This window comes from Xanthomonas bonasiae, from assembly GCF_017163705.1.
Taxonomy (GTDB): domain Bacteria; phylum Pseudomonadota; class Gammaproteobacteria; order Xanthomonadales; family Xanthomonadaceae; genus Xanthomonas_A; species Xanthomonas_A bonasiae.
The window spans coordinates 1-57,671 of the sequence record NZ_JAFIWB010000015.1; the positions used below are offsets into that span (position 1 = coordinate 1).

A 57,671-nucleotide genomic window follows, 5' to 3' on the forward strand; every position below is an offset into this window, starting at 1 on the left:
TGATTGAAAAACGAAATTCTGATTGTACGAAGCAATGGGGAGGGCTCATGAGTAATTCAAACATGCGTGTCATTCGTCCGGCTCTTTTCTGCTTCCTTCTCGCGATGCTGGCAGGTTGTGGTCGGGTGAGCCTCACGTGGAAGGAGGAAGTTCGCCTGTCCGATGGGCAGTTGATCACCATTGATCGAACAGCCAAGGGCCACATTCAACGTGAAATCGGCGGTCCGACAGGCTGGGAGCCAACAGAAGTAACACTGCAAGTACAGTCCGTCGTTGATAGCGCAAAGGCGCCGCCCACATGGCGCTCCAATCTGGTTCCGATCGTTCTGGACTATGACGTGGCGACGTCAACGTGGGTTGTGGTGGCTACATATATCTACTGCGGCACCTGGCATAAGGCTGGGAAGCCGTCGTCCTTGTATGTCGAGTACATCTCCACCAATGGCGGCGACTGGCGAGTCGTTCCGCTGGAATCCAGTCGAATCGGACAGGCATCTAATCTCCTCGTCAGCATCCGCCATACCGGAGAGCCTGCTTTGATTCGGGAGGCGGAAAAGGAAGTGCGGAGACGCAGAGCCTCGAATATATATAAGGCGATTACGCCGACCTCAAAGAATAATTGCTAGTGCGATATGTGACCTGGAATTGCAAATAATCTTAAGGACTAGATATGGCAGACAAATTTGACTACGCATTTTTGGCAAACCGGGTCTACGATCGCCCACTCGTGAATCGTATCCCCTTGTCGCGGGGATGGGACGAGAAGGCATGGTACGACGACAACGCGATCACTGGATTTTCCGCTGGTGTATACCAGCGGGGCAGCGAGATTGTGATTTCGTTCACGGGTTCCAATGAGGCCCTGATCGACGACTTTGCCGTGGCCAACATACCGACCGGCCTTGGTGCAAGCTCGCCGCAGGTATTGCAGGCGATGGTCCTGGTGATGAAGGTCATGGCGCAGAACCCGGGAGCACAGATCAGCTTTACGGGACATTCGCTCGGCGGCGGTCTGGCATCCATGATGAGTGTCTTCTTTGACTTGCCATCCACGACTTTCGACGCCGCACCGTTCCAAGCCACCGCGGTCAATAAAGCGCAGGTTGAATTAATTCATGCGCAGCTTGCTGCGATAGGATACTTAAATAGCGAGTTTGATGCCTATGTACAATCCGTGCTTCCAGAATTCGTTGCGCGGGAATCACAGGTAACCAGCTACTACCTTGAGGGCGAGATTCTGGAGTTGATCCGCTTTCCGGGGACGGTTATAGAAGGCAATGCGATGCCGGTAATAAGCATCGGCACACCTTCAATTCTCGACGGTACAAGTTTTCTCGCGAGCCTGAGTCCTCGTGCTGAACTCCACTCGATGACGCTGTTGCAGGCAGCGATGTACTCCGAAGACTTCCGGCTCGGAATGGCCCAGCAGCGCTTGGCGCTTGCGGAGTTCATCGATCCTTCGCTTTATGGGAATAGTCCAGATCAAGATCTGCCTAATTTCATGGCGCAACTTATGATTCGTCACTTGGCCGAAATGAAGGCTGGCAGTCCGTTGGCGCGGCTGGATTCTATCGGCCAAGACCTGCAGCGCATCGGTACCGCAGGAACCGCATCCGAGACGACTCTCAACAAGGGCATCATCGATGCACTTGCCGAATACTACTTTTTTCAGCAAGACGCGGTTAGCGCAGGCCTAGTGGAGAACGTCAGTGGTGGCATCTCTCTAGACATGTCGCGCTTCTCCCAAGATGGAGATGAACGGGGGAGAAATCGTCTTTCCAGAGCACTCTGGGATTTCCTCAAAGATGACGGCAGCGCCTCTCCCTTGCTTAGCGGGATGGGGAAGCTGGTGATCGAAAACGGTCTCGGCGGCCTTTCCTACGACGGTGATGGCAGCAACGAACTTGTGATCGGTGGAAAAGAGAGCGACACGCTTAGAGGAGGCGCGGGCGATGACTACATTTATGGCCTGGAGGGTAACGATAATCTAGAAGGTGGCGCAGGACATGATTTCCTGGCAGGTGGGATTGGCGACGACAACTATCATTTCTGGAGTGGCGATACAACGGAAATTACCCTGGATCGCATCGCCGATTCGGACGGGATGGGACATATCTGGTTTGATGGTAGCGTCATCACGGTTGGGCAACGGACTTCGGAAGTTTCCTGGCTGGACAGTACAGGCAAGCTCCAGTTGACCTTTCTGGACAGTGGCAACGGCCGCGGCACCTTGGTCATCGACGTGATTGCAACGCATGGCAGCATCCGGGTCCAGGACTGGGCTCAGGGTGATCTGAGTTTGAGCCTGGGCGGTCAAGTCCCCGTCGTTGATGGATCACAACTGACCGGCGAGGATGATCTTTTCGGTAGCAATGGCAATAACGTTGGCGCCGACACTATCAAAGCATTGGGCGGCAATGATGGCCTTGAAGGCGGTGCAGGCGACGACCACCTCGATGGTGGTGCCGGTAATGACCTAATTCTCGGCGGCACGGGTAATGGCGTACTGATTGGTGGCGAAGGTAACGACTACATCTACGATGGATACGAGCAGGCGAGCTTCAGCGAGCTCGACACGACGCCCGATCCTGATACGGGTAAGAGCGAACAAGACGAGTTCTACGAACGCGTGAACGGGCTGGGTGCAGCGGTTCTCGATCATGGCAAGGCCTGGTACATCGCAGATTTGATTTATGCGCCTGGCTGGACCGAGCTGGACCCGAACGCCACACCGAGCGGAGACGACATGATCGATGCCGGCGGCGGCAACGACACGGTGGTGGCGGGCGACGGTAATGACATCATTCGCGGTGGAAGCGGAAACGACCGCCTGACGGGTGGCTACGACAATGACGTAATCTTCGGTGAGGCCGATGACGACACCATCAGTGGCGACTATCCGGATGCGGCAGGCGCCGGGAACTCTATAGGGTGGCGTTCGTCCGACCAGGCGCATCACAACGGCAACGACGTGATAGACGGCGGTGCCGGCAATGACAGCATTAGCGGCAATGGTGGCAACGACGTACTGTCCGGGGGCGACGACAATGACCGGATCTGGGGCCGAGGCATGGCAGGTGCTGCCGACAGCGACGATGCCGACAGTGACTACATCGACGGTGGCGCTGGTGACGACATTCTGACCGGCGATGACGGCGACGACGTCATTATCGGCGGCATAGGCAACGACAACATCTGGGGAGACAATAGCCAGGCCGGCACGCGTCACGGCAACGACAGCATCGATGCCGGAGCAGGCAATGACTTCGTCAGCGGTGGCGGAGGCGATGACATGATCGAGGGCGGCGCCGGCTCCGATACCTTGACAGGCGATTCTCGGGACATCGACGGATCTGCGCATGGACGCGATCTGATCCACGGCGGCGCCGACAACGACATCATCGATGGCGGGGGCGGGGACGATGCACTGTATGGCGACGATGGGGACGACCAGATCGTTGGTGACGTGGCTTCCGACGGGACACTTGCCGCTACCTACCACGGCAACGACTATCTGGATGGTGGAGCCGGAAACGACCTGCTGATCGGCAATGGTGGAAACGATCAGTTGTCCGGTGGGACGGGTGATGACGAATTGCAGGGTGGGGACGGCGACGATCTGCTCGATGGAGGTGCCGGCAAGGACGTTCTCCACGGTGAGGCCGGCGACGACACGCTCAGTGGCGGCGACGACGACGACAAGCTATACGGTGGTGCTGGCGATGACCGCCTCAGCGGCGGCACTGGCGTGGATACGCTCGCAGGCGGGGACGGCAAGGATATCCTTGATGGCGGTGATGGCAACGACATCCTCGATGGCGAGGCTGGCAACGACACGATCTATGGCGGCGCTGGCGACGACACTATTGATGCTGACGACGGCGAGGATACGGTCTATGCCGGTGTCGGCAATGACAGCATCTATGCAGGGGCCGGGAACGACGTCATCCATGCCGAAGGCGGAAACGATATCGTCACCGCTGCGGAGGGAGACGATCAGGTCTACGGCGGCGCCGGCAGCGATACGCTCCATGGTAGTGCAGGCAACGACGCGCTGTATGGCGAAGATGGCGACGACTATCTGATCGGTGGTGCGGGCAACGACACCCTGATCGGTGGAGCAGGTCTGAATCGCTACTACTTCGACCGTCAATTCGGCCAGGACGTTGTCCAACTAACAATCGGTAGCCAGGACCAGATCTACCTGCAGCAGGGAATCGCGGCCGATGAGGTTACCTTCACCCGTGACCAGAACGACTTGGTCTTGGCCATGGCCGACGGCAGCAGCCTGCGCGTGGCAGGCTATTTCGCCACCGGCACCGCCGCATGGATCCAACTGGGCGACGGTTCCTGGATCAGTCGTGAATTGATCGACTCGGGCGTCTACTACGGTACCGTCACTGGCGGAAGCGGCGCTGGTGAAAACCTGCAGGGCACGGACGGCGACGATCGCCTGTACGGCCTGGGCGGCGACGACACGATCGATGGCCAGGGCGGAAACGACTTGATCGACGGTGGCCAGGGCAACGATACCCTGTCGGATGGGCAGGGCAACGACTTCGTTTATGGCGGCGCCGGAAACGACGTCATCAATCTCGTCCATAACGGGGGAGGGAACGGTTCGGATGTCATCGACGGCGGTGCCGGCGACGATACCTACAACATCGCCTGGGGCTCAGGTTACGATGTGATCGGCAAACTGGACGCCGCCAATGCCGGTAGCGACACCATCAATCTGGTTGGCATCAGCCAGAACATGGTGATGAACTACCAGGTCGACGGCAACGACCTGATGATCTTCATCTCCGGAAGCGTCGGCAGTCCGGGTGCAACCGCCGACAACATGGTCGTGCTGGAGGGCTTCCTCGCCAACGGCGGCCATCGCGTCCGTTTCGCGGAAGGAACCGAGCTCTCGGCTGCCGACTTCCAGCAGCGATCGTGGACGGGGACTTCGGGAAACGATACTTATGTCGGAACTTCTGCGCCAGACGTCATCAACGGACTAGGGGGCAACGACACCCGGGATGGACGGAAACGACAGCATCTACGGCGGCGAGGGTGACGATGTACTCGACGGTGGCTCGGGCAACGACATACTGTACGGGGACGATGGCAATGACATCGTTCGCGGTGGTGACGGCGACGATCGTCTCTACATGGGGTTTAGGGGCAACTATGTCGATCGCTATATCGGCGGAAACGGCAATGACGCCTATTACCTAAACCACAACTACACTTCGTCTGCATCCCCGCCGACCACGCAGAGCAGCAATATCGAGGAAGAGGCTGGTGGTGGTATCGATACGCTCTATACCAACTTCTACAATTCCACGCTTGGTGCGAATGTCGAGAATCTGGTCTATACCCCTGCCAATTTCTGGTACCCGAATTCGCCCAGCCAATTGAGCGGCAACGCACTCGACAATGTCATCCAGATCATCAGGACATCCAGTGCAACTCAGATGCCGGACCTGAGCTTCCGGCTGGATGGCAAGGGCGGCAAGGACACCTTGATGGGCAGTTCCAGCAAGGATACTTATGTCGTCGACAGTGCTGACGACGTCATCGTCGAGCAGCAGACGGACTACGACTCGATCGACACCGTCGAGGCGAGCCTGGATTACTCGATCGAAACCCGCCTAGACCTGGAGAATGTCCGGCTCACAGGCGCGGCCGTGTCGGCGATCGGCAACAGCGACGACAACTTACTGGAGGGTCACATCGCTACCGGAATCAACCAGCTGTCCGGTCTTGGAGGAAACGATACCTACCTGGTCACCCGGAAGGACGTGGTGATCGAGTCGGCAGGCGGCGGCAATGACACAGTGGTCATCGCCGCCTGGGACGAGACGACCAGCATGGACATGTGGGTATCGGTGTCGGACTACGCCAACGTGGAGAACCTCACGCTGTACACCGTCTACGGCGACGGCGTCAGGCTGCTCGGCAATCTGAGCGGAGACGATGGCGGAAACGTGCTGAAGGGCAATATGTTCAGCAACGAGGTGCGCGGAGGAGGGGGTAATGACGTCATTTGGGGAGACTACAAGAACCCACTCGACAGCCAGGCTGCGAGTTCGTCCTATAGAGATATCCTCTATGGAGAGGGAGGAGACGACACGATCATGTCCTCCGTTTATGGCGCGGATCTATATGGCGGAGCTGGCAACGACATCCTGATCGGCATCGGCGGCGCCTACCTCAACGGAAGCTACACCAGGTCCTATGGATGGAGCGACCGATTCTTCTACGATGTGGGGGGCGGAACCGATAGGATCCGGTCCTGGAACGGCAGCACCGACGATTTCGACCAAGTCATCTTCGGTGAGGGCGTCAACCCGGACGATGTCGTCTGGTCGCAGGACGGCACCAGCCTCGTCATCCAGGTCGGCAGCGATCCGAACGACCGCCTGATCGTAGAGAACTACTGGCGGGAGAGTGCGCCGGGGCAGTACACGTTGATTCAACCGATCGACGAATTCGTGTTTGCAGACGGCACCGTCCGGCGGGGCGACCTTAGCCAGCTGCCGTACGACAACAATCCGCCGGTGGCGAACTGGTTCCAGCTTCCATCCACGGTGCGCGCCGGAGAAGCATTCGAATTCGCACTGCCCGTTGGTGCCTTCACCGACGATGCCGACGACACACTGACCTATTCGCTCAGCGGCCCGACCTGGATGAGCATCGATCCGGTCACCGGCACGATCAGCGGGACGCCGCCGCAGAACGCCGAGCAGGTCTCGTTGACGATCACCGCGACAGATCGATTCGGCGAATCCGCATCCACCTATGGGAGCTTCAAGGTGATCGTGGTTATGCTTGGCACCGAGGGCGACGATGTCATCACCGGCACCGCGCGCGGCGAGGAGTTGTATGGCCTAGCGGGCAATGATCGTCTCGCTGGCGGCGGAGGCACGAATGTCATGTACGGGGGTAAGGGCGACGACACCTACGTTTTGACGGAGTCCAGCTACGACAGCATCGTGGAGCTGGCCGATGAGGGCTTCGATACCGTCGAGAGCAGCTTGTACACGTACACCACCGCCGAGAGCATCGAGCGGGTCGTCATGGTCGAGGGTAGTTCGGCGTATCTCGTGTACGGCGCCAGCGGCTCCCAGGAGCTGATCGGCAATTCCGCTGCCAACTACCTCAATGGCGGCACGGGTGCCGATCGCATGGCCGGCGGCGCGGGCGACGACGTGTACGTCGTCGACGATGCCGACGATGTCGTCGTCGAGGGGGCAGGCGAGGGCGAGGACGGAATCCTGGCCAGCCTGACATGGACGCTGTCAGCCAATGTGGAGAAGGGGAGCCTGACAGAGGGCGTGGACTTGGGGCTGACCGGCAACGACTTGGCCAATACTCTCTATGGAAACGACTCGAATAACGCGCTTGATGGTGGCCTTGGCGCGGACTCCCTGTACGGCTACGGCGGCGATGACACCTACTACGTCGATACGGACGCCGACAGCATCGTTGAGGATGAGGGCCAGGGTATCGATATCGTCGTGCGTGGTTTCGGTAGCCAGTACGTCCTGGCCGAAAATGTCGAGAACCTGCGCCTGACGGGTAGTGCCGGCCAGGGTAATGGCAATGCGCTGGATAATCTCATCGAGGGTAGTGCCGCCGATAACACGTTACTAGGACTGGACGGTGCCGACGAACTGCGCGGCATGGCCGGCAACGATACGCTTTGGGGCGGCAATGGCGACGACCTGCTGGTGGGCGGCGAGGGTGACGACATGTATGTCGTCGATACCACGACTGGCAGCGACCGGATCGACAATACCGGCGGCGGCACGGACCGGCTGATTTTCGAGAATGGCGTCACCACTTCGCAGCTGGGCTTCACCCGCGACGGGAACGATTTGGTTGTTACGGTCAACGACAATGCCAACCAACGCGTCACGGTCATCGACCACTTCCTGGGTGGCGATATGGCCCTGGACTATCTGCAGCCTGCCAGCGGCTCGGTCCTGGATACAGCGGCGATCAATGCCTTGGTCAGCAACAATGGAGGTGGAGGCGAAAACGGCGGCGGCGGTACGCCAGTGACGGGTAATGACTCCGACTATCCATCGCAGAACACCGGCACCGCCGCCGGCGAGCAAATCGTCGGCAGCAGCGGGCGTGATCTGATCAAGGGTCTGGGCGGAGCCGACACACTGTTCGGCATGGGAGCCGACGACAAGCTCGACGGCGGCGACGGCGACGACTATCTCTCGGGCGGCAATGGCAGTTTCAGCGGTTCGGGCAACGACATCCTGGTTGGCGGTGCCGGCGATGACCAGCTGGTGGGTGAGGATGGTGCCGACATGTTGTTCGGTGGCACGGGCAACGACACCTACTTCTACGCCGCCGGATCAGGCGTGGATACCATCGACAACACCGGCGGCGGCACCGATTGGCTGTACTTCGATGGAATAGACCGCTCCCGCCTGACCTACCACCGCGACGGCGACGATCTGGTCGTGCGTGTGGACGGCGACGCGGGACAGCAGATGCGTGTGCTTGGTCACTTCCTTGGCGGCGAACGTGCGGTTGCCTATGTACAACCCGGTGATGGTGGCTACGCAATTTCGGCCGACACCATCGCTGGTCAGCTGATGCCGCTAGGCTCATCCAGCCGCAGTGTGGCCGCGGCCTCGCTGACTACTATGCCGGCGTTGGACACGTTCATCTTGGGCGATGACGAGGCGAGCAACCTTGCACAAGCCGTAGCGGCTTTCGCCATCGGTGTGCCGACTCTGTACGGGCCGAGGATGATTGCAGCCACCGCGGCGCCAACGGCGGCTCCACAGCAAGGGATCACTCTGCTGCCGCGGGCCAGTGCTGGCGTCATAGGGCTAGGTTCTGGCAAATCTGAGTCGCCGATTGCGCCTTCGGCTCCGGCTGGTGTGGTCCAGCAGCCGCGTGCTGAATTGCACCAGCTTGTCGAAAGCTTGGCCAGCTTCGCCGGCCAAAGCGTGCTGCCGCCGGCCAACGGCATCGGGTTTGACGAATCTGGTATCGCCACCAGGATGTCGGCCTGGCGGATATCACACGCAAGCCCTGGTCTGCGCTCGCGTCAGATGCAACTGTGAGAGCGGGACGGAGGGCAGTAGTTACTTACTGCCCTCTTGGTTCCACCCCGGTCATGCTTGGGGCCAACGCAGATAGCGATCTTGGCACCATTCCTTCGTTCGAGTGCGGATGCAGCGTCGATGGCGAACAACCGAAAGGGTTAGGACGAGAATGCTTCACTGGCAGCCAACTTTGATTGGTCCAGGGGATGGCGGACTCCACTACACGAGGAGAGCGTCATGCTCCGTAACGCCACTGTCCCCCTGCCGAAGCGCGACCGTGCTGGCTCAAGCTCCCCTTGGACGCAATTGCCGCCGAGCCGCTGCCTGGCGCATCGGCGCCGCCGTTGTGCCCCGAGGCCGACAAGGTCGTCACGCCCAGACGCTCGATCCCGCGCCGGCCCACGCAATGCACCATCGGCTATCGCTACTACGATGTGGACCGCAATGGCATGCGGGTCGGGCGGCCGGTGCCGAGCTTGCGCTTGCATGGCTTGTGGCTGGAAGGCATCGGCTTCGCGGTGGGCGGCAAGGTGCGCATCACGATGGCCAATGGCGCCCTGCTGATCACGGCCGTGCCTGACGTGCGGCCCACGATCCAGAAGAAGCGTTCGCGCAAGTCGTCGCCTTAGGCGTGCCGCCCGCGGCCGCAGAGGTGTGCGGCCGCTTGGGTGTTTGGTGGGGTCGGCCGAATCGCGGTCAGATTTGGCTGGCGGGGAGTACACGCCCGTCGTGTAGTGCCACAGACGGAATTCCGTGGCACTTCACACCCGGCGCTTCCGCGTTCGCAGCCGCGAACACCCCATTGCCGCGATCGGGAGGCGCCTGAACACGCCCGCCCGCACGATGAGAAGGCGTCGTCATGCGGGCGCCGGCGGATCTGTATACCCTCAAGGCACCATGGGATTGCCGTGGCGACTCGAAGGGAGAGGACACATGTCACAACACGAAGAACAATCGACCGCGGCGCTGGATACCGATGCGCTGCTCGCCGCGGCGCACCATCCCGACTACCTGCTGCAGGATCTGGTGGCGATCGCGAACCTGGGCGTGCAGATCGGGCTGACGCTGACGGTGGGCGGCAGCACCATCTCCGGCATGCTGATCGGCGGCAAGGAGTTCATGCAGCGGCTGACCGAGTCGATCACCGAGGTGGCGCCCGACGAGCTGGTCGCGCCGCTGCAGGAGCGCTTCCAGCCCTATCGCGACATCTACGAGCAGAGCGAGCTGAAGCCGGCCACCTTCGTCCATCTCGCCGATGCGCGGGTGGTGGCGACGGGCGGCGAGTTTCCGGTCAACGGTTGTCTGTGGCGGGGGCGGATCAGCCAGGTCTCCGGCTTCAGCATCGGCGTGATGTCCAGCGTCTGAGGCGGTCCAGCGGCACGGCAAGACCCCGCTTCGGCGGGGTTTTTTTTGCCCGCTACATGGAAAATTGGTCTCTGCCCGCCTGTTTCGCCCGGTACAGCGCGGCGTCGGCCATGCCGACCAGTTCCGCGGCGGTCCAGCGCTGATCCTCCATGTGCACGCTTGCCACGCCGATGCTCACCGTCACCCGCGCGTCGGTCGGGCTGGACGCGTGCGGCAGGTCCAGGTCGCGCACCGCGGCGCGCACCTGCTGCGCCAGCGTCTGCGCGCCCGCGGCGTCGGTGAACGGCAGGATCACCGCGAATTCCTCGCCGCCGTAGCGCGCGGCGATGTCGTGCGGCCGCTGCGCGCAGGCGGCCAGGGCCTGTCCCACGTGCCGCAGGCAGGCGTCGCCGTTCACGTGTCCGTAGGTGTCGTTGTAGAGCTTGAAGTGGTCCACGTCGATCATCAGCAGCGAAATGCTGGAGTGCAGGACTTCGCTCTGCTGCAGCGCGCCGCGCAACTTGTAGTCGAAGCCGCGCCGGTTGTAGATGCCGGTGAGCGTGTCGCTCCAGGCTTCCGTGCTCAGCTTGGTCTCGCTGGCCTGCATGCGCCGCAGTTGCTGGTCCAGCCAGAGGCCGAGGCCGACGAACAGCGCGCACGCGATCACGGCGATGCACGAGCGCCGCACGGCCACCGCGCGCCAGGGCGCAAGCACTTCGTCGGTGGACACGCCGATCAGCACCCAGAACGGATAGCGCTGGACAGGGGCGAATCCGGAGATCCGCTCCACTCCGTCGATGGGCGACACGGCGGCGATGGAGCCGCGGCGCAGTGCCTGCATGGTCCGATGGAAGGGCGTGCCGGCGATGCTGCCGCCGCTTCGGCCGATGTCTCCGGGGGAGCGGGAGACGACAGTGCCGTCGTCGCCGACGATCGCGATCGATCCGTCGTGTCCGATGTCGAACAGGCGGTGGAAGCGGGCGAAATAGTCGACGGAGATGCCGACCAGCACGATGCCGGCGAAGGAGCCGTCGGGCTTGTCGATGCGCCGGGTCAGCGGGACGATCCAGGCGCCATCGGCCGGGCTGCGGATCGGCCCGCTCAGCAGCGCCAGGCGGTCGCCGTGGTGCCGATGGTGTGCGAAGTAGGCCGGTTCGGAACCGTTGCGGTGCTTCGCGTCTGCAGGGAGCGAGGAATTCACCGGGTGCCCGTGCGCGTCGTAGACGACGATGACATGCACCCGGTCGGAGCGGTCGACCTCTTCGCGCATGGAGTCGCGCAGGGCGTCCGGCGCCAGAAGGCCGCTCTCGACGCCGGCGACGACGCCTGTCAGCACCGTCTCGGCGATGGCGAACGAATCGCTGGTGTGCTGGGCGAGGGAACTGGCCAGGTTCAGCGCATTGGTCCGTGCGGTCTGCAACGCCGTGTTCCTGGCGTCGCGCAGCGACGAGTACTCCGAACCGGCCAGCACCGCCCACGCGGCGGTGACGAACAGGTACAGCGCCACGCGCTGGGCCAGGTTTCTGCGGCGCTTGCCTTTGGTCATGCCCGCCGCCCCCTCGCGGCGCGTCTCTCGACTCCCCTGGCGATTATCGGCAGCGGAGCCCCGGGCTGAACCACCAGGGCGGCGCGACGGGCACGCATGCCGCCAGGCGCGTGGCCGCCGTGGGCGCGTTGGCGTCAACTCACCGCCCGCCGTTGGAGCGAACATTTGAAGGACGACGCGTTTTCGCCAAGGGCGGTCGTTAGCTGGCAGGTGAAACCTAAATGCGTCACGCGTACGCATGTTCCGGCGGTCCGCAGGCGCATCGTCGACATCGTCGACGCGCGGCACGGCCCACTGCGCCGCGCCTGCACGCTGCGCAGCCGCTCGCTCGATGCGCAGGCCGGCTTCTGGATCGGGATCGGCATGCTGTGCGAGCGAAGCGCATCTGGCGCGCATACCGGACGCGATCACCGAGGTGCGCGCCACCTGCCGCAGGACGCTTCGCCGCGCGTTGCCGATGCCATCCCGGGCGGCGGCCGCGGTGCCCGAAGGGATGGCGGCGTAGCGAACGCGAGGACGTGTCGCGACCTGCGCAAGAGCGCTGCGCGTCGACGCGCGTTGGACGTGGCGTTGGGCCACGGATGAGGTCATGGCTGTTGCGCAGCAGCATGCAACCCCGAAACGGGCGTGTTACATCTACCCGCGTTGGATCGATCCAAAGCCGTCGATGCATTGCATCCTGGGGAAGACGGCGAGTGGGGGATCGCGTGCCACGCGTCTGCTGATGGTCGCTGACGGATCCGCATGCACATGCGGCCGCGGCGATGCGTCGGCGCCGACGTTGCGCGCGGTCCATCGGGTCGATCCGGTCCACGTTGCGTTCTCGCATCGCGCGCCGTTGTCACTGCGGTTGCGTGCCGCCATGCGCGCCGCGGGTGCCACCGACCGACACTTCCTGGGAGCCTGCCATGACGTTCCGCCCGCCCTTCGCGCACCTGCCTGATGCTTCGCGCCGGTGGCTGGCGTCCGTCGTTGCGGCGGCGTTGCTGCTGGCAGGCAGCGGCGCGGCGTGCGCGCACGACAGCGGCTTCGCCTCCTCGTTCGAGCGCGGCGAACCCGCGCCGGCGCCGGCCGCGCAACCTGGCCAGCAGGGCGTGCAGGTCGCTGTCGGCAACGGCCCCGCGCATCCCTACGCGGCCAAGGCCGGCATGGGCTACACCGGGTTGCACGCGTTGCGCTATCGCGCCGCTGCGGCCGGGCGCGCGTCGCTGTTCGCGGTCGATGTTGCGGTGGAGCCGGACACGGTGCTGTCGTGGATGGTGCTGCCGGAAATCGTGGACGGCGACACGGTGGCCTCGACCGGTGTGGCGGTGGATCTGCTGTTCGACGATGGGCGCCGGTTGTCGGAGCTGGGCGTGGAGGATCAGCACGGTGCGCTGGTCAGCGCACAGGGGCAGGCGGCGTCGCAAACGCTGTATCCGCAGCAGTGGGCGCTCAAGCAGGTGCGGCTGGGCGAGGTGGCGGCCCTGCGCGGCAGGCGCATCCGTGCCATCGAGTTGCAGGTGCAGCCTGGCGCCGGCAAGGTGGCGTCGGGCTGGATCGACGATGTCGCGTTGCGCCGCGAGGCAGCGCCGCAGGCGGCGCGACGGCCGAGCGACGAAGTGGTGACCACGCGCGGCACGCAGTCGAACGGCACGTTCTCGCGCGGCAACAACATTCCCGCCACGGCGATGCCGCATGGCTTCAATTTCTGGGTGCCGGCGACCGATGCTGGTTCGCTCGGCTGGCTGTACCGCTGGAACGAGCAGAACGGCGAAGACAACCGGCCGCGGCTGCAGGCGCTGTCGATCAGCCACGAACCCAGTCCATGGATGGGCGATCGGCAGACCTTCCAGGTGATGCCCTCGTCCACGCGCGGAGTGCCGGAGGCGGACCGCGGCAAGCGCGCGTTGTCGTTCGGTCACGACCACGAAGAGGCGCGCCCGCATCTGTACCGGGTGGACTTCGACAACGGTATCCGCGCCGAACTGGCGCCGAGCGAGCGGGCGGCGATCTTCCGCTTCCGCTTTCCGCGCGGTGGCGACGCCAATCTGCTGTTCGACAACGTCGATACGCGCGGTGGCCTGACCCTGGACGCGGCGACGCAGACGCTGCGCGGCTACTCCGACACGCGCAGCGGGCTGTCCAACGGCGCCACGCGCCTGTTCGTGTATGCGCGCTTCGACCGTCCGTGGATCGCCAGCGGCAAGATCGCCACGGGACGGCCCACCGGCTACGTGAAGTTCGCGCCGGGCGCCGAGCGCGAAGTGGTGATGCGCATCGCCACCTCGCTGATCTCGGTGGAACAGGCGCAGCGCAATCTGCAGCAGGAGATCGGCGACGCCGGGTTCGACGTGGTGCGGGAGCGCGCGCAGGACGCGTGGGACGCGGTGCTGGGACGGGTGCAGGTGCAGGGCGCCAGCCACGATCAGCGGGTCACGCTGTACTCCAATCTGTACCGCCTGTTCCTGTATCCGAACATCGCCCACGAGAATGTCGGCGATGCGGCGCATCCGGATTGGCGGCATGCCGACCAGAACACGTGGTCCAAGGACAGTGCCGGCGGCGACGCCGAGCGCAGCTCCGCGCCGGTGGCGCCGGGCAAGGTCTACGTCAACAACGGCTTCTGGGACACCTTCCGCACCAGTTGGCCGGCCTACGCGCTGTTCGCGCCGGAGCAGGCCGGGGCGATGATCGACGGCTTCCTGCAGCAGTACCGCGACGGCGGCTGGGTGGCGCGCTGGTCCTCGCCCGGCTACGCGGACCTGATGGTCGGCACCAGCTCCGACGTGGCCTTCGCCGACGCCTGGCTGAAGGGCGTGCGCGGATTCGACGCGCACGCCACCTATGCCGCGGCGCTGCGCAATGCCACGGTGGTGCCGCCGGTGGCGAACGTCGGCCGCAAGGGGCTGGCCCGCTCGATGTACCGCGGCTACGCCGCCAACGACGTTCACGAAGGGCTGTCGTGGACGCTGGAGGGCGCGCTCAACGATTTCGGCCTGGCGCAGATGGCGCAGGCGCTGGCCGCCGAGGAACAGGATCCGCAGCAAGCGCAGCGCTATCGCGAAGAAGCCGAGTATTTTCAGGCGCGTGCCACCGACTACGTGGCGCTGTTCGATCCCGCGACGCGCTTCTTCCGCGGGCGCACGCCCGCCGGCCAGTGGGGCGTGCCGGCGTCGGGCTTCGATCCGCGCATGTGGGGCGGCGACTACACCGAGGCCAATGCCTGGACCTTCGCCTTCACCACCCCGCACGATGCCGCCGGCCTGGCCGGGCTGCTGGGCGGCGAGGATGCCTTGGCGACGCGGCTGGACGCCCTCTTCGCCACGCCGGAGACGGCGGACCCGCAGTTCGCCGGCAGCTACGGCGGCGTCATCCACGAGATGACCGAGGCGCGCGACGTGCGCATGGGCATGTACGCCCACAGCAACCAGCCGGCGCACCACATTCCGTGGATGTACGTGGCGGCGGGGCAGCCGTGGAAGACGCAACGCATCACCCGCGAGGTGTTGCGCCGGCTGTACCTGGGCAGCGAGATCGGCCAGGGCTATCCCGGCGACGAGGACAACGGCGAGATGTCGGCGTGGTACCTGTTCGCGATGCTCGGGTTGTATCCGCTGCGCATGGGCGCGCCGGAGTATGTGATCGGCTCGCCCGCGTTCCCACGGGCGGAGGTCGATCTCGGCAACGGCCGCAAGCTGGTGGTGATCGCACGCAACAACAGTGCGCGCAACGTGTACGTGCAATCGCTCACGCTCAACGGCAAGCCGTGGGATAAGGCCTGGCTGCGCCATCAGGACATCGCCGACGGCGCCACGCTGGAGTTCGTGATGGGCGAGACGCCGTCGCGCTGGGGCAGCGGCGCCGCTGCGCTGCCGCCGTCGCTGACCCCGCCCGGCAGCGCGCCGCGCGGCCTGCAGGACGTGGCGTCGCAGGCGGTGGCAGTGTCGTTGAATGGACAACCCAAGGCCGCCGCATTGATCGACGACCACGCGACGACGGCGCTGTCGCTGCCGGCCGGCGCCAGCGTCGACCTGCGCCTGGCGACACCGACGCGCGCCACGCACTACACGCTGACCAACGCCGACAGCGCATTGTCCGGCCTGTCCTGGACGCTGGAAGGGCGCAATGGCGACGGTGCCTGGACCATGCTGGACCAGCGGCGCGCGCAGGCGTTCGCCTGGGCGCGGCAATTGCGGCCGTTCCGCATCGCCCACCCCGGCGCCTACGCTGCGTACCGTTTGCGCCTGGAGGCGGGCGAGGGCGTGGCGCTGGCCGAGATCGAACTGTTGCGGCCGGTGGCCCGGCAGGCCGCGCCATGAAGCGGCGACAGCGCAGCGCGTGCGACGTCCGTCGCCCGCTGCAGGAGAACGCAATCCGCTAGACCGGTGGCGCGATAGCGGGCTCGCCGGAAAGTGCCGAGGTAGCTGGTTTTTCACGTGATTGGGACGATCCAATCCGGTTTGTGCAGGACAGGAGGAAAAAAACGCAAGGCCGGCTCGCCGCAGTGACGCCGGATGTTTTCCTGCCGCGACGCGCGCACGTTCCGCTCGGTCTTTGGATCGATTGAAACCCGTCGTCGCCGCAGCCGATCAATCTTTGGGAGAGGATGATTGAAATGAACCGCATGCCACACGTACGCCACCGCAGCACCTTGTCTGTGGGGATCGCCATCGCCTTGTGCGCGAGCGCCGCCTCCACCACCGCCTTCGCTCAGCAGGCCGACAGCACGCCAGCGCCCTCGGGCCAGGCCGAACTGCAGGCCAAGGATCTGGACGCGGTCACGGTGACCGGCTACCGCTACGCGATCGAGAAAAGCCTGGAGCAGAAGCGCAACGCCAACGCCGTGGTGGACGTGATCACCGCCGAGGACGTCGGCAAGTTCCCCGACAAGAACGTGGCCGATGCGTTGCAGCGTGTGCCCGGCGTGGTCATCAGCCGCGATGGCGGCGAGGGCAAGAACGTCAGCGTGCGCGGCCTGTCCTCGGAGCTGGTGCTGACCGAGTTGAACGGCAACTACATCGCCACCGCCGAGTCCAACGGCGACCCGACGCGCTCGTTCAACTACACGCTGTTGCCATCGAACCTGCTGGGCAGCGCGGAGTTGTACAAGACGCCGGAAGCGCGCATCGACGAAGGCGGCATCGGCGGCACGGTGATCCTGCAGACGCGGCGGCCGCTGGAGCTGGAACCCCATTCCGGCTTCGTTTCGGTCGAGGGCACCTGGGCCGATACCAGCAAGAAGACCGACGGCCAGTTTTCCGGTTCGTACTCGTGGCACGACAAGGACAACCGCTTCGGCGTGTTCGTCGGCTACACGCAGCAGAAGCGCACGGCGCGCACCCTGGACGCCAGCACCGAGGACTGGCAGTGGTACGGCCGCGACGAAGTCGGCCCGGCCGTGGACGTGAACGGCAATCCGTCGGCGTTCAACTCCAACTGGTGGGGCGGCACCGGCTTCTGGGACCAGAACGGCAATTACCGCACCGGCTTCATGATGCCGACCGCGGTCAGCCTGGACGTCAAGCAGGAGGAGCGCGAGCGCAAGGGCGGCCAGCTGACCTTCCAGTTCAAGCCGACCGACGACCTGACCCTGACCGCGAACTACTTCCGCTTCGATCTCTCGCAGAACTCGCAGACCAACACCGTCAAGATTCCCGAGTGGAACATCGCGCGCTACTACGGCGACGGCAACTGGCGCGGCGGCCGCCTGCTCGACGGGCTGCACCTCGATCCCAGCGGCACCATCGTCACCGGCGCCGACTACAGCCTGCATCCGGGCAAGGCGTACTACTGCAGCGAAGCCCAGGCCGCGGCGGCCGGCCTGCCGCCGGGCGGCTGGGGCTCGGACGACTGCACCGTGCCGACGCCGCAGATCACCGGCAGCTACAACATCGAAAAATCGCTGTCGCAGACGGTGGACCTAGGCGGCGAGTGGCGCGGCGAGAGCGTGGACGTGTCCTTCAAGGCCGGCCGCACCTGGGCCAAGGGCGGGCCGGAGCTGCAGTTCTCCCTGCCGATCAAGCCGCGCCTGCAGAACCCCGACGGCAGCTGGACCAACGGCAACTTCGCCAGCGCCTGGGACCTGACCGGCACCCCGACCATGACGTTCTCGCCGGAGCTGATGCAGAACCTGCGCGACGGGATCCTGCAGGTCGATCTGGGTTCGACCGGCTCGTCCTGGACCCGTAACACCAACCAGCAGAAGTACGCGCAGATCGACACCACCTGGCATCTCGACGGCGAGGTCTTCGATTCGCTGCAGTTCGGCCTCAAGCGCCGCGACGGCGGCATCCACCGCAACACCGGCAACAACTACTGGGTGTGTCCGGGCACCGACCCGGGCGACTACGACAACCGCTACTGGAACGGGCGCTGCAACGCCATCGCCACGCAGTTCTCGCCGGACCTGCTGTATGCGATGGACAACTTCCCCGGCGGGGTGAAGGCCAGTGCGTTTCCGGCGATCAACTTCCCGGGCTATATCGGCTACTTGAACAACACCTACGGCGCGATGCAGACCCGCAGCGAAGACAACTTCGTCTACAACGTCGACGAGAAGATCTATTCCACCTACCTGCAACTCAACTTCCACACCGAGCGCCTGCGCGGCAACGTGGGCGTGCGGGTGGCGCGCACCGGCCAGCACGCCGATTCCACCGACAAGGTAACCGCCTACAACGACTACTTCTTCGACGGCGCCGACGGCAATCCGCTGGCCTGCCAGCAGGGCGCCGCCATGCCCACCGGCGCCCCGGCCGACACCTACTGCGGTACCGAAGGCTACTGGCGGCTGTCGGACAGCGAGCAACGCAACGAGTCGTTCGTCATCAGCGGCCTGGACCGCAATTACACCGACGTGCTGCCGAGCTTCAACCTGGCCTACGACCTGACCGAGAACCTGCTGTTGCGCGCGGCGGCGTCGAAGGTGATTGCGCGGCCCAGCTACACCGACATCGCCGCGCCGGGCAGCCTGGAGTACTACAGCCCCGAGTACGTGGCCGACCGGCGCCTGACCGGCGGCGCCAGCGAGCAGGGCTGGTACGGCTCGGGCAGCAACAAGAACCTGGAGCCGTACAAGGCCAACCAGTTCGACCTGGGGCTGGAGTGGTACTTCCAGCCGGGCTCGGTGGCGGGTGTGGGACTGTTCCGCAAGAACGTCGAGAACTTCGCGGTCGGCGTGATCAGCGACGTGAGCATGATGGTCGACGGGCAGATGGTCACCGTGCAGAACTACAGCACCCAGGCCGGCGGCCAGGATGCGGTCTCGCAAGGCGTGGAGCTGTACGCGCAGCACACGCTGGCATCCGGCCTCGGCGTACAGTTCAACTACACCTACAACGATGCCAGCAAGGCGGCGGTGCGGCTGGAGGATGGGACCGAGGTCGGCAAGACCTCCATGCCCGGCAGCGCCAAGAACCAGACCAACCTCACCGTGTTCTACGAGACCGACCGCCTGCTGCTGCGCGCCTCGTACAACCGTCGCGGCGAACTGGTGCAGGGCCTGGTCAACGGGCTGAATATCTACGAGGAGCCGTACTACCAGATCGATCTGAACGCGGCCTACAACATCACGCCGGCGCTCAGCCTCTCCGCGTCGGTGCTGAACCTGACCAAGCAGGAGACGCGCCAGCACCTGGGCGATGACACCCGCGATCGTTTCTATACCGGCGGCTACGCCGGCCGGCTGGCGTATCTGGGGCTGACCTACAAGTTCTAGGCGCGCCCCTGGTGTCCGGGCCCACGCGGCGCTCCCGTTCGGCGGGAGGCCGCGCGGGCCTGACGCCGTTTTTCGTTGCAGGCCACGACCGTTCCCGTCGCGCGGGGCGGTCGCTCACCACAGGACCACACCGCATGACGCTTCCCCCGCTGCCCTCCCTGCTCCGCACGCTCGCCCTGTCCTTGTTGCTGACCGCGCCGGCGCTGGCGGCCGCGCCACGGCCCAGCGCCGAGGTCAACACCTTCATCGGCAGCAAGGACGACGGCAACACCTTTCCCGGCGCGTCCGCACCGTTCGGGATGATCCAGGTCAGCCCGATCGGCGCGCACTACGCCGGCTGGCGCTACGACGATCCGCAGATCCGCGGCTTCGGCCATTCCTTCCTCTCCGGCGCCGGCTGTTGGGAACAGGGCGGGCAGGTCTCGGTGCTGCCGGTGACCGGGCGCATCGGCCCGGGCGGCGAGTTCGAGACGGCCGATCCGAAGGCGTTCGACCACGCGCGCTACGGTGCGCGCTACCAGCACGATGGCGAGCGTGGCCAGGCCGGCTACTACAAGGTGCGGTTGACCGATTACGGCGGCATCGATGCCGAAGCCACCGCGCTGACCCGGGCGGCGGCCGAACGCTACACCTTTGCGACCTCGGGCGAGGGCCATGTGCTGGTCAACATCGGCCAGGCCAACGCCCGCCATGTCGTCACCGGCAGCACCCTGAGCGTGGTCGGCGACCGCGTGGTGGAAGGCAAGCTGGTGACCGACAGCTTCTGCGGCGGCCACCAGTACACGACCTGGTTCCGCCTGGAGTTCGATCGTCCGTTCAAGGCCTTCGGCACCTGGGGCGAGGCCGGCGGCGTGACGGGGTCGCGCCATGTCATGGAAGGCGAGGGCAAGCCGAGCGGCGCCTGGCTGACCTTCGACCTGGGCAAGGACCGCGCGGTCACCGCCATCTCGGCGATCTCGCACGTCGATGCCGAGGGCGCGCGCAACAACCTGCGCAGCGAGGGCATGGCCAATGGCCGCCTGCTCGGCTTCGATGCCATGCGCACCCGCGCACAGCGGACGTGGGACAAGGAGCTTGCCAGCGTGCGCGTGCGCGGCGGTAGCGGCGACGACCGCGTGGTGTTCTACACGGCGCTGTATCACGCGCTGCTGCAGCCGCTGACCGGCAGCGATGCCGATGGCCGTTACCGCGGCTACGACGACCTCATCCACCGCGCCGACGGCTGGACCTACCACGAGTATTTCTCGCTGTGGGATACCTACCGCTCGCAGAACCAGTTGCTGGCCCTGCTGCGGCCGCAGCGGGCCGCCGACATCGCACGCTCGCTCCTGGCGATCGATGAGCAGGGGGGCTGGCTGCCGCGCTGGGGCTATGCCAACTTCGAGAGCAACGTCATGACCGGCGATCCGGTCACGCCGTTCCTGGTCGACCTGTGGCGCTTCGGCGCGCTGCAGGGGCGCGAGGCCGAGGCCTACGCCGCGCTGCGCCGCAACGCGTTCGAGATGCCGCCGTTGAACTCGCGACATGCCGGCCGTTCCGGCAATGCCAATTACCTGGCGCACGGCTTCGTGCAGTACGACCGCGCGTTCCCGTCCAAGGGCATGGATGTCGATCCGCACCACGGCGGCTCGGCGACGCTGGAGTACGCGCTGGCCGACTGCGCGCTGTCGACGATGGCCGGCGCGCTGGGTCACGCCGAGGACGCCGCGGTGCTGAACCGCCGCGGGCGCAACTGGCGCACGCTGTGGGACCCGACGGTGCGCGATGCGCAGACCGGTTTCAGCGGCTTCCCGCGGCCGCGCACCGAGGACGGTGCGTGGTACACGCCGTCGGATGGCCATTACGACCCGCGCTCGCAGCACGGCTTCCATGAAGGCACCGCCTGGCAGTACCAGTGGCTGGCGCAGCAGGACGTGCCGGGCCTGGTGCAGGCGATGCACGGACCGGAGCAGGCCGCGCGGCGCCTGGACGCGTTCTTCGCCTACGACGCGCTGCTGGCCGATCCGGCCGGCGCCGCGCGCAAGGAATGGGTGGTGGGGCCGTACAGCTACTACAGCCAGTTCCGCTACAACCCCAACAACGAACCCGATCTGCACGCGCCGTGGATGTACACGTTGATCGGCCAGCCATGGAAGACCAGCACCGTGCTGCATGCGGCGCAGACGCTGTTCACCAATGCGCCGAATGGCGTCACCGGCAACGACGACCTGGGCACGATGTCGGCGTGGTACCTGTTCAGCGCCATGGGCCTGTATCCGGCGGTGCCCGGCACCGGGCAGTTCCTGCTGCATGCGCCGCGCTTCTCGCGCATCGAGCTGGACGTGGGGCCGGGCCGCACGCTGCGCATCGACGCGCCGCAGGCCGGTGACGGCGCGCTGCGCTATATCCGCGGCGTGACCCTGGACGGACGCACGCAGGCGCCGGTCTGGCTGGACTGGGCGCAGCTGCGCCAGGGCGGCCGCTTGCGCTTCGAGCTGAGCGAGGCGCCGCAGCCGCAGGGCTGGGGCACGCGCCCGCAGGACCTGCCGCTGTCGCCCTGTGCCGCCGAGCCCGCTGCGGCGGGCATGACCTTGCGCTGAGTCCGCACACGACACCGGCAGCGACGCGCAGCCGATGGTTTACGCTGCGCGTCTCGTCAGAAGGGGATCGATCCGATGCGCCAGAAGCGTCCGCCCCGTGCCGCATCCATACGCGCGTCCAAGGCCGTCCTGCCCACGCCGGCACCGGCGCCGGACGCGGTGGATGGCACGGGGAAGGCCGGGCCGGCCGCCGCGGGACGCGACCGCCAGCGCGTGGTGACCGTCACCGACATCGCCGATGCGGTCGGCGTCTCGCGCGCGACCGTGTCGCTGGTGCTGCGCGGCAGCCCGCTGGTCCATGCCGACACGCGCGCGCGGGTGGAAGCGGAGCTGAAGCGGCAGCGCTACGTCTACAACCGCGGCGCGGCCAATCTGCGCCGGCGCACTTCGACCAGCGTGGCGCTGGTCATCAACGACCTGGCCAATCCGTTCTTCGCCGAGTTCGCGGCCGGCGTGGACGAGGCGCTGGGCGAGCAGGGCTACGTGACCCTGCTAGGCAGCACCGGCGAGTCGCCCGCGCGGCAGCAGGCGGTGCTGGGCTCGCTGATGGAGCACACGCCGGCGGGCGTGATCCTGTCGCCGGCCGAGGGCAGCGACGCCGCCGAGCTGCACACGGTGCTGGACGCGCGCGCGAACGTGCTGCTGTTCAACCGCGAACTCGCCGGCGCCGACGACTGGGGCTTCCTCGGCCTGGACAACCAGCGCGGCGCGCAACTGGCGACCGAGCACCTGATCGCACTCGGCCACCATCGCATCGCCTTCTACGGTGGCCATGCCGCGTCCAGTTCGTGCCGCCAGCGCCGCGCCGGCCACGCGCAGGCGATGCGCAGCGCCGGGTTGCCGGTCGACCCGGCCTGGTTGATCGAGTCGGCGCCCAACCGCCTGGAAGCGGCCGCGCGCCACGGCGAGCTGTTCGCCGTCGCGGCGCCACCGACGGCGGCGGTCTGCTACAACGACACGGTCGCGCTGGGCCTGATGCTGGGCCTGCTGGCGCGCGGCATCCGGCCCGGCCAGGACTTCGCCGTCACCGGCTTCGACGACATTCCCGAAGCCGCGGTGAGCACGCCGGCGCTGACCACGCTCGCCGCGCAGCCGCGCGCGCGCGGCCGGCAAGCGGCGCAGCTGGTGCTCGCGCAACTGGACGACCGCGCCGCGCCGCGCAGGACGATCGCGCCGGTGAGCCTGTCGGTGCGCGAAAGCAGCGGAGCGCCGATCGCTGCCGCGCTCGCGTAGCGCTGCGATCGCGGGTGCGGCCGAAGCGGCGAGTCCGGACGACACGACCGAGCACGCCGTTCCATCGCGACACCCTCTAGACAGAGACGGGCAGATAGTGGAACGCACCACCACCGCGGAGCGTTCCGCGGTTTCGTGGTGAGCGGGCGATTCGCCCCATTCCTCCCTTCGTCGAGAGCCGTCTCATGCATCTGCAGACTGCAGCGCGCCGTTCCGTGGTGGCCAACGCCCTCTACGGCCTGCTCAACCCCATCCCGTTCGGCTGCTTCGTCGCCGCGCTGATCTTCGACATCGTCTATGCCCGCAGCGGCGTGATCCTGTGGACCAAGGCGGCGGCCTGGCTGATCGCGATCGGCCTGGTCATCGCAATCGTGCCGCGCCTGATCAATCTGACCCAGGTCTGGATCACCGCGCGACGTTCCGCGCTGCCGGGGGAACGGCTCGACTTCTGGTTGAACCTGCTCGCCATCGTCGCCGCCATCTTCAATTCCTTCGTGCACAGCCGCGATGCGTATGCGGTGGTCCCCGCGGGTCTCTGGCTTTCGATCGCCACGGTCGCGCTGCTGGCGATCGGGCATGTGCTCATCGCCATCCGCACGACGCCACGCGAGGGTCACGTCCATGGCTAAGCGCCTCTGCACGTCCGCCTTCGCCCTGAGCTGCGCAATGGCCCTGGCCGCCTGCAGCGGCAAGGCCACGCTCGAACCGACCCAGCAGGCGGGCAACGCGCCGCCGTTGCCGGAAGCCCGCAACTTCCTGCTGCCGCCGATGCGGGTTCCCGAGGGTGTGGGCTGGAAGGAGGGGCAGGCGCCCACGGTGGCGGCGGGCCTGAAGATCGAGAAGATCGCCGGCGGCCTGAAGCATCCGCGCCAGCTGTACGTGCTGCCCAACGGCGACGTGCTGGTGGTGGAGGCCAACTCGCCGGGCATGGAGCCGGTCACCACGCCCAAGCAGCTGATCGCCAGCCTGATCCAGAGCCGCTCCGGCAAGAGCGCCAAGGGGGGCAACCGCATCACCCTGCTGCGCAGGACAGCGGACGGCAAGTGGGAGCAGCATGCGTTCCTGAAGGGGCTGCACTCGCCGTTCGGCGTGCAGCTGATCGGCGATGCGCTGTACGTCGCCAACACCGACAGCATCATGAAGTTCCCCTACGTCGCCGGCCAGACCGAGATCACCGCGGCCGGCACGCTGTTCGCCGATCTCCCCGGCACGATCGAGCACCATTGGACCAAGGCGCTGCTGGCCAGCCCCGACGGCCGCAAGCTGTACGTCGGCGTGGGCTCCAACAGCAACATCGGCGAGAACGGGCTGGACGTGGAGTACCGCCGCGCGGCCGTACTGGAAGTGGATGTCGCCTCGGCCAGCAGCCGCATCTTCGCCTCCGGCATCCGCAATCCGACCGGACTGCAGTGGGAGCCGCACACCGGCGCGCTGTGGGCGATCGCCAACGAGCGCGACGAGATCGGTGCCGACCTGGTGCCCGACTACCTGACCTCGGTGCAGGACGGCGGATTCTACGGCTGGCCGTACAGCTATTACGGGCAGAACGTGGATGTGCGGGTCAAGGATCAGCGCCCGGACCTGGTGGCCAAGGCGATCAAGCCGGACTACGCGCTGGGCTCGCATGTGGCCGCGCTGGGCCTGTGGTTTTCCCGCGGCGAGACGCTGCCCGCGAAGTACCGCGAAGGCGCGTTCGTGGCCGAGCACGGCAGCTGGAACCGCTCGCCGCTCAGCGGCTACCAGGTGGTCTACGTGCCGTTCCAGCAGGGTCGGCCGGCCGGTCCGCCGCAGACCGTGGTCAGCGGCTTCCACTCGCAGGACCAGTCGCAGCTGTTCGGCGCCCCGGTCGGCCTGGCGCAGGACAAGGACGGCGCGCTGCTGATTGCCGACGACGTCGGCAACAGCGTCTGGCGGGTGAGTTTCTGATCGAGCGCAGACCCGCGCCGCCCACCTGTACATGGGCGGCGCGAGTCTGCGCGCGATGCGGCGCTTGGCGCGGGCCACGCCGGCCGCTGCCGACTTTGAGGCGGCAGGAACGCAACCGTCGGGCGTGCCTACGCGCGCCTGTGCGCCACATCGAGATGGACGCTGTTCCCCCCGCTTTTGCGGCTGGTCTGCGCGTCTGTGACGCACCTTCGGCGTATCCCGTCCAGCGCTACGAAATGCAGAAGGAGCGGCGTCCTGCGCATCCGTTGCCGCCGCCCTCGTGCCGGGGATGAGCGCTGCAGTCGCGCGCGAGGCGTGTATTGTTCGCGATATACGAATCGTATATGATTCATGTATCCCGGACACAGGAGCCCCCATGGGCATCGTCAACATCGACGACGAACTGCACGACCAACTGCGCCGCGCCTGTACGGTGACCAGCCGCTCGATCAATGCGCAGGCCACCTTCTGGATCAGGATCGGCATGCTGTGCGAGATGCATCCGGAGCTGTCGTTCCAGGACCTGGTGGCGCGCGAGTTGCGTGCGGCCGGGGTGCAACCGCAGGCGTTGAAATCGGGCCGAGCGTGATCAAGCGGCCGGACGAACTCGCGCTGATGGCCGAGTCCGGCCGACTGCTGGCGCAGGTGTTCCATGCGCTGGACCAGCTGCCGCTGGAAGGCCGCAGCACGCTGGAACTCAACGACTTCGTCGAACGGATGATCGTGGAAGAACTGCACGCGCGGCCGGCCAGCAAGGGCCAGTACGGATTCCCGTTCGTGCTCAACGCTTCGATCGACGACGTGGTCTGCCACGGCGTGCCCTCGGCCGACGACGTGTTGCGCAGCGGCTAGATCGTCAATCTGGACATCACGCTCGAAAAGAACGGCTACATCGCCGATTCCAGCACCACCTACCTGGTGGGCGAGGTCGCCTATCCGGCGCGGCGGCTGGTGCAGGCGACCTATCAGGCGATGTGGAAGGGCATCGCCGCGGTGCGCCCCGGCGCGCGCCTGGGCGACATCGGCCACGCCATCGCCCGCCATGCGCGCGAGCACGGCTACAGCGTGGTGAAGGAATACTGCGGGCACGGCATCGGCCGCGAGATGCACGAAGATCCGCAGATCCTGCACTACGGCCATGCCGGCACCGGGTTGGAACTGCAGGAAGGCATGGTGTTCACCATCGAGCCGATGCTCAACCAGGGCCGCGCGGCGATCCGCGCGCTGCCGGAGCAATGGCCGGTGCATACGCGCGACGGCAAGCTGTCGGCGCAGTTCGAGCACACGGTGGCGGTGACGCGCAGCGGCGTGCGGGTGCTGACGTTGCGGCCCGGCGAGAAGCCGCTTTGCCGGGTCGATTGACGGGGAACGGCAGGAGTTGAGCGCTACGCCGCAGGATCGTCGAAGTCGAAGACCTGCCCGGGCTCGGCGGCGACGAAGCTGGCAGCGGCAACGCCTGCCAGGCGTAGCGCTTCGGACAGTGTCTCGCGCGGCTCCTCGCGGCCTTCGTCGGTCAGTTGGAAGGTGTCCAGTGGAGACCCAGGGCATGCCGGGCAGCCGTATCCTGGAAGACGCACGGCTTCGCCGTGGTCGATGTGCCTGGGCGATGAACGGCGACAGAGCTTACCGGGAGATCGGGCGCCAGCGTGGGCCATCAGCTGGATGGCTCTCCGTCCTTTGGGAGCAGTTCTCCAGCCATCTCTATTGCCTGCTCGCGTGAAGCGGCAAGAAGTAGAGGGTAGCCCCAGAACTTGGCAAAAACGACCGCAAATGCCTTGAAACCAAGACGTTTCGCCGAGTTTGGTTCGACCAGGATCATTGCCAGCACCAGCCTTCGCAATTCGAGCTTGTGCTTCTTCATCCACAGCGCGGTGCGTTTCTTTTCCTCCGGCGAGTGCTCATGGTCTTCAGCAGGTGCGGTATCGGTCAAGAGCACGAATGGCTCCCCGCGCTGCAGATTTTCCTCGAATTCCTCGAAGTCCTTCTGGTGGTCATGTCCGGGTTCTTGGGCAAGATTCATCCAGACCAAAGGGAAGTCAGAACTGTTCATCGACATGGCCGTTTCCTTTGCTTTTGAGGCGACGCCAGGTGGCCGCAATGGCGAACACGCCCGGCAACGTAATGAAGAACACTGCCGAAAAGGCAATGTGCCAACCGTCGCGCAACCCGTCGGAGATGCCTCCGAGGGTATTCAGGACGACAAGCACGCTGCCGAGGGCCAGCGCACCCCACTGATCCTTGCGGGTTCCGATCAGCGCTAGAAGTACCGTGACGATCCAACAACCGTAGAACGCGGAAAACATCCACAGCACGCCGGGCTCAAACGTGATCGCCGGCGTCGCTCCGTGCGCTCTCACAAAGTCGTTTACGTAGAAGAACAACTGGAAGGTGACAAAAAGCACGGCACCAGCGGCTGTCGTCAACCAGAACAAGGCGACCTTGTCTGGGTGGTTCGTGGCCGGGTCTTGTGCGGGGCGCGAGGGGGGCTGAAGAGGCATGGGAGTTTTCTCGATATCAATGGCGATATGTCTGAGGATTTCCAACGGCTGAAGCGTTCGCCTGAGCGCAGATCAATACCGGTAGTTCAGCGTCACCATCACGTTGCGTGGTGCGCCATACCCCACGGTGTCGAAATCGCCTTTCTGTAGCGCGTACTTCCTGTCGAAAACGTTGTTGACGTTGACGGCCACGTTGGTCTGCTTGGTGATGGAGTAGCGCCCCATCAGTGATGCCAGGGCATAAGACCCCTGTTCCCCGCCCAGCGAACTGGTGCCGGTATTGGGCGCCTGGTAGAAGCGGCTTTGCCATTTGACGCCTCCGCCCAGCGTCAACTTGCTCCACTCTCCGGGCAACTGGTAGCTGGTGAAAAGCTGGGCCGTGGTGCGCGGCAATTGCGAATTCAAGCGCACGCCATCGCCATCTTGCGCCGTGAAATGGGCGATCCCTGCGTAGATGTTCCAGCCATGCGCCAACTCGCCCTGCAGGTCCAGCTCGATCCCGCGTGACTTCGTCCCATCCGCGCCTCGATAGGCTTGGCCACCGGCTGGCGTATAGGTTCCTGCGACCATCTGCGCCGCGTTGTCCAGCTCGGTCTCGAACAAGGCCACCGACGCATTCAGACGCCCGTCCATGTAAGCGCCTTTGAGGCCGATTTCCTTGGTCTTTCCCTTCGCCGGCGTGAGCACGTTGCCCCTGCTGTCGCGATAGTCGGTTTGCGGATTGAAGATGCCCGTGTAGCTCACGTAGGCCGAATAGGTCTTGTCGATGTCGTAGACCACGCCGGCATACGGGGTGAATTCACTGCGCTTCTTGTAGTGCAACGACGAGCCACCGACGACGTCGTCGATTTCGTAGTTGCTGAAGCGGCCGCCGACAATGAGTTTCAGAGGCTCGGCCAGCGAGAACCGGGCGGCGCCATAGACACCGCTCTGCTTGATTCGGGTGCGGGTCGGTATCCAAGCCATGGCATCGAAGTCGGGGCGCGGATAGGCTGGACTCAGCGCATAGACATTGACCGGCGCAAAGCCGGGATAGAACGGAGCGACATCCTCCTGGCCGGCCGTGCGGCGCGAACGCGTCGCTCCCACCACCAGGTCATGCTGGCGGCCAAACAGTTCGACGGGGCCGCTCGCCATCACGTCGAAGGTGTTTTGACGGCTGCGACCTTCGGACGCCAGTGCTACCGGATACGCCCCGTAGGGATAGGTGCCCAGTCCCGTGGCGCGATCGGGGCGGCCGATCAGGCCGAGGAGTTCGGCATCGTAGTCGGTGCGGTACTGGTTGGCGACGGCCCGGAGTTTCCACCCGTTGTCGAAGCGGTGTTCGATCTCGGCAAACGCCGTCTTGAGGGCGTTGTCCCAATGGCTCCAGTCCTGCGCGTAGTTCCTGGAACGTGAGTACTCCGCCTGCGTGCCGTCGCTGAACCACAGCGGCAACCCTCCCCAGGTGGAGCCCTTCGGCGTGATGTCCTGGTAGTCATAGCCCAGGCTCACCGTCGTGTCCGCTGTCAGATTTGCCTCGATGATGCCGTAGAACGACTTCCTCTTCGGCTTGTAGCCGTCGATGTACGCGTGTCCGTCCTGGTACGTCCCCACCATGCGCGCGCGAATGCGGCCGTCCTCGGTCAACGGCACCGAGATGTCGCCCATGCCCCGGTAGGTGTCCCAACTCCCGGCACCAAGCGAGGCGGCTGCCGAGAAGTCGCGGGTCGGTCGTTTGCGCACCAGGTTGATGGCGGCCGAGGGATTGCCGGTGCCGGTCAGCAAGCCGGAGCCGCCGCGCACGACCTCGACACGATCATAGAACGCGGTATCGAGGGAACCGATGCCGCTTCCGTTGACGATGTCGCCGACGACGGTGGGAATGCCGTCGTACTGAACGTTGTTGATCAGGAAACCACGCGAATAGAAACTCGTTCGTTCGCTGTCGGACTGGTACGACGCGACGCCCGTGGCGTTCTCCAACACGCCCTGCACCGAATTCAACTGTTGATCGTCCATGCGCTGGCGCGTGATCACCGTCAGCGCCTGTGGTGTTTCCTGCAGGGACAGCGGCAGGTGCGTCGCCGCCGCAGTTTCGCCCGTGGTGTAGGAGCCGGTACCTTCGGTGGTCGCCGTATCCCTGCGGCCCGTTACGGTAATGGCCGGGAAGGTTGTCTCCTCTTGAGAGGTCCCCTCTGGCTTGGTTTGGATCTGCGCTGGCTCGGCGGCGAATGCGCCCTGCGCGCCAATGAAAACGGCCACCGCAACCGCCGAGCCAAGCACGGTGCGGGGCGCGCTCCTGATGGCGGCCTTGTACCGCCCACCCAGAGGAGGATGAGCGGCGCACGCTGTGCGCCTATCGATTGGCCAACGGGACTTCCCAACAGGTGTGAGGGCGGACATCAACAATACTCATTCGCATTTGGACGCCGTATTTAACAATGCGGACACAGGGGAGTCATGGCGAAACCAGGCCAGATTGTTATTCAGTTAGGCCAAGCGCGATGACGCTCGACAAGATGGCCGCAATGAAAAATAGTTTGACCTGGTTTCGCAATGTGACGTCCAGCCGGCGCGGGTACGCTGCGCTCGATCGTGGTTTGCCACGCCTCAGCCCAGCCGGCTTGGCCGGCCGAACAAGCGCTTTGTTCTTATCCAGGAATCCCCTATGTCCCCCCTTCGTCTTTGTATGCCGACGATGCAGTCGGCCAAGCGCGCCTCTTACCCCGGTAGTCGTTGAGAGGAGCACATGAGTACCGCCGCCGTCTCCCGTGCCAAACCCACTGCCACAAGCGGCGTCGGCCTCGTCGTGGTCCCGATGCCTTGCGCATCGCCCGCAGCAGTGGCGCTGGACACCACGCCATGCCGCTATTGCCGGTTCCGACGATCCGCGCCTTGGGCTGGCTGTGGCCGGCTTCCATCGGTCGCAAGAACCCGCCGTCAGGCAAACGCATGATGAAGCGCACCGCAGCAGCCGATCCCGCGACCGCATCGCCGACGTCGTCTCAGGAACAACGGTTGGCGACGAGCCGGCTGCGACCGACGATCGCTCGTACCAGCGTCCTGAACGTGCTGGAGCAGGCGACACCGAGCTGTCTCGATGCCAGCCAGATGTATCGCATCCTCAGCACGCAATCCGACAGCCTCGCGCCGGGATCGGTCTACCGGGCGCTGAACGATCTATGGACCGCTGGGTTGTTGGTTCGCACCGAAGGCGCACGTGGGCGCGCGTTCTATGCCATCAGGCCGGAAGCGCTGAACGACCAGCACGACACGCTGCGCTGCCAGTGCGGCGCGCGGCTGGTTTTCATCGAAGACCTGGCGTTGCATGAACACCTGCGGTCGCTGGCATCCGGGCAGGGCTTCGCTCTCGACGAGGAGTCGGTCTTCACCATCACCACGACGTGTGCGCAATGTCGGCCACTGCGCAAGGAAGGACAGCAGGCGACAGAGGGCGGCCGGTGGTCCCGGGCCAGGACGGCCTGATCCAGTCAGGGCGAGGTTTCATCGGGGAGCATGATGCCGGGCACGGAAGCAAGCTCGGCGCCGCTCATGCGATCGGAGAGGTAGCGTGCCGGAGGCTTGCCCACGGCCTTGCGGAACATGGTGACGAACCCGCTGGCGTTTTCGTACCCCAGCTCCAATGCCACCGTTTGCACGCTTTCACCCTTGGTCAAACGTTGCAGCGCAAGGATCACATGCAGCTGCCGACGCCAGCGTCCGAAGCTCATTCCGATTTCGTGCAGCAGAAGACGGCTCATGCTTCGCTCGCTCATGCCGATGCGAACAGCCCAATTGGCCTTCGAGGTTTTGTCGGTGGGATCGGCCAGCATCATTTCCGCGAGGCGGCGCAATCGCGTGTCGCGCGGCATGGGCAGATGCAGGCCTTCCACCGGTGCTGCCACCAACTCGTCGAGCAATGCGGCAATCAACCGTTCCTCCCGTCCCCCCAGCGCGTATAGCTCCGGAAAACCGGCCACCTTCAACAGCAACTCGCGTAGCAATGGCGATACCGAGATCGTGCAACAGGTCTTCGGAAGATCCGGTGCGGCGTCTGGCTCGACGAACAGGCAATAGCATTCCGTTTCGCCCGCCCCCCGCGCCGCGTGCGGCAAGTCTCCCGGTATCCAGATGGCGCACTGCGGCGGCACGATCCAGACGCCGTCTTCGATTTCGCAGTTGAGGATGCCGCGTACGGAGTAGATCAGCTGCGCCTTGCGGTGCTGATGCCTCGCATTTTCCCAGTCCTTTGTTACCCATGTGGCACTCAAGGCCACAACGGGCCGCGAGACGCTGTCGACGTCCCTGGGCACAGTTAGATCGGTGATTGCGATGCTCGACATGTTGTCTCGCAGAGCCTCGGATGGAAGAGGAGGCTTTGGCCTAATCGAAAAATATAATTGCCAGCTTGCTCAATTAAGTCTAGCTGCTCCGCAGACAAGGTGCGATCAGCCATGCTGACCATTCCTTGCGTTCGTGGCCTGGCTCCTCCTGGCTGGGGTGACGCACACGGCGTTCGGGTGCTGAAGTTGCGGCCTGGGAAGAAGCCGCTTCGCCAGATCGATTGACGAGGAAACGGCAGGCGCGCAGCGCTACGCCGCAGGATCGTCGAAGTCGAAGACCTGCCCGGGCTCGGCGGCGACGAAGCTGGCAGCGGCAGCGCCTGCCAGGCGTAGCGCTTCGGACAGTTTCTCGCGCGGCTCCTCGCGGCCTTCGTCGGTGAGTTGGAAGGTGCCCCAGTGAATGCCCAAGGCATGCCGGGCGCCAGTGTCCTGGAAAATGCGCACGGCTTCGGCGGGGTCGATGTGCTGGGGCGCCATGAACCAGCGCGGCGCGTAGGCGCCGATGGGGATCAAGGCCACATCGGGTGCGCCGTGCCTGGCGCGGATCTCGCGAAAGATGGCGCCATCGCCGTAGCCGGTATCGCCGGCGAACCAGACGGAACCGCGCGCGGTCTGGATGAAGAAGCCGCACCACAGCGCCATCCTGCGGTCGCGCACGCCGCGGCTCGACCAGTGGTTGGCGCGGGTGAGGATCACTGCCGCGGTGTCGCCGATCGGCAGCCGATCGTGCCAGTCGCCGGTTGCGATCCGTGCATCGGGAACGCTGTTGCGCAGCAGGAGATCGTTGCCCAGCGGCATCACGAACAGCGGGCGATGCGCTCGATGCAGCTTGCGCAAGGTCGCGATGTCGAAGTGATCGTAGTGGTTGTGGCTCAGCAGGACTGCATCGATCGGCGGCAGGTCAGAGAACTTCACGCCCGGTGCCGTGACCCGCTTGGGGCCGGCGATCTGCGAAGGGCTTGCGCGCTGCGACCAGACCGGGTCGGTGAGCAGGTTGATGCCGGCCATCTGGATCAGCAGCGTGGCATGGCCGACCATGGTGACGCGGATGCGATCGCTCCGCTGCGCAGGAACGGTGGGCGTCACCGCTACCTGCGCGGGCCAGCGCACCGCGCCCATGGCGGCTTTCCAGCGCAGCACGTTTGCCAACGAGTTGTCGATGGTCGGCTGGCCTGGATTGAAGAAGCGCACCCCGTCGAAGTGGTCGCTGACGGGGCCGCTGTAGTAGGGGTTTTTCATCGGAAAGGTGATCGGTGCGAAGGGGGGGGCGATGGCGCAGGCAGAGCGGCGAGGAAGGGGGCGGGAAGCCCGACTTCGGCTTATCCGACACCGGCTCTCGGCTCGATTCCGTGCAACAGCAACCGCCCATGCTGTTCGGCCAGCGCGCCGAGATCCGGCGCGTGCGCGCTGTCGCTGCCGAAGACCTGGTGGAACAGCATCGCCATCATCATCGGCCCCATGATCGACAGCACGTAGAGCTTGGGATCGCCGGGGGGGGCCGCGCCGCGGGCCTGGGCCTTTTCGATGATGCCGGCGACGGTGGACATCACCCGGTCGATGGCTTCGGCGTGCCAGATGCGGGCCAGTTCCGGAAACGCGCGGCTCTCGCCGATCACCATGCGCACGATCGCGGGCAGGCGTTGGTCGCCCATGCGCTCGGCGGCGCGCGTCAGCAGCAGGGTGGTGAGTTCGGCGAGCCCGCCTTCGAAGGTGGCGGCGGCGGCCTCGATCGGGGCGAGGTTGGTCAGCAGCCCATGGCGCACGACCGCGGCGAACAGGTCCTGCTTGTTGTCGAAGTACAGGTACAGCGTGCCTTTCGCCACGCCCGCGCGTTTGGCCACGTCCGCCAGCTTGGTCTCGGCAAAGCCGTTCTCGGCGAAGGCGTCGAGCGCGGCGCTCAGGATCTCCGCAGGGCGGTCGTCCTTGCGGCGTTTCCATTTGGGTGTCGTCGGTTGCGTCATGCGGTCTCGATGCTAGTGCAGGCTGTATCCGTGGGACACACGATACGCATCCAGCGCCGTGAGTGATGCATCGGCCGCGGCGAAGGCGACATAGCCGTCGGGGCGCAGCAGATAGGCCGCGTCCTGCGCGAAGCCGGCAGCGTGATGTTCGGGCTGCCATGCGAAGACGCGCAGGACGATGTCGCGGGCGTCGCACCAAGCATCCAGCTCGGGCGGCGCGCTGCCGTAAACGTGCAACTGCCAGCCGATCTGCGGCAAGGGCGCGTAGTTGTCGGCGTCGGCGGTCTGCACCCACGGCAGGCGATCGCCGCCTTCGACGGCGCCGGCCCTGCCGGCGCTCAACGGGCTGTCCCGATAGTGCAGCATCGTCTGCGACACGGTGCGGAACATCAGCTCGCTGACGTTGCGCAGCCGGTAGGCCAGGCTGGCCAGGGTCGGGGCGATGTAGGTCCTGACGAAACCGGCGACGCTGCCTTCGGCGGTGACCAGGGTGAAGGCGCGGTCGGTGGTATTGACCAGGCTGCGCGCGAACGCCTGCCGTTCGGCGGCGTAGCTGTCGAGCACGGCGTCGGACGCGCGGCCCTCGAGCACGTCGGCGAGTTTCCAGGACAGGTTGATGGCATCGAGGATGCCGGTGTTCATGCCCTGGCCGCCGACCGGGCTGTGGACGTGCGCGGCATCGCCGAGCAGGAACACACGGCCGTGGCGGAAGCTGTCGGCGACGCGATGGTGCACGCGATAGGTCGAGAACCAGTTGACCTGGTCGATGCGCACGCCGAGATTGCGGATGGCGTCCTGGCTGACGTCGCCGAAGGTCAGGCTCTCCGCCCGGTCGGCGCGCTCGTCGCGCACGGTGCCGATCAGCCGGTAGTGCCCGGTCTTGCTGTAGGCCAGCACGAGGATGAAATCGCCGTCGCCGAGTGCGATATGCGCTTCGTCCATCGACTGCAGGCCGCCGAGTTCCACGTCGGCGACATAGAACACCTGCCTGTAGGTGCCGCCTTCGAAACCGATGCCGAGTTGATGACGCACCGGCGAGCGTGCGCCGTCGCAGGCCGCCAGATAGCGCACCTCCGCGGCCTGCTCGCTGCCGTCGGGCAGGCGCAGGCGCGCGGCGACGCGATCGCCGTGGTCATCGAAGGAGAGCAGTTCGGTGTTGCGCTCGACGGCGACGCCCAGCGACTGGAGTTGGGCGATCAGCAGGCGCTCGTGCTGGTCCTGCGGGTACACCAGCACGAAGGGGTAGGGCGAGATGCCCGCCGCGGAATCCTGCAGCGCGATCCGCGCGCGGCGCTTGCCGCGCGCCCACAGGTTCATCGCCGGGGTGCGATGGCCGGCGGCGACGACCGCGTCCGCAATGCCCACCTGGCGGTACAGCTCGAGGGTGCGCGCCTGCACTGCCATGGCACGCGAGGTCTCGCCCGGGCCGGCGCTCTTGTCGATGAGGCGCACGCCCACCCCCTGCCGGGTCAGCCACAACGCCAGAGTGAGTCCGGTAGGACCGGCGCCCACGATCAGTACTTCGGCCATGGCATGCTTCCTCGATATAAATGACCAGCGGGCCATTTATTGCAGGCCCAGGTCTGGGAGTCAAGCAACGGCCGCTGGGCGGACGCATGACGTTCCCAAAGCGACGCAAATCGGAGCCTGCTTGTGCCGATGCGGCGATGACGGCGTTCCATGTCCGCAGAAAATGCGGCGATCGTGCGTACGGCCATGGCCTCGCCTGTTCGGCGGCTTCATCACCGGCAAGTGGCGGCGCTGGCCGAATGCGACAGCGACACCGCATTACGCGGCATCGCGGAACGGGCGCAGCGTGGCGTGCTGCGCAGATCCCTGGCGGGAGACGCAGCACCAGCTACGAGATGGTGGCGGGAGACGAGCGTCGTTCGCGGCGGCGGACCGGATCGCGGGCCACAGGCGGGCTCAGCCGCGCCGCGCGGCTTCGATCGCGGCGATGTCGATCTTGATCATGCCCATCATCGCCTCGAACGCGCGCCTGGCCACCGCCGGATCGGGATCGGTGACCGCGGCGGTCAGCACGCGCGGGGTGATCTGCCACGACACGCCCCACTTGTCCTTGCACCAGCCGCAGGCGTTTTCCTGGCCGCCGTTGCCGACGATGGCGTTCCACAGGCGGTCGGTCTCGGCCTGGTCGTCGGTCGCCACCTGGAACGAGAACGCCTGGCTATGCGGGAACGCAGGGCCGGCATTGAGGCCGAGGCAGGGGATGCCGAGCACGCTGAACTCGACCGTCAGCACGTCGCCCTGCTTGCCGGCAGGGTAGTCGCCGGGCGCGTGATGCACCGCCTTTACCGCACTGTCGGGAAAGGTCTCGGCGTAGAACGTTGCGGCCTCCAGCGCGGTGCCGTCGAACCAGAGGCAAATGGTGTTCTTGCTGATCATCTGGACTCTCCTGAATGGACAGGGATGCCGCATCGAATGGCGTGGCCGCTGCGCGACAGGGACAGCCGTGGCGCGCATGCGCTGCGACGCGCCACGCTGCCGGCACGTGCCGCTGGCTGCTACGGCACGATTAGGCGACGGATGGCGCAGGAAGGCATGTCGCACGGCAGCATGGCGCATGCGGGCCGGCGCGGGCCGCGGGCCGTCGAGGCGGGCACGGGCTAGCAAGCCCTTCACCTGCGGTGTGGTGTTTTAGAGGCCGCACAACCACACGGAGCTTTGCATGGACACCACGCTGATGCCATGGGTCGCCGGACTGTTCATCCTGTTCGTCGGATCGGCCTTCTATCTGGTCACCCGGGCCAAGAAGAATCGCGACCGCCCGGCTAAGGACGCAGCCGCGACGAAGTCCGGCGACGATGCGTCGCTGAAGAAGTAGCGTTGCATGGGCGGCGTGCGCATGGCGCGCTGCCGCGAGCGTCCTATCGCGATGCGGCACTCCGAATGCTGCCGCTGTTGCGGTCTCCCCGCCTGCAATCGGATGTGAGAACGCCACGCTGATCGCGCGCGCCGCGCGTGTGGAGGAATCCAGCCTGGCTTGGCGTCGCGTTGACCATCGCACAAGGCGATGTCAGGTCCGTGCGCTGTCCCGAACGAACGCCTTCAGTGCAGCCGCAAGCCAGGCCGCCCCGGACGAGCACAGTCGTGTGCCGCAGCCTCCGTTGCTGTCCGCCAGGCGACCCTGGCCGTCCTCGCCGTCACGAGAAAATGTCCGCCACGTAGCGGCCGTGCTCGCGTTCGATGCGGTCGGCCCAGGCGCTGGCGTCCTCGGCGCTGACGCCCATGCTGTCGCGATAGATGCGCACGAAGGTGTCGCGCACCGCCGGCGCCATGTGCTCGCCGTCGCCGCACACGAACACGGTGGCGCCTTGCTGGAACAGCGCCGATACGCGCTCGCGGTCCTGCCACATGCGGTGCTGGACATAGGCCACGCCGTCCTGCGGCGCCTGCGAGAAGGCCAGGCGGACATCGACCACGCCCATGTCCTGCCAGCGTTGCAATTCGTCCTTGTACAGGCAGTCGACGTCGGGATGGTCGATGCCGAAGAACAGCAAGGCGTAGCCGACCTCGCGCCCGCCCGCCTTCTGGATCGCGCGTTCCTGCAGGAAGCCATGGAACGGGGCGATGCCGCTGCCGGCGCAGACCAGGATGATCGGCGTGGCCGGATCTTCCGGCGGGTGGAAGCTCGCCTGCGAAGGCCGCACCGCGACCGACACCAGCGCGCCTGCTTCGAGACCTGCCAGATAGGTGGAGGCCACGCCGCGGCGTCGCCCGATCCCCGACAGCGCCGGCGCGTCGAGCACGGCCACGGTCAGCGAACACTGCGCCGGGTCGCGCAGCGGCGAGGAGGAAATGGAATATTGCCGCGCGCGCATGGCCGGAAGCGCGCCGAGAAACGCGCCCAGCGCCAGTTCGCAGGCGGGGAAGCGCTCCAGCAGATCGAGCAGGCTGGTCTTCCTGGCGAGCACCTCGTCGGTATAGGCCGGCTCGGCGGCCAGCGTTTCCAGTGCGGCGCGATCGGGCGGGCAACGCGTGGCGGCGGCCAGTTGCGCGACCTGCGCGCGCGTGGCCGGTTGCGCCAGTTCCACGTAGTCGGCGAGCACCTGCGCCAGCGCGACCGGATAGCCGCTGGGCAGGCCGGATGCGGCACCAGGCCGCTGGCCGATGATGACCTGGGTATCGCTGGCCAGGCCGAAGCGCCGCAGCACGCGCTCGACCTGCGCGGCGGGGTTGCGCGGCAGCACCGCGAGATAGTCGCCGGTGCGGTAGCGCATGCCCTCGGGCAGGGCGATCTCGATGTGGCGCTTGGAGCGCGCGAACGGTGCGGACATGTCGACCAATTCGCGATTGTCGACGATGCGCCCGTGGTCGAGTTCGGTCAGCCGCAACGCGCCGAGCCGTGCGGCCGGCACGATCTGCACCTCCAGCGCCTGCGCGGTGTGCTCCTGCGTCGCCTTGCCCAGCGCCTGGCCGAGGTCCGGCCACAGTCCGGCGTACCAGGCATCGAAGCCGCCGAAGAAATCGCCGCCGGCGTCGGTTTCGCCGCGGGGTCTGACGCGTGCGGCACCGGCCGCCTCCAGCGCGGCATCGACCCGTTTCGGAATCGCCTGGTAGGTGCGCGCCCATTGCCGGTTGCCGGATCCGAACACGGTGTAGCGCACGCCGGCCAGATCGCCGGGGGCCAGCCCTTCCACCCACGCGAGGAAGCGGCGCGCATTGTCCGGTGGCTGGCCTTCGTAGGACGAGGTGACCACCACCACCGCGCGATCACGCGGCAGGCGGCCGACATGGTCGTCCAGCGGCGCGACCACCGGCGCATAGCCCTGCGCTGCGGCGTCGCCGCCGATGCGCTGCGCGAACGCCTCGCACGAGCCGGAATTGCCGCCGTACAGCACCAGTAGTGGCGTCCCCGCTGCCGTGCTGGCGGGGGCCGGCGTGGCGGCCGGCGCCAGGACTTTCTGCGGTGCGGACGGCACCGCGCTGCGGCGGCGCAGGGCGAGGTCGTCGCGCCGGCGTGCGCGGATGCGGAAGCCGTCCGGTTTCAACGTCAGGGTCTCCGCGACGTCGAGCTGGTAGTTCGGATCGACCTGGTCCAGGTCGAAACGTTGCAGGATCATGCTCAGCACCAGCTGCGCCTCCTGCATCGCGAAGCCGCGCCCGATGCAGGCGCGCGCGCCGTTGCCGAACGGTTTCCAGGCATTGGGCGGGAGCCGTTCGGCCGCGTCGGGCGCGAAGCGCTCCGGCCGGAAGGCCTCCGGATCCTCCCACACCTTCGGATCCCGGTGCAGGGTGGGAATCAGCACGAGCAGGGTGTCCTGCGGCGTCACCGCATAGCGGCCGGCCAGCGTGGTCGCCTCGCGCGCCGCGACCGCGAACGCCGGGGCGGTCGGCCACAGCCGCAGGGTTTCCTGCAGGATCTGCTCGATGTAGCGCAGTCTGGCCAGGTCCTCGACCTGCGGCGGCTGCGTGCCCAGCGCGGCGTCCACCGCCTCGCGCGCGCGCGCCATCGCCGCCGGGTGGCGCAGCAGCAGATACAGCGCGAACGACAGCAGGCCGCTGGTGGTCTCGTGGCCGGCGATCAGGAAGGTCACCATCTGGTAGCGGATGTTCTCGTCCGACAGCGCCTCGCCGGTCGCCTGGTCGCGTCCGTACAGCATCAGGTTGAGCAGGTCGTCGCGCGCGGCCGCGTCCGGGTCGGCCCGGCGCTCGGCGATCAAGGTGTCGGCGACGCCGCGGATCATCGCCAGGTCGGCCTCGTAGCGGCGCCGGCCGGGCGCGAGCAGGCGGTTGGCGATGTCGGGCCGGCGCGCGCGCGATCCGGCCTCGGCCAACGCGCCCACCATCGCCGCGACGAAGGGGTGCATCTCGTTCTGGTAGAAGCTGTTGAAGCGGTAGTCGAAGGCGCACAACGCGATCGTGTCGAGCGTCAGCCTGGTCATGTTGTCGGCCACGTCGATCACCGCGTCCGGGCCGAACCGCTCCCAGCGCTGCAGCATCTGTTCGGCGATGTCCTCCATGCGCCCGAACATCGCGCGTACGCCGATCGGACCGAACGCGGGCATCAGCAGCCGGTGCGCCTTGGCCCAGTTGGGTTCGTCGTTGTAGGCGGTGAACAGGCCGTCGCCGCCGAGGTCGCGCAACGTCTGCAGCGGCCGGTGCAACTTCTTCTCGAAGCGGGTCTCGTCGCAGACCTCGTCCACCAGGTCCTGTCCGCTCAGCACGGTCAGCGACAGCGGTCCGCTGTTCAGGCGAAAGATCGGGCCGTGCACCTTGGCCAGCCGCATCAGGCTCTGCACCGGCGCATCGCCATCGAGATGGTGGAAATTGCCGAGCAGCGGCAGCGAACGCGGTTGCGGGATGGTCTGCGTCATGGGGTGCCTTCCTGGGGAGCGTGCAGTGGCGCGACCGGCGCGCGACCGGTGTCGCGATGCGGGGAATGCAGCAGGGTGGCGAGGACGGTGTCGACCAGCCGCGCCCGCGCCTCGCCGGCCGCGATCTCCGGGGCCAGCCGCGCCAGCAGCTGCGGGAACTCCGGCGGCTGGCTCAGCATGCTGTTGAGCAGGACGAAGAACAGCGCCGGATGCGTCGCCTTCACGATGCCGGCTTCGATGCCGGCAAGGATCAGAGCATGGCCGGCCTCGTAGGAGGGACGCAGCAGGCGTTCGGCGACGACGGTGGCGCGCTCTGGGCGTTCGGACACCACGCGCGCGACGAAGTCGCGGACCGCGGGGTTGGCCTCGTAGAAGGCGGCCATGATCAGGATGGCGTCCGTCAGCCGCTCGTGCAGCGGGCGCTGGTCGTGGCGGGTCAGCGTCGCCATGGCGTCGAGGCGCGGGACGACGTCCTGCGCGAGCTGGTTCACGCAGGCGTTCCACAGCTCGGCCTTGCTGCCGAAATGCACGCGCACCAGGCTCGGGCTCACCCCTGCGGCGGCGGCGATGGTTCGGATATCGGCCCGCTCGAAGCCGTACCGGGCGAAGCTGGCGGTGGCCGCCGCCAGCAGTGCCTGGCGGCCGTCGGCCTGATCCTTGCCCGGGCGGCCGCGGGGGCGCGGGGGTGGCTTTGTCGCCATGGTCGGCGTTCCTGCGTAAATGTTCAGTTGTACATTTAATGGCAGTCGGCGGCCTTTGCAACTTGGCCGTTCAGCAGGCAGAGCGTTTGCGCGGCTGCTGGCGCAGGCGCGGCATCGCCGCGTTCCTGCCCGAGAAGCGGACGGTGCGCCGTTGCGCGAACTGCGGCGAAATACGTGTCCATCCGTGCCGCAGGCGCGGCCCGATCGGCATGCAGCCCAGTGAGCGCGCGGCCGTGCAAGCGCTGCAAGCCGCAGCGCCTGCCGCTATCGCGGTGCGGGCCGCATGGGCTTCACTTCGGGGTGCCCAGCCCGCCGATGTTGACCATCACCCGCAGGCCGATCACCAGCGCGTTGTCCGGCGCGCGGCGCGCGGCGGTATTGCCCAGGATGTCGGGATTGACGATGTACTGGACGTTCGGAACCAGCGACAGCGGCAACTGCGCGACGCGATAGCTGTAGTTGAGTTCGAAGATGGTCTCGTTGCGCGAGATGTCCGGCGCGGCGCCGCGCTTGCGCAGCAGGTCGTTCATGTAGCCCTGCTGGTCGGCGCTGAAGCGGTAGTAGTTCGCGACGGCGCCGAATCCGTCGCCCGGTCGCGATGCGAACGGGCCGCTGTAGTACAGGCCGGCGGTGACCTGCAGGTCGTACACCTGGCGCGCATCCAGCGGCGCGGCGATGTTGCCGAACGCGACCAGCATGCGCTTGCCGGCCATGCCCTGCGGCCGGTAGAGCGCGCGTTCGCCCATCACGTAGGTGCCCCAGCGACCGCCGTCGTACATGCGCGCCTGCCCGCCGACCAGGCCGCGCAATCCGCCGCTCCGGTTGTAGCGCAGGTCGCTGTAGTCGGCCGAGTTGTACCAGACGCCGGCCACGTAGCGCGGTGCGCCCCGGCCGAGCGCGGGGTCGGGCTCGTAGCCGACTTCCAGGGTGCCGAGCACGCCGCTGCTGTCGGCGGTGCTCCAGTCCAGGCCGTCGTTGTTCTTGCGTTGCGGATTGAGTTCGAACGCGCCGACCGAGACATAGCGCGCATCGGGCTTGTAGCGCAGCTTCGCGCCCCAGTTGACGTACGGAAAGCCGACGAAGCCGCCATCGGCCTGGCTCAGCTGGAACGGGCAATCCGATGCGCCGACGAAGCGGCAACCGTAGCGGCTGCGCGCGAATTGCCAGGTGGTGTTCATGCGCCCGGCGACGAGTTGCCAACGGCCGTCGGCGAACGCCTGTTCCCAGGTCAGCTGCGCCAGTTGCGCTTGCTGTTGTGGGTACCAGTAGCCCTGCACCTTGACGCCGTTGCCGATCTGGCGCTGCGACAGGCTGTCGCCGTAGTACCAGGCGCCGGTGACGTGCAGGGTGGCGCCGGGAATGCCGAACAGGCGCTGCAGATCCAGGTCGGCGCCGGCGACCACGCCGCCGGCATTGCGATCGCCGCGCGACAGGCCGCCATCGGCGTTGCGCGCATAGTCGTTGGACCAGACGAAGCGCGGCGCGATGCCGTGTTCGTCCAGCCATCCATCGGTATCGGCGGCCATGGCGGTGGCGGGAAGGGCAGCGGCCGCCAGCAACGAGACAAAAGAAAGGGTTCGGGACATGGGACGCTCCACGGACGAGACGATGCGCCCGCTGGACGCGCGCGGCAGGTGCGCGGCGTCGCGGCAGTGCGCGAAGGGGAGACACCTTCCGGTCGTGGAGCCGCAAGACAGCGTCGCGTCCGTCGGCGACGGACACGGCCTGTGCGCAGATCTGTGGGGGGACCGGCAAAAGACGCGGTGACACAGCACAAAACGCGGTGCGCGGCGCCGATCCGCGAGCCATCGGCGCAGCGGATGGGCCGCGCCACTGCGCGGCCCATCGGACTGGATGGAACCCGTCGGGTCAGGCCACCTTGCCGAGGCCGGCGGCGGCCATCGCGTCGGCGATTTCCTTGTCGGCGCCGTCGGCCAGCGGCAGCAGCGGCGAACGCACGGTGGCGTGATCGAGCAGGCCGCGTGCGGCCAGCGCCCACTTCAGCGCGACCGAGCCTTCCATGTGCGAGCCGCGGTGATAGACGCTCTTGGTCACCGGCAGCAGGCGGTCGTGCAGCGCGCGCGCCCTGGCGTAGTCCTTGGCCTTGCCGGCGGCGATCATCTCGATCAGCGGCTCCGGGGCGATGCAGCCGTAGCCCACCAGCGCACCGTCCACGTCGAACATGGTGTGCAGCAGGTATTCGTCGTGGCAGGTCAGCACCGGCACGTTCGGACGCTCCTTGCGGAACACCGGGATCTCGGTGTCCCAGCGCTTCATGTTGCGCACGCCGTTCTTCATCGCGATCACGCCCGGCAGCGCGGCGATCTCCAGCAGCGTTTCCAGGTTGTAGGTGGCCTTGGTCACGTCCGGGTACTGGAACAGGATCATCGGCAGGCCGCTGGCTTCGTGGATGGCCTTGTAGCGATCCTGCGGCGCGCCCTTCTGGTAGCCGAAGCGCAGCCAGCCGTGCGAGGGATAGATCAGGCCCGCCGAGGCGCCGGCGGCGACCGCGCGCTTGGCTTCGTCGGCGGCCACCCGGGTGCCTTCCAGGGTGATGCCGGCGATGATCGGAATGCGGGCGTCGACGGCGTCGCGGAACGCCTCGATCACCTTGGCCTGCTCGTCGCGCTCCAGGAAGGTGCCTTCGCCGGCGTGGCCGAGCACGGTCAGGCCCTTGACGCCCTCGATGCCGCCCAGCCATTTGCCGATGCGCTTGATCGCGGAATAGTCGACGGCGCCGTCGCGGGTGAACGGGGTGACGGGCGCGGGAACCAGGCCTTTCAGGTCGATGTTGCTCATGCTGTTTTCCTCTTCTTCGGGTCAACGGGGGATGGAGTCGAACGCGGCGCTCGACGTGGGGTGGTGCGAAGCGATGGCGCGCGGCGGGCTGCGCCGCCGCGGCCGGCGCCGGACTCAGGGCGAGAGTTCTTCCAGCGATTTGCCCTTGGTTTCCAGCGCGCACAGCAGCGTCACCGCCGCGCCGGCCAGCAGCACCGCGGCGAAGGCGACGAACACGTAGCGCAGGCCGATGCCGGCGATGACCGCGCCGACCACCAGCGGGCCGCTGGCCGAGCCCAGGCGCAGCCAGGCGCTGCCCAGGCCGGTGCCGATGGCACGGATGCGGGTGGGATAGAGCTCGGCCGAATACAGGTACAGCGAGAAGGTGATGGTCTGCACCGCGGCATAGCCCAGCGCGGCGAACACCAGCACCTGCAGCGCCGAGGTGCCGCCCAGCATCGCCAGCGCCAGCAACGGGATGCTGCCCGAGGCGAAAGCGACGACGTACCAGCGCTTGCGCCCGACCCGGTCGATCGACAGCGCGCACACCACCGCGGCGGCGACGCCGGCCAGCGAGGTGAGGAAGCCGTAGGCGATGCTCTGCTGCAACGACAGCCCGAAATGCTGGCGGTACAGCGTCGGCAACCAGGTGATGAGGCCGTTGGCCACCAGGTACGAACAGAACCACAGGCACCAGATCACCAGCGTGCGCTTGAGATAGACGCTGCCGAACAGTTCGCGCCAGTCCGAGCGCTGCGCCTTGGGCAGCGCGTTGCGGTCGAACACCGGTGCCGGCAGCGGGCCGTGGCGGCGCTCGGCGCTGCGCTCGAGGTCGGACACGATCGCGTCGGCCTTGTCGTAACGGCCCTTGGACGCCAGCCAGCGCGGCGATTCGAACATGAAGAAACGCAGCGGGATCATGACCAGCGCCGGGATCAGCCCGACCATGAACATCGCCTTCCAGCCGTAGGCCGGCACCATGAAGTAGCCGATGCCGCCGGCGGCGACCAGGCCCAGCAGGAACATCACTTCGTACAGCAGGAAGAAGCGGCCGCGCTTCTTCGAGCCGATCAGTTCGTTGATGTAGGCGCTGGCCACCGGCACTTCGCCGCCGGTGCCGATGCCCTGGATGAAGCGGAACGCCATCATCGCCGCGGCGCCGCCGGCGAACAGGCAGGCCACGTCCATCGACACGAACAGCAGGATGGTGAACAGCAGCACGTGCAGGCGGCCGATGCGCTCGGCCAGCCAGCCGAAGAACACCGAGCCGAGCAACTGGCCCAGGTAGCCGGCTGACAGGATCATGCCGATCTGCGCCGGCGACAGGTTCCACTCCTTGGCCAGCACCGGCATCGCGTAGGCGATGGCGATCACCGTGTAGCCGTCGAAGAAGGTGGCGGCGCCGACGATGTTGCGCGCCCACCAGACCTGGCGGGTGATGGGCAGGCGTTCGAGCCGGGCGCCGATTTCCGCCTGCGCCTCGGCGGGCGGCAGCGAACGGGCGGTGGCGGCGTTGGCGGTGGTGGTGGGCATGAGCATCGTTGCTGCCTCTCGCAGGACAAGAAGAACCCGGCGCGGGCGCCGGAGCGTCCACGAAGCGGTCGGATTGCAGGGGGACCGGGCGGGCGCCCGGACGGTCAGGTGCTGGGTGCGGTCACGGCGACGCTCCCGCTGGCCTGGATCGCGAAGGCGATGTCCTTGGCCGCGAGCAGGGTGGGTTGGAGGGCGGTGTCGAGCAGTTCGTCGTGGCTGGTGCGCACCGACGGCGCGGCGACGCTGATCGCGCCGAGCGGATAGGCGTCGGCATCCAGCACCGGCACCGCCAGCACGCGCAATCCCTCGGTCAGCATCGAATCGAGGATCACGTAGTTGTCGCGGCGGATGCGGTCGAAGGTGCCGAGCATGGCGGCGATCTCCGGCGCGTGCGGCGCCTGCACGTTCACTCCGGTCACCCGCGTCACTTCCGCCGGCGACAGATGCGCGAGCATGGCCAGGCCGATCGCGGTGCGGGTGCTGGGCACGGTGGTGCCGATGCGGATGTCCACGCCCAGCCGGGTGATGCCGGCACGTACCCGTTCGATGTAAAGCACGTCGGGACCCTGCAGCACCGCGAAGCTGGCCGCTTCGTTGACGTCGCTGACCAGCGCGCGCAGCAACGGCCGCACCACGCTGCGCAGGTCGCGGCGGGCGATGGCGTGGAAGCCGAGGTCCAGCACTTTCAGGGTCAGGCGGAAGCGGCGGCTTTCCGGAAGGCGATTCACGTAGCCCAGCTCGACCAGCGTGTTGAGCATGCGGAACGTGGTCCCCGGATCGAGCCTGGCCAGCGCCGCGATCTGGCTCAGCGACAGTTCCTCGTGTTCGGAGGAAAACGCTTCCAGCACCCGGAACCCCTTCGCCAGCGATTGCACGGTGCTGCGCAGCTTCTTGTCCGCCGCGTCGCCGCTGTCCTCGGCGGCGGCGTCCAACGCGCCCGGGGGGATGGTCTTGGTCATCGGCATGTCCTGGTGGCTGTCGTGCGTCGCCAGCTTGCCGAACCGGCTGGCTGGTGTCGCTTGACAAGCGTGTTTCGGATTGCGAAAATTATTTCGAAAGTACGTGCCAAGATTCTGCCAGCGCCCTTGCCGCGTCAAGTTGCGCCGCAACATGCGTGGTGGGCGCGGCGCGGATGCGGGTAGCAATGCGACCGCGCGGCGCGCGACGATGCTGGCCAAGGCCATTCCGATGGCGATCGGCGCCATGCCCGATCGAGCGGTTTCGCCATGCCGTGTCGGCGCTCGACCCTCCGCCGGTCCTGCCGTCCTTCGATCGATGCGAGATGACTGCGGAGCGCCGTGTAGACGGACGCGTCTGCGGATTGCGGCGCAAGCCGTGCTAACAGACAAGCGAACGCGGCGCCGATAGCGTGGCGTGCATGGCCCGAACGAACCGTCAGCCGCCGCAACCGCCTGCGCAGAAATGGTGGCAGACGCTGTCGTTCAAGCGCGCCGCCGCCGAGGTGTCGGCGGTGCTGGTGCTGGTCGGCGGCACTTACGGATGCGTGCAGTACGTGGAGGTCAAGCCGCTGGAGCGGCGTTTGGCCGAAGCGCAGGCCGCCGCGTGCAAGCCGGCGGCCAGTTCGCCCTCGATCGAGTTCAGCCTGTTGCCGGGCGACAGCCGCGTCCTATGGGAGGGCGCGCTGACGGTGACCAATGCGACGCGCGGCGGCGATGGCGGGAGGACACGGTTGCGGGCGACGCCGCGCGAGGGTGCGCCGGTCGAGCGCGCAGGGCTGTCGCCGGGCGACGGCTTCGATGTGCCGATTGCCGGACAAGGTACCTATCGGGTCTATCTGAAACGCAGCACCGCCGATTTCATCGAGGTGTCCGTGCTGCATCGGCGTTGAACCGCAGCACGCGAGGCCGCCGCCGCTGCCTCACTGCGCGGTTGCGGTCTCGACGATGGCGCCGTTCTCGTACACGCTCAGCTGGCGCATGCGTCCATCCGCTGCCGGCGCGAACACGAAGCGCAGGTCGCGTTCCTCGGCGAAGAAGCGCGTCGGCGATTCGGCGCGCAGGGTGACGACCAGCGCGCCCGCAGTGAGCTTCAGATGGTCGCCTTTCACGGCGACGCGGATGTCGCCGACCTTCTGGCCGAGATAGGTGCCGGCGTAGCCGGCCAGGATGTCGGGCGCCAACGTCAGGTGCGTGGCGGGCGCTACGTAAGTCACCGCGCCGTGCGCATAGCTGTAGATGCGGCGCATGCGCCAGTGGCCGTCGACCGCTTGCCAGAGATTGGTGAACTCGGCCTGGCCGTCCAGCTGCTCGGGCTTGCCGTCGCGCTGCACGTAGAAGCGGTGCGTGCCCGACAGCAGCGCGAAGCCGCCGGCCAGCGGATGGAACTGCAGGCTGTCGGCGACGGCCTCGCGGCGCAGGTGCATCGCCAGGTCGGCGCAGGGGCCGTTGCGCAGGGATTGCAGCACCGCGGGCCTGGACGCGGTGAGGCCGGTCCTGTCGTGGTAGAACTCCACGTCGTCGGTGAGCAGCTCGCCCATCGCACGCATGTCGCAGGCGTTGTAGGCCTGCCAGTAGCGCGCATCGGCGGCGCGCACCGCCGCTGCGTCGTCGTCGGCCGCGGTTGCGGCGCCGCTCAGGCTCAGCAGCACGCACAGGACAAGGTGGCGAAAGCGCATGGCGGGCTCCTGCAGCAGGACCGCGATTGCAGCGCACTTCCGCGCCGCTGGCGCGTGCATCAAGTCATGTGCACGGATGGCCGTAGAGGTTTCGCACAATCGCTGCGGAGACGGCATGGTGCCGTTTCTGTCGCGAATGATCGACGTCTAAGGTCGTCCTTCAGGTGCCTGGATAGGTTCGATGGAAATAATTGTTTTGCAATCAACAGACCCGCGCCGACCCAAATGACATTTGAACATGATCGCGATGCAGGCGATGGAGTCACAGGGCGTAGAGCCTCGGTAGATCGAAGGCCTCGAAATGGACGATGTTGAAAGCAGGCTCTGACTGCGGTCCGCTTAAGTGCTATGTGCACGCCGCGCCGACTGCGCTATTCTTCTGTGGGGGATTACTATCACAGCAGGGGCTGACGCATGAAGCTGGCGACCGCATTTACGCTGATGTTGGGAATGGCGTTTTGTCTGGCAACGGATCGGGCCGATGCGAGTGGTGAATCTGACGGCCTGCGCGCGTCATCGCCAGTGGCATATATTTTCCCGTGCTTAAGCAGCCGCTGTAAAAATGTCATAGGCGCGGAAGCAGATATCCATTTCGTGGGATAGGAGCAGCGCGGCAACTGCTCTCGCGACTGCATATGGCATGCATGTCGCGACCGTGCCCCGTCTGGCGGATGGGGCACGCGGATTGCCGCGTTCATCCGTGCGCATGCGACTTCGGTTGCATTTCGCGTGGACGTTCCGTCGCGTAGGGCTGAAGGCGCTTATGCATCTGCTGGCCTGGAGTGGAATCCGCGGGCATGTAGCCTGCATGCTTCATCTTAGAGAGTCGCTGCCGCTTTGGGGCATGTGCGAGAGCGGGGAAAAGCTGCGATGAAAAACGATGCACCGCAGCCCTTCGACGCGGAAAGCAGGCCAAGGCCTGTATTGGACGGTGTGCGCATCGCGGTGGTCGAGGACGACGCCGAGCTGTGCGCGATCATCGTCGACGAGCTGGGCCACGAGGGCGCGCAGGTGCTCGGCTTCGGCAGCGCCGAAACGCTGTACCGGCATCTGCTCGGCCATGTTTGCGATCTGGTGGTGCTGGATGTCGGGCTGCCGGGCGAGGACGGCTATTCGGTGGCGCGCTATCTGCGGCAGATCGCGCCGCAGGCGGGCATCGTGATGCTCACCGGCCGCGGCGCCAATCCCGACATGACCCGCGGCTTGCTGCAAGGCGCGGACATTTACCTGGTCAAGCCGCTGGATGTGGAACTGCTGATCGCCGCATTGGCCAATCTGCGTCGGCGCTTGCAGCTTGCCGCATCGCCGGAGGCGTTGCCGGCGCAGGAATGGCGCTTGAGCGACGACGGCTGGACGCTGTCCTCGCCAGCGCAGCGCACGCTGGCGCTGACCGAGGCCGAACGCGGCCTGCTGAAGGCGCTGTTCGCGCAACGCGGCGCGCCGGTGGACCGCGACACGCTGATCGCGGCGGTCACCGACGCGCCGTGGGACTTCGATCCGCACCGCCTGGAGGTGCTGGTGCATCGCCTGCGCGCACGGGTGACCGCGGCCACCGCCGCGACGCTGCCGCTGCGTGCGGTGCGCGGGCAGGGATATCTGCTGGGCGACAACGCCTAGTCTTCGCCGCATCCGCATCCGCATCCGCATCGCGCGCGGAGCCGACGCCACGCGATCGGTAGACAGATTGCGCGTTTCACTCGCCATGCCGGCGCGCCGCCTCCCGTCACAGTGCGGCCATGGGCCGCATCTCATTGCCATTGCGCCATGCGTCTCGCTGTGCGTGTGAGGAAGTGAGAGCGAACGCGAACTGCTGCTACTGACTGCCTGCGCGCCCCTGCGCAGAATCCGCGCCACCACACCGGCAGGCCTCGCCTGCGCTTTCGGGGTGGGTACCGATCCCGATCGTCAGCGCGCCCCGCACGGCCTAGGCCTGGGGCGCCGGTTCGTGGGTCCGGCTTGGATGCTTGGGGAGAGAGAGGCACATGGATCATTTGATGCGCGGCAGCCGTGCGGCTGCACTGCGGGCGTGGGCGCGTGCCGCCTGCGAACACCACCGGACCACGGCGTCGTCGGGGCGACGCTTGCGGTTGCTGATGGCCGTCCTGCTGTCGGCCGCGCCTGCGCTGGCCGCGGCCGCGGACCTGCAGATCACCAACCTGTCCGACACCGGCTACGATCCCACGCCGGCCGGGGGCAGCGTGGTCTACAGCGTCACCGTCGAGAACAGTGCCGCCGATACGGTCAACAACGCGGTGGTGATCTTCGACCTGCCCGCCGGTGCCCAGGCGGGCTCGCCGTTGCCGTCCTCCTGCAGCGTGGCCGCCGGCAACGCGCAGCGCATCGAATGCCGGGTCGGCACGCTGGTCGGGACCTTCTCTTCCAACGGCGCGCCGGTGACCTTCCAGTTGCCGGTGAGCACGGTCGGCCTGGCCCCGGGCACGATCGAGATCCGCGGCGCGATCGGCGTGGAAACCGGCCTGCCCGCGGCGAGCACGCCGATCGCCTCGCTGGCCGATGCCGATCCGTTCTTCGCCGGCGACAGCAACGCGGCCAACAATCGCCGCCTGGAAGCGACCACGCTGGAATCGGCGGGCGACCTGAGCGTGGAGAAGACCGCCACGCCGAACCCGGTCGTCGCCGGCGCCGAGGTCACCTATACCGTCACCGTGCGCAACGCCGGACCCAGCGCTTCGGCCGGCTTCACCGTGGTCGACACGCTGCCGGCCGCGGTGCAGTACGTGGCCAACAGCTTCAGCGGCAGCGGCTGGACCTTCAACAGCGGCAGCATGACCGCCACCCACGCCGGCGCGCTGGCCAATGGCGGCAGCAGCAGCTTCACCTTCCGCGCCCGCGTCACCGCGGCCAGCGGCAACATCGTCAACACCGCACGCGTGCAGGCCGGCTCCACGCCGGATCCGTTGCCCGACAACAACACCGGCAGCGTGACCACCACGGTCACCGCCGGCGCCGACCTGGCGCTGAGCAAGAGCGTCAACCCCTCGCCGGCGATCTCCGGCCAGCCGGTCACCTTCAACATCCAGGTGCGCAACCAGGGGCCGAGCGCCGCGGTCAATCCGCGCTTCGTGGACAACCTGCCCACCGGCTTCCTGACCACCGGCGGCACCGTGCCGGCCGGCTGGACCTGCACCAACAGCAACGGCGACGCCACCCGCACCTGCGCGTTGAACGGCAGCCTGGCGGTCGGCGCCGTAGCCGATTTCACCATCGAGAGCACGGTGCCGGCGTCCGGCACCAACAGCAGCGGCGACGTCACCAACAGCGCCACCGCCAGCTCCGACACGCCGGACGCGAACAGCACCGACAACACCGGCAGCACCACCTTCACCGTGCTCGCCGACGGTGCCGACCTGTCGCTGCAGAAGACCAAGACCCCGGCGCTGGTGCCGGTGTGGAGCGGCATCGGCAGCGATCTGGACAGTCGCATGACCAGCAGCATCGTCGTGCGCAACATGGGACCGCGCCCGGCGACCGGCCAGGTGCAGACGGTGGATACGCTGGCGACCGGCGAAGAGCTGTTGCAGCCGGACGGCAGCGTGGCGCAGCCGGGCGTGGCGTTCGCCAGCGGCGCGTGGACCTGCACCGTGGACCAGGCCTACAGCGGCTCCAGCGTGCAGCACGTGACCTGCGATCTCGGTGCCGGTTCGCTGCCGTTGGCAGTGGGCGCGCAGGCGCCGACGCTGCAGTTGCTGACGCGCGCGCGCAGTTCCTCGGCCAACCTGCTCAACAACGCCTGTACCGGCGGCTCCGGCGGCTCGATCGAGCCGCTGACCGGCAACGGCATCGACCGCGACCCGGAAACCGGCAACGACTGCTCGGGCGCGGGCACCCGCACCACCGACGAGCGCGCCGACCTGTCCATCGTCAAGCAGACCAATGGCGCCGGCGCCGCCGACAACGTGCTGGCGGCCAACCAGGACACGCTCAGCTACACCCTGACCGTGACCAACAACGGCCCGGACAGCACCACCGGCGTGGTGGTCAACGACACCGTGCCCGGCTTCGTCAACGGCCGCACCCAGATCAGCGTGACCACCACCCCGGCCGGCTGGAACTGCGCCGTCAACGGCGCCTCGGTGGTCTGCCGCTCCGGCACCACCGCGCTGGCCAACGGCGCCACCGCGCAGATCGTCATCCAGGTCCAGCGCGCGCTGTTCGACAGCTTCAACCAGCCCGCCGGCACCTGCGGCGGCACCGCCATCAGCGGCGCGTTCTGCAACACCGCCGGGGTCGGCATCGATGCGGCCGTGGCCGGTTCGGTGGGCGAGCTCAACGGCAACAACAACCAGGCCTCGGACTGGATCCGCATCGCGCGCGTGGCCAACGTCGCCACCACCGCCAAGACCATTTCCTCGGGCACGCCCGGCCGCGCCGGCGTCAACACCACCTACGTGATGTCCTACATCAACCGCGGCCCGTCGACGGTGCCCGGGGTGATCTTCCGCGACGTGTTCACCCTGCCGGCCAACGATTCGGGCTTCGTGCTGGTGTCCGCGCAGCGCACCGGTGCCGGCACCCAGGCCTGTACCGCCAGCGCTGGCGCCGGGGTGACGGTCACCGTCGACGCCGGCGGCACCTCCTACGCCAATCCGACCGGCGCGCCGGCGCAGGTCACCGTGCAGTGCCCGGCGCTGCCCTCGCTCACCAACGAGCAGACCGAAACCCTGCAGGTGGTGATCCGGCCCAACGTCAACAGCGGCAACACCGGCCGCCAGTTCGACAACACCGCCGACTTCGTGGTGGACCTCGATGGCGACGGCAACGGCGATGCCACCGCGGGCACCGACGGCGACGGCAACACCTACGACTTCAATACCGACACCAGCGACGACAGCAAGAGCGCGCAGCTGCCGTTCGAGGCCGGCCAGGTCGACCTGATCACCAACAAGGTGGACACCGGCTTCACCGGCGGCGTGGATCCGCTCGGCTTCGACGCGACCAATGCCGCGGCGAACCTGATCACCTACCGCATCACCATCCGCAACAACGGCCCGTCGGTCGCCACCGACGTGCGCCTGGCCGACACCTTCACTCCGCCGTCCGGCCGCACCGTCACCTTCATCGGCGCCTCGGCCACGCCCACCGGCACCTTCGATCCGGCCGCCTGTTCGGTGACGTCCGGCAGCAACCCGACCGTGGGCGCGGTGCAGGTGCTGAACTGCCTGATGCCCGGCATCGGCTTCAGCAACAACGTCGCCGGCGTGGTCGCGTCCGGCCAGACCAGCACGCTGTACCTGCGCTACCGCTACGACACCCCGCCCGGCGCGGCCGGCGACACGGTCAGCAACCTGGCCCAGGCCACGTCCGCCGAGACCGACAGCAACACCGCCAACAACGGCGCCAGCCAGGAAACCACGATCCGCGCCTCCGCCGACGTGGGCGTGAGCAAGCACGTGATCACCACCGCGCCCGATGCCGATCCGGATGCGGCGCTGCCGGCCAACGCCACCTCGGTGGGCCTGCGCCAGCCGTTCTTTTACGTCATCGACGGCATCAACAACGGTCCCGGCGCGAGCCTGTCGCGCGATCGCAGTGGCAGCAGTCCGCTCAACGGCACCGGCACCGTGGTCAGCGACACGCTGCCCGCCGGGCTGGTGGTCGTCGGCCAGGTGAGCTGGCAGAAGAAGGGCCCGATCCCGGGCGGCGGCGGTGGCGAAGTGCCCAACGGCACCGGCAACTGCACCCAGGCCTCGGCCACGCTGACCTGCAACCTCGGCGACGTCACCGTCGGCGGCAAGCTGCGCATCGTGGTGCCGGTGCGCTGGGATGCCTATCCGGGCGCGTCGGCGATCAACAACACCGCGACCATCACCACCGAGCAGGTCGATCGCGTCCCGCCGAACAACACGTCCACCGTGCCGATCCTGGTCACCCGGGCGTCGCTGGCCGGTACCGTGTTCGAGGACCGCGACCGCGCGGGCGGCAACGGCGGCGTTCACCAGAACGGCGAACCCGGCATCGCCGGCGTCACCATCGTGCTGAGCGGCACCGACGCCTACGGCAATGCGGTCAACCGCAGCACCACCACCGCGGCCGACGGCAGCTACAGCTTCGACAACCTGTCGGCGGCCGGCGCGGGCGGCTACACGCTGACCCAGACCCAGCCCACCGGCTATCGCAACGGGCCGGTGGATCCGCCGGTCGCCGGCGCCAGCGCGCCGTCGCTGGGCGGCACCTATGCCGCCGGCAGTCCCAACTCCAGCTACACCACGATTCCGGTCGGCGCGTCCGACGCGGCCGTGCGCTACGACTTCCCGGAAGTGCGTCGTCCCAGCCTGTCCGGCCGGGTCTACGTGGACCTGAACTTCAACAACGTGCGCGACGGCGGCGATCCGGCGATCGCCGGCGCCACCGTGGAACTGCTCGATGCCGTCACCGGCGCGGTGCTGGCCACCACCAGCACCGACGGCAACGGCGCCTACCGCTTCGACGACCTGGATCCGACGCTCACCTACAGCGTGCGCGAGCCGCTGCCGAGCGGGCAGTACAGCAACCGTCCCAGCGCGATCAATCCCGGCCAGATCGGCGGCGCGGCGTGCGCGGCGGGCACCTGCGTGGCCGGCACCGCGGTGGCCGCGCCCGGCGGCCCGGATGCGGCCAGCACCGACCGCATCTCGCAGATCCAGCTGGGCGCGGGCCTGGACGGCACCGAGTTCAACTTCGGCGAGAACCCCAGCGGCAGCGCGATCCAGGGACGGGTGTGGCGCGACGACGACAACGACGGCGTGATCGACCCGGCCGAGACCGGCCTCGCCGACGTGGAGCTGGTGCTGACCGGCACCGACCAGAACGGCCAGGCGGTCAACCTGACCACCAAGACCGATGCGACCGGCAACTACAGCTTCATCGGCCTGCTGCCGGGCACCTACACGGTGACCGAGCCGACCCAGCCGACCGGCACCCTCAACGGCAAGACCGTGCCCGGCGACAAAGGCGGCACCGCCACCGGCGTGACCACCACGCCGTCGGCGATCGCCACCATCGTGCTCGGCGCCAACCAGCAGGGCCAGCACTACGACTTCGGCGAAGTGGCGGCGGCGTCGCTGTCCGGCCGCGTGTACTACGACAACGACGACAACGGCGTGGTCGGCAGCGACGAATCGGGCATCGCCAACGTGCGCGTGGTGCTGACCGGCACCGACGATCTCGGCGCCGCGGTGCAACTGAGCGTGCAGACCGATGCGCAGGGCAACTACCGCTTCGAGAACCTGCGCCCGGGCACCTACACGGTGACCGAACCGGATCAACCGGCCGACACCCGCAACGGCGTCACCAGCGCCGGTACCGTTGGCGGCACCACGCATGGCGTGGCGACCCCGCGCGAGACCGTGCCGTCGGCGATTTCCGCGGTGGTGCTGACTCCGGGCGCGCAGTCGATCGACAACAACTTCGGCGAGATCGCCAACACCCCGGACCTGGTCGTCAGCAAGCTCGCCGACCCGGTCAAGTTCACCGTCAACAACACCGCCCGCTACACGATCAGCGTGCGCAACATCGGCCCGCGTCCGACCGCCGGCGTGTACCAGGTGCAGGACCGCCTGCCGCCGGGCGTGACCCTGGCGGCGCTGCCCACCGGCAACGGCTGGACCTGCGCCGGCGCGGTCGGTGCCGACCGTTTCAGCTGCGACGCCAGTACGCTGATCGCGCCCGGACAGACCGCCAGCGATCGCATCCACGTGCAGGTCGCGGTCGGCGCCGCGGCGGCGACCGGCAACCCGGTCAACAACGCGGTGCTGGTGCAGGGCGGCGGCGAAGACGCCACGCACAGCCCGACCCCGGCCGAACGCGGCGCGTTCGAGGGCGACGTGACCCAGCTGCCGGTGTGCGATCCGGCGATCACCCAGAACGCCTGCCGCGTGCCGACCCAGGTGCAGTTGGCGGCCTCGGTGTCGGGCACGGTGTGGTTCGACGTCGGCAACGACGACACCCTGCTCGACGGCGGCGATCGCCGCCTGCAGAACTGGATCGTCGAACTGGTCGATCCGACCAGCGGCCAGGTGGTCAAGACCACGCTCAGCGCCGCCGACGGCAGCTACCGCTTCGGCGACGTGATCCCCGGGCAGAAGTGGCACATCCGCTTCCGCGATCCGAGCTCCGGGGTCATCTGGGCGTTCCCGGTCAGCGGCGAGACCGCTTCCGGCGCCGCCGCCCCGTGCGCGGCCGACGCGGCGATCAGCAACGGCAGCAACAGCTCGTGCCGGGTCAGCGACGGCGGCATCAGCCAGCTGGAAGTGGTGCTCAAGGCCGGCGAGAACCTGCCGCAGCAGAGCCTGCCGGTGGATCCGTCGGGCGTGGTCTACGACGCGGTCACCCGCGACCCGGTGCCCGGTGCGATCGTCACCCTGGCCCCGATCGGCGTCTGCGCCGGCTACGACCCGGCCACCAGCCTGCTCAACAGCGCGGCCGGCGGCTACCGCATCGACGGCAACGCGGTGTCGATGACCGTCGGCAACGACGGCTACTACCAGTTCCTGTTCGGCCCGGCGGCGCCGGCGCGCTGCGAGTTCGAGCTGACAGTGACCCCGCCGGGCGGCTACGTCTTCGTCTCCACGCTGATCCCGGCCGAAGGCAGTTCGCTGTCGCCGCCCGGCGCGGTGGGCAGCAACTACCAGGTGCAGCCCAACGCGCTGGCGCCGACCGGTCCGGTCGGCACTGCGACCCAGTACTACCTGCGGCTGTTCGCCGGGTCGGCCACCGCCGGCATCGTGCACAACCACATTCCGCTGGACACCGCGGTGGCCACCGGCCTGGCCATCACCAAGACCGGCGACCGCCAGACCGCCGAAGTGGGCGATACCGTGCAATACACCATCACCATCCGCCAGACCGCCGGCAGCCCGCTGCAGACGGTGAACGTGGTCGATCGCCTGCCGCGCGGCTTCACCTACATCGACGGCACCGCGCGCGCCAACGGCGTGGCCGTGGCCGAGCCGCTGGGCAAGCCCGGCCCGACCCTGGGCTTCGCCACCGGTCCGATCCAGGTCGGCCAGCAGATCGCGCTGACCTACCGGGTGCGCATCGGCGTCGGCGCGCAGCAGGGCGACGGCATCAACCGCGCGCAGGCGCACGGCTGCTCGATCGCCGGCGGCTGCATCGATCCGGTCTCGCTGCAACCACGTTCCGGTTCGTTGCCGTCCAACCAGGCGCAGTACCGCGTGCGCGTCAGCGGCGGCGTGTTCACCGAGGAGGGCTGCGTGCTGGGCAAGGTGTTCGTGGATTGCAACGTCAACCACGTGCAGGACCGCGAAGAGCTCGGCATTCCCGGCGTGCGCCTGTACTTCGAGGACGGCACCTGGGTGATCAGCGACTCGGAAGGCAAGTACAGCTACTGCGGCCTGCCGCCGCAGAGCCACACGCTGAAGGTCGATGCCAGCACGCTGCCGGTCGGCTCGCGCCTGACCACCAGCAGCAACCGCAACCTCGGCGATGCCGACAGCCTGTTCATCGATCTCAAGAACGGCGAACTGCATCGCGCCGACTTCGTCGAGGGCA

Annotated in this window: 36 protein-coding genes and 1 pseudogene (1 of these 37 running past the window's edge); 20 read left to right on the forward strand and 17 right to left on the reverse strand. The window is 67.0% G+C overall.

Features of this window, described 5'->3' with window-relative positions; all coding sequences use genetic code 11:
* The 5 genes from JR064_RS13540 to JR064_RS13580 all read left to right on the forward strand — a co-directional run.
* A partial coding sequence (locus JR064_RS13540; protein WP_206230051.1) for a hypothetical protein occupies positions 1-626 on the forward strand: 626 nt, incomplete at its 5' end.
* Between the two features lie 44 nt (positions 627-670).
* On the forward strand, positions 671-5,062 hold the full coding sequence (locus tag JR064_RS13545; RefSeq protein ID WP_206230052.1) for a Tle-like phospholipase domain-containing protein: 4,392 nt from the start codon (positions 671-673) through the stop codon (positions 5,060-5,062).
* Positions 5,025-9,083 (forward strand): putative Ig domain-containing protein, encoded by a 4,059-nt coding sequence (locus JR064_RS23240; RefSeq protein WP_277420382.1) that lies wholly within the window; start codon positions 5,025-5,027, stop codon positions 9,081-9,083. The genes JR064_RS13545 and JR064_RS23240 overlap by 38 nt, the downstream gene beginning before the upstream one ends.
* 278 nt (positions 9,084-9,361) lie before the next feature.
* Positions 9,362-9,694, forward strand: coding sequence for a SymE family type I addiction module toxin (locus tag JR064_RS13575; protein ID WP_241093053.1), 333 nt, complete (start codon positions 9,362-9,364; stop codon positions 9,692-9,694).
* A 304-nt stretch (positions 9,695-9,998) separates the two neighbouring features.
* Positions 9,999-10,430: a gas vesicle protein gene (locus JR064_RS13580; RefSeq protein WP_179567592.1), complete on the forward strand. Its 432-nt coding sequence runs from the start codon at positions 9,999-10,001 to the stop codon at positions 10,428-10,430.
* 52 nt (positions 10,431-10,482) lie between these two features.
* Here the strand turns inward: JR064_RS13580 and JR064_RS23320 are convergent, their stop codons facing one another.
* On the reverse strand, positions 10,483-11,955 hold the full coding sequence (locus JR064_RS23320) for a GGDEF domain-containing protein (RefSeq protein ID WP_206230103.1): 1,473 nt from the start codon (positions 11,953-11,955) through the stop codon (positions 10,483-10,485).
* Positions 11,956-12,051: 96 nt separating this feature from the next.
* On the opposite strand from JR064_RS23320, the gene JR064_RS23400 reads away from it, so the two are divergent.
* From JR064_RS23400 to map, 9 genes and pseudogenes are all read left to right on the forward strand, one after another.
* Entirely contained in the window at positions 12,052-12,540 is a 489-nt protein-coding gene (locus JR064_RS23400) for a TA system antitoxin ParD family protein (RefSeq protein WP_206230053.1), read from the forward strand.
* A gap of 323 nt (positions 12,541-12,863) precedes the next feature.
* Positions 12,864-16,256 carry a GH92 family glycosyl hydrolase gene (locus JR064_RS13595; protein WP_241093054.1) on the forward strand — a complete coding sequence of 1,131 codons (3,393 nt, stop codon included), beginning with the start codon at positions 12,864-12,866 and terminating at the stop codon, positions 16,254-16,256.
* 296 nt (positions 16,257-16,552) lie between these two features.
* Positions 16,553-19,654, forward strand: a complete 3,102-nt coding sequence (locus JR064_RS13600) for a TonB-dependent receptor (protein ID WP_206230054.1) — start codon at positions 16,553-16,555, stop codon at positions 19,652-19,654.
* Between the two features lie 134 nt (positions 19,655-19,788).
* Positions 19,789-22,233, forward strand: a complete 2,445-nt coding sequence (locus JR064_RS13605) for a GH92 family glycosyl hydrolase (RefSeq protein WP_206230055.1) — start codon at positions 19,789-19,791, stop codon at positions 22,231-22,233.
* A gap of 75 nt (positions 22,234-22,308) precedes the next feature.
* Positions 22,309-23,466 carry a LacI family DNA-binding transcriptional regulator gene (locus JR064_RS13610; RefSeq protein ID WP_241093055.1) on the forward strand — a complete coding sequence of 386 codons (1,158 nt, stop codon included), beginning with the start codon at positions 22,309-22,311 and terminating at the stop codon, positions 23,464-23,466.
* Positions 23,467-23,651: 185 nt separating this feature from the next.
* The gene (locus JR064_RS13615; protein ID WP_206230056.1) at positions 23,652-24,095 is read left to right on the forward strand and encodes a DUF2231 domain-containing protein; all 444 of its coding nucleotides are present in this window, start codon (positions 23,652-23,654) and stop codon (positions 24,093-24,095) included.
* A complete protein-coding gene (locus JR064_RS13620) occupies positions 24,088-25,392 on the forward strand; it encodes a PQQ-dependent sugar dehydrogenase (protein ID WP_206230057.1) in 1,305 nt (434 codons plus the stop codon). The genes JR064_RS13615 and JR064_RS13620 overlap by 8 nt, the downstream gene beginning before the upstream one ends.
* Before the next feature lie 376 nt (positions 25,393-25,768).
* On the forward strand, positions 25,769-25,981 hold the full coding sequence (locus JR064_RS13625) for a ParD-like family protein (RefSeq protein WP_179567582.1): 213 nt from the start codon (positions 25,769-25,771) through the stop codon (positions 25,979-25,981).
* Positions 25,978-26,754 (forward strand): annotated as a pseudogene (map, locus tag JR064_RS13630) (type I methionyl aminopeptidase). The gene JR064_RS13625 and the pseudogene map overlap by 4 nt, the downstream one beginning before the upstream one ends.
* A gap of 23 nt (positions 26,755-26,777) precedes the next feature.
* Here the strand turns inward: map and JR064_RS13635 are convergent.
* The 4 genes from JR064_RS13635 to JR064_RS13650 all read right to left on the reverse strand — a co-directional run bounded on the left by JR064_RS13635 (position 26,778) and on the right by JR064_RS13650 (position 30,134).
* Positions 26,778-26,969: a hypothetical protein gene (locus tag JR064_RS13635; RefSeq protein WP_241093056.1), complete on the reverse strand. Its 192-nt coding sequence runs from the start codon at positions 26,967-26,969 to the stop codon at positions 26,778-26,780.
* Positions 26,970-27,046: 77 nt separating this feature from the next.
* The gene (locus tag JR064_RS13640; protein WP_191825173.1) at positions 27,047-27,448 is read right to left on the reverse strand and encodes a hypothetical protein; all 402 of its coding nucleotides are present in this window, start codon (positions 27,446-27,448) and stop codon (positions 27,047-27,049) included.
* Positions 27,429-27,935, reverse strand: a complete 507-nt coding sequence (locus JR064_RS13645; RefSeq protein ID WP_241093057.1) for a hypothetical protein — start codon at positions 27,933-27,935, stop codon at positions 27,429-27,431. The genes JR064_RS13640 and JR064_RS13645 overlap by 20 nt, the downstream gene beginning before the upstream one ends.
* A 27-nt stretch (positions 27,936-27,962) precedes the next feature.
* On the reverse strand, positions 27,963-30,134 hold the full coding sequence (locus JR064_RS13650; RefSeq protein ID WP_338123891.1) for a TonB-dependent siderophore receptor: 2,172 nt from the start codon (positions 30,132-30,134) through the stop codon (positions 27,963-27,965).
* Between the two features lie 600 nt (positions 30,135-30,734).
* Between JR064_RS13650 and JR064_RS13655 the strand changes: the two genes are divergently transcribed.
* Entirely contained in the window at positions 30,735-31,358 is a 624-nt protein-coding gene (locus JR064_RS13655) for a Fur family transcriptional regulator (protein WP_206230058.1), read from the forward strand.
* A 5-nt stretch (positions 31,359-31,363) separates the two neighbouring features.
* Here the strand turns inward: JR064_RS13655 and JR064_RS13660 are convergent, their stop codons facing one another.
* From JR064_RS13660 to JR064_RS13680, 5 genes are all read right to left on the reverse strand, one after another.
* On the reverse strand, positions 31,364-32,215 hold the full coding sequence (locus JR064_RS13660; protein ID WP_206230059.1) for an AraC family transcriptional regulator: 852 nt from the start codon (positions 32,213-32,215) through the stop codon (positions 31,364-31,366).
* Positions 32,216-32,464: 249 nt separating this feature from the next.
* Complete coding sequence (locus JR064_RS13665; RefSeq protein ID WP_338123892.1) at positions 32,465-33,406, reverse strand: MBL fold metallo-hydrolase; 942 nt, start codon at positions 33,404-33,406, stop codon at positions 32,465-32,467.
* A 128-nt stretch (positions 33,407-33,534) separates the two neighbouring features.
* Positions 33,535-34,176 (reverse strand): TetR/AcrR family transcriptional regulator, encoded by a 642-nt coding sequence (locus JR064_RS13670; protein ID WP_206230061.1) that lies wholly within the window; start codon positions 34,174-34,176, stop codon positions 33,535-33,537.
* 12 nt (positions 34,177-34,188) lie between these two features.
* Positions 34,189-35,706, reverse strand: coding sequence for an FAD-dependent monooxygenase (locus JR064_RS13675; protein ID WP_206230062.1), 1,518 nt, complete (start codon positions 35,704-35,706; stop codon positions 34,189-34,191).
* A 396-nt stretch (positions 35,707-36,102) separates the two neighbouring features.
* Positions 36,103-36,582, reverse strand: coding sequence for a VOC family protein (locus JR064_RS13680; RefSeq protein ID WP_179567564.1), 480 nt, complete (start codon positions 36,580-36,582; stop codon positions 36,103-36,105).
* A gap of 283 nt (positions 36,583-36,865) precedes the next feature.
* On the opposite strand from JR064_RS13680, the gene JR064_RS13685 reads away from it, so the two are divergent.
* Positions 36,866-37,021 (forward strand): hypothetical protein, encoded by a 156-nt coding sequence (locus tag JR064_RS13685; RefSeq protein ID WP_179567562.1) that lies wholly within the window; start codon positions 36,866-36,868, stop codon positions 37,019-37,021.
* A gap of 319 nt (positions 37,022-37,340) precedes the next feature.
* Here the strand turns inward: JR064_RS13685 and JR064_RS13690 are convergent, their stop codons facing one another.
* From JR064_RS13690 to JR064_RS13715, 6 genes are all read right to left on the reverse strand, one after another.
* Entirely contained in the window at positions 37,341-40,514 is a 3,174-nt protein-coding gene (locus JR064_RS13690) for a bifunctional cytochrome P450/NADPH--P450 reductase (protein WP_206230063.1), read from the reverse strand.
* Positions 40,511-41,215, reverse strand: coding sequence for a TetR/AcrR family transcriptional regulator (locus tag JR064_RS13695; RefSeq protein ID WP_206230064.1), 705 nt, complete (start codon positions 41,213-41,215; stop codon positions 40,511-40,513). The genes JR064_RS13690 and JR064_RS13695 overlap by 4 nt, the downstream gene beginning before the upstream one ends.
* Positions 41,216-41,505: 290 nt before the next feature.
* Complete coding sequence (locus JR064_RS13700; protein WP_206230065.1) at positions 41,506-42,801, reverse strand: carbohydrate porin; 1,296 nt, start codon at positions 42,799-42,801, stop codon at positions 41,506-41,508.
* A gap of 283 nt (positions 42,802-43,084) precedes the next feature.
* Positions 43,085-44,014: a dihydrodipicolinate synthase family protein gene (locus JR064_RS13705; RefSeq protein ID WP_206230066.1), complete on the reverse strand. Its 930-nt coding sequence runs from the start codon at positions 44,012-44,014 to the stop codon at positions 43,085-43,087.
* 114 nt (positions 44,015-44,128) lie between these two features.
* On the reverse strand, positions 44,129-45,526 hold the full coding sequence (locus JR064_RS13710; RefSeq protein ID WP_241093058.1) for an MFS transporter: 1,398 nt from the start codon (positions 45,524-45,526) through the stop codon (positions 44,129-44,131).
* Positions 45,527-45,630: 104 nt separating this feature from the next.
* Positions 45,631-46,485: an IclR family transcriptional regulator gene (locus tag JR064_RS13715; RefSeq protein ID WP_206230068.1), complete on the reverse strand. Its 855-nt coding sequence runs from the start codon at positions 46,483-46,485 to the stop codon at positions 45,631-45,633.
* A gap of 419 nt (positions 46,486-46,904) precedes the next feature.
* On the opposite strand from JR064_RS13715, the gene JR064_RS13720 reads away from it, so the two are divergent.
* Positions 46,905-47,375, forward strand: coding sequence for a hypothetical protein (locus JR064_RS13720; protein ID WP_191825186.1), 471 nt, complete (start codon positions 46,905-46,907; stop codon positions 47,373-47,375).
* 30 nt (positions 47,376-47,405) lie between these two features.
* On the opposite strand, the gene JR064_RS13725 is transcribed toward JR064_RS13720, so the two are convergent.
* Positions 47,406-48,161, reverse strand: a complete 756-nt coding sequence (locus tag JR064_RS13725; protein ID WP_206230069.1) for a nuclear transport factor 2 family protein — start codon at positions 48,159-48,161, stop codon at positions 47,406-47,408.
* A 414-nt stretch (positions 48,162-48,575) separates the two neighbouring features.
* On the opposite strand from JR064_RS13725, the gene JR064_RS13730 reads away from it, so the two are divergent.
* The 3 genes from JR064_RS13730 to JR064_RS13740 all read left to right on the forward strand — a co-directional run.
* Positions 48,576-48,764 carry a hypothetical protein gene (locus JR064_RS13730; RefSeq protein ID WP_191825188.1) on the forward strand — a complete coding sequence of 63 codons (189 nt, stop codon included), beginning with the start codon at positions 48,576-48,578 and terminating at the stop codon, positions 48,762-48,764.
* A 267-nt stretch (positions 48,765-49,031) separates the two neighbouring features.
* Complete coding sequence (locus JR064_RS13735) at positions 49,032-49,778, forward strand: response regulator transcription factor (protein WP_206230070.1); 747 nt, start codon at positions 49,032-49,034, stop codon at positions 49,776-49,778.
* A 476-nt stretch (positions 49,779-50,254) separates the two neighbouring features.
* On the forward strand, positions 50,255-57,671 hold the 5' portion of the coding sequence (locus JR064_RS13740; RefSeq protein WP_206230071.1) for an SdrD B-like domain-containing protein. 218 nt of this gene lie beyond the right edge of the window; 7,417 of the gene's 7,635 nt are visible here — the first part of the coding sequence; the start codon lies at positions 50,255-50,257; the stop codon falls past the right edge of the window.

What these genes read in the sequence shown, in the direction of transcription:
- JR064_RS13545 (WP_206230052.1), top strand. Translation starts at nt 671, where the DNA reads ATGGCAGACAAATTTGACTACGCATTTTTGGCAAACCGGGTCTACGAT.
- JR064_RS23240 (WP_277420382.1), top strand. Translation starts at nt 5,025, where the DNA reads ATGGACGGAAACGACAGCATCTACGGCGGCGAGGGTGACGATGTACTC.
- JR064_RS13580 (WP_179567592.1), top strand. Translation starts at nt 9,999, where the DNA reads ATGTCACAACACGAAGAACAATCGACCGCGGCGCTGGATACCGATGCG.
- JR064_RS23320 (WP_206230103.1), bottom strand. Translation starts at nt 11,955, where the DNA reads ATGACCAAAGGCAAGCGCCGCAGAAACCTGGCCCAGCGCGTGGCGCTG.
- JR064_RS23400 (WP_206230053.1), top strand. Translation starts at nt 12,052, where the DNA reads ATGCCGCCAGGCGCGTGGCCGCCGTGGGCGCGTTGGCGTCAACTCACC.
- JR064_RS13595 (WP_241093054.1), top strand. Translation starts at nt 12,864, where the DNA reads ATGACGTTCCGCCCGCCCTTCGCGCACCTGCCTGATGCTTCGCGCCGG.
- JR064_RS13600 (WP_206230054.1), top strand. Translation starts at nt 16,553, where the DNA reads ATGAACCGCATGCCACACGTACGCCACCGCAGCACCTTGTCTGTGGGG.
- JR064_RS13605 (WP_206230055.1), top strand. Translation starts at nt 19,789, where the DNA reads ATGACGCTTCCCCCGCTGCCCTCCCTGCTCCGCACGCTCGCCCTGTCC.
- JR064_RS13610 (WP_241093055.1), top strand. Translation starts at nt 22,309, where the DNA reads ATGCGCCAGAAGCGTCCGCCCCGTGCCGCATCCATACGCGCGTCCAAG.
- JR064_RS13615 (WP_206230056.1), top strand. Translation starts at nt 23,652, where the DNA reads ATGCATCTGCAGACTGCAGCGCGCCGTTCCGTGGTGGCCAACGCCCTC.
- JR064_RS13620 (WP_206230057.1), top strand. Translation starts at nt 24,088, where the DNA reads ATGGCTAAGCGCCTCTGCACGTCCGCCTTCGCCCTGAGCTGCGCAATG.
- JR064_RS13625 (WP_179567582.1), top strand. Translation starts at nt 25,769, where the DNA reads ATGGGCATCGTCAACATCGACGACGAACTGCACGACCAACTGCGCCGC.
- JR064_RS13640 (WP_191825173.1), bottom strand. Translation starts at nt 27,448, where the DNA reads ATGTCGATGAACAGTTCTGACTTCCCTTTGGTCTGGATGAATCTTGCC.
- JR064_RS13655 (WP_206230058.1), top strand. Translation starts at nt 30,735, where the DNA reads ATGCCGCTATTGCCGGTTCCGACGATCCGCGCCTTGGGCTGGCTGTGG.
- JR064_RS13660 (WP_206230059.1), bottom strand. Translation starts at nt 32,215, where the DNA reads ATGTCGAGCATCGCAATCACCGATCTAACTGTGCCCAGGGACGTCGAC.
- JR064_RS13670 (WP_206230061.1), bottom strand. Translation starts at nt 34,176, where the DNA reads ATGACGCAACCGACGACACCCAAATGGAAACGCCGCAAGGACGACCGC.
- JR064_RS13675 (WP_206230062.1), bottom strand. Translation starts at nt 35,706, where the DNA reads ATGGCCGAAGTACTGATCGTGGGCGCCGGTCCTACCGGACTCACTCTG.
- JR064_RS13680 (WP_179567564.1), bottom strand. Translation starts at nt 36,582, where the DNA reads ATGATCAGCAAGAACACCATTTGCCTCTGGTTCGACGGCACCGCGCTG.
- JR064_RS13685 (WP_179567562.1), top strand. Translation starts at nt 36,866, where the DNA reads ATGGACACCACGCTGATGCCATGGGTCGCCGGACTGTTCATCCTGTTC.
- JR064_RS13690 (WP_206230063.1), bottom strand. Translation starts at nt 40,514, where the DNA reads ATGACGCAGACCATCCCGCAACCGCGTTCGCTGCCGCTGCTCGGCAAT.
- JR064_RS13695 (WP_206230064.1), bottom strand. Translation starts at nt 41,215, where the DNA reads ATGGCGACAAAGCCACCCCCGCGCCCCCGCGGCCGCCCGGGCAAGGAT.
- JR064_RS13700 (WP_206230065.1), bottom strand. Translation starts at nt 42,801, where the DNA reads ATGTCCCGAACCCTTTCTTTTGTCTCGTTGCTGGCGGCCGCTGCCCTT.
- JR064_RS13705 (WP_206230066.1), bottom strand. Translation starts at nt 44,014, where the DNA reads ATGAGCAACATCGACCTGAAAGGCCTGGTTCCCGCGCCCGTCACCCCG.
- JR064_RS13710 (WP_241093058.1), bottom strand. Translation starts at nt 45,526, where the DNA reads ATGCCCACCACCACCGCCAACGCCGCCACCGCCCGTTCGCTGCCGCCC.
- JR064_RS13715 (WP_206230068.1), bottom strand. Translation starts at nt 46,485, where the DNA reads ATGACCAAGACCATCCCCCCGGGCGCGTTGGACGCCGCCGCCGAGGAC.
- JR064_RS13720 (WP_191825186.1), top strand. Translation starts at nt 46,905, where the DNA reads ATGGCCCGAACGAACCGTCAGCCGCCGCAACCGCCTGCGCAGAAATGG.
- JR064_RS13725 (WP_206230069.1), bottom strand. Translation starts at nt 48,161, where the DNA reads ATGCGCTTTCGCCACCTTGTCCTGTGCGTGCTGCTGAGCCTGAGCGGC.
- JR064_RS13730 (WP_191825188.1), top strand. Translation starts at nt 48,576, where the DNA reads ATGAAGCTGGCGACCGCATTTACGCTGATGTTGGGAATGGCGTTTTGT.
- JR064_RS13735 (WP_206230070.1), top strand. Translation starts at nt 49,032, where the DNA reads ATGAAAAACGATGCACCGCAGCCCTTCGACGCGGAAAGCAGGCCAAGG.